At 61.5% G+C, this 55,216-nt stretch carries 58 protein-coding genes, 1 tRNA gene and 1 pseudogene (2 of these 60 cut by a window edge); 36 read left to right on the top strand and 24 right to left on the bottom strand.

Going from position 1 to position 55,216, the window contains the following annotated elements; all coding sequences use genetic code 11:
- Positions 1-620 carry the 5' portion of a DnaA ATPase domain-containing protein gene (locus SKA53_RS01675; RefSeq protein WP_007204301.1) on the bottom strand. Its footprint begins 43 nt before the window's first position, so the window shows 620 of its 663 coding nt (coding positions 1-620); it begins with the start codon at positions 618-620; the stop codon falls past the left edge of the window.
- A complete protein-coding gene (locus SKA53_RS01680; RefSeq protein ID WP_007204302.1) occupies positions 617-1,720 on the bottom strand; it encodes an AI-2E family transporter in 1,104 nt (367 codons plus the stop codon). The genes SKA53_RS01675 and SKA53_RS01680 overlap by 4 nt, the downstream gene beginning before the upstream one ends.
- A 158-nt stretch (positions 1,721-1,878) precedes the next feature.
- On the opposite strand from SKA53_RS01680, the gene proS reads away from it, so the two are divergent.
- From proS to SKA53_RS01700, 4 genes are all read left to right on the top strand, one after another.
- Entirely contained in the window at positions 1,879-3,219 is a 1,341-nt protein-coding gene (gene proS, locus SKA53_RS01685; RefSeq protein WP_007204303.1) for a proline--tRNA ligase, read from the top strand.
- A gap of 84 nt (positions 3,220-3,303) precedes the next feature.
- Positions 3,304-3,510 carry a hypothetical protein gene (locus SKA53_RS01690; protein WP_040482745.1) on the top strand — a complete coding sequence of 69 codons (207 nt, stop codon included), beginning with the start codon at positions 3,304-3,306 and terminating at the stop codon, positions 3,508-3,510.
- Between the two features lie 52 nt (positions 3,511-3,562).
- Positions 3,563-4,819: an ABC transporter permease gene (locus SKA53_RS01695; protein ID WP_007204305.1), complete on the top strand. Its 1,257-nt coding sequence runs from the start codon at positions 3,563-3,565 to the stop codon at positions 4,817-4,819.
- Positions 4,812-5,492: an ABC transporter ATP-binding protein gene (locus SKA53_RS01700; RefSeq protein WP_007204306.1), complete on the top strand. Its 681-nt coding sequence runs from the start codon at positions 4,812-4,814 to the stop codon at positions 5,490-5,492. Before SKA53_RS01695 ends, SKA53_RS01700 begins: the two co-directional genes overlap by 8 nt.
- On the opposite strand, the gene SKA53_RS01705 is transcribed toward SKA53_RS01700, so the two are convergent.
- Positions 5,489-5,923, bottom strand: coding sequence for a DMT family transporter (locus SKA53_RS01705; RefSeq protein WP_007204307.1), 435 nt, complete (start codon positions 5,921-5,923; stop codon positions 5,489-5,491). The two genes, SKA53_RS01700 and SKA53_RS01705, sit on opposite strands and share 4 nt — an antisense overlap.
- 94 nt (positions 5,924-6,017) lie before the next feature.
- Between SKA53_RS01705 and SKA53_RS01710 the strand changes: the two genes are divergently transcribed.
- Entirely contained in the window at positions 6,018-6,404 is a 387-nt protein-coding gene (locus SKA53_RS01710) for a c-type cytochrome (protein ID WP_007204308.1), read from the top strand.
- A 28-nt stretch (positions 6,405-6,432) separates the two neighbouring features.
- Here SKA53_RS01710 and SKA53_RS01715 read toward each other — a convergent pair whose 3' ends face one another.
- Positions 6,433-7,149, bottom strand: coding sequence for a DUF1194 domain-containing protein (locus tag SKA53_RS01715; protein ID WP_007204309.1), 717 nt, complete (start codon positions 7,147-7,149; stop codon positions 6,433-6,435).
- Positions 7,150-7,236: 87 nt separating this feature from the next.
- Positions 7,237-9,195, bottom strand: a complete 1,959-nt coding sequence (gene parE, locus SKA53_RS01720; RefSeq protein WP_007204310.1) for a DNA topoisomerase IV subunit B — start codon at positions 9,193-9,195, stop codon at positions 7,237-7,239.
- 123 nt (positions 9,196-9,318) lie between these two features.
- Between parE and SKA53_RS01725 the strand changes: the two genes are divergently transcribed.
- From SKA53_RS01725 to SKA53_RS01745, 6 genes are all read left to right on the top strand, one after another.
- Positions 9,319-9,981 carry a dimethylsulfonioproprionate lyase family protein gene (locus tag SKA53_RS01725; protein WP_040483058.1) on the top strand — a complete coding sequence of 221 codons (663 nt, stop codon included), beginning with the start codon at positions 9,319-9,321 and terminating at the stop codon, positions 9,979-9,981.
- 32 nt (positions 9,982-10,013) lie between these two features.
- The gene (locus SKA53_RS01730) at positions 10,014-10,898 is read left to right on the top strand and encodes an NAD-dependent epimerase/dehydratase family protein (protein WP_007204312.1); all 885 of its coding nucleotides are present in this window, start codon (positions 10,014-10,016) and stop codon (positions 10,896-10,898) included.
- 143 nt (positions 10,899-11,041) lie between these two features.
- The gene (locus SKA53_RS01735; RefSeq protein ID WP_007204313.1) at positions 11,042-11,689 is read left to right on the top strand and encodes a DUF1007 family protein; all 648 of its coding nucleotides are present in this window, start codon (positions 11,042-11,044) and stop codon (positions 11,687-11,689) included.
- The gene (locus tag SKA53_RS01740; protein ID WP_007204314.1) at positions 11,671-12,555 is read left to right on the top strand and encodes a nickel/cobalt transporter; all 885 of its coding nucleotides are present in this window, start codon (positions 11,671-11,673) and stop codon (positions 12,553-12,555) included. The genes SKA53_RS01735 and SKA53_RS01740 overlap by 19 nt, the downstream gene beginning before the upstream one ends.
- A gap of 42 nt (positions 12,556-12,597) precedes the next feature.
- The gene (locus SKA53_RS15790; RefSeq protein ID WP_007204315.1) at positions 12,598-12,765 is read left to right on the top strand and encodes a hypothetical protein; all 168 of its coding nucleotides are present in this window, start codon (positions 12,598-12,600) and stop codon (positions 12,763-12,765) included.
- Complete coding sequence (locus tag SKA53_RS01745; protein ID WP_007204316.1) at positions 12,766-13,962, top strand: MATE family efflux transporter; 1,197 nt, start codon at positions 12,766-12,768, stop codon at positions 13,960-13,962.
- On the opposite strand, the gene SKA53_RS01750 is transcribed toward SKA53_RS01745, so the two are convergent.
- The 4 genes from SKA53_RS01750 to lgt form a co-directional block, all read right to left on the bottom strand.
- On the bottom strand, positions 13,959-14,723 hold the full coding sequence (locus SKA53_RS01750; RefSeq protein ID WP_007204317.1) for a Hint domain-containing protein: 765 nt from the start codon (positions 14,721-14,723) through the stop codon (positions 13,959-13,961). The two genes, SKA53_RS01745 and SKA53_RS01750, sit on opposite strands and share 4 nt — an antisense overlap.
- Before the next feature lie 407 nt (positions 14,724-15,130).
- On the bottom strand, positions 15,131-15,886 hold the full coding sequence (pgeF, locus tag SKA53_RS01755) for a peptidoglycan editing factor PgeF (RefSeq protein ID WP_007204318.1): 756 nt from the start codon (positions 15,884-15,886) through the stop codon (positions 15,131-15,133).
- Positions 15,883-16,941 (bottom strand): class I SAM-dependent methyltransferase, encoded by a 1,059-nt coding sequence (locus tag SKA53_RS01760; protein WP_007204319.1) that lies wholly within the window; start codon positions 16,939-16,941, stop codon positions 15,883-15,885. The genes pgeF and SKA53_RS01760 overlap by 4 nt, the downstream gene beginning before the upstream one ends.
- Positions 16,938-17,819: a prolipoprotein diacylglyceryl transferase gene (gene lgt / locus SKA53_RS01765; protein ID WP_007204320.1), complete on the bottom strand. Its 882-nt coding sequence runs from the start codon at positions 17,817-17,819 to the stop codon at positions 16,938-16,940. The genes SKA53_RS01760 and lgt overlap by 4 nt, the downstream gene beginning before the upstream one ends.
- A 102-nt stretch (positions 17,820-17,921) precedes the next feature.
- Here lgt and SKA53_RS01770 point away from each other — a divergent pair, with 102 nt between their 5' ends.
- Positions 17,922-18,170: an accessory factor UbiK family protein gene (locus SKA53_RS01770; protein WP_007204321.1), complete on the top strand. Its 249-nt coding sequence runs from the start codon at positions 17,922-17,924 to the stop codon at positions 18,168-18,170.
- Positions 18,171-18,303: 133 nt separating this feature from the next.
- On the opposite strand, the gene SKA53_RS01775 is transcribed toward SKA53_RS01770, so the two are convergent.
- Positions 18,304-19,335, bottom strand: coding sequence for a M42 family metallopeptidase (locus tag SKA53_RS01775; RefSeq protein ID WP_040482746.1), 1,032 nt, complete (start codon positions 19,333-19,335; stop codon positions 18,304-18,306).
- Positions 19,336-19,566: 231 nt separating this feature from the next.
- On the opposite strand from SKA53_RS01775, the gene SKA53_RS01780 reads away from it, so the two are divergent.
- The 4 genes from SKA53_RS01780 (at position 19,567) to SKA53_RS01795 (ending at position 22,242) form a co-directional block, all read left to right on the top strand.
- Complete coding sequence (locus SKA53_RS01780) at positions 19,567-20,070, top strand: YbjN domain-containing protein (protein WP_007204323.1); 504 nt, start codon at positions 19,567-19,569, stop codon at positions 20,068-20,070.
- Between the two features lie 75 nt (positions 20,071-20,145).
- On the top strand, positions 20,146-20,961 hold the full coding sequence (gene proC, locus SKA53_RS01785; RefSeq protein WP_007204324.1) for a pyrroline-5-carboxylate reductase: 816 nt from the start codon (positions 20,146-20,148) through the stop codon (positions 20,959-20,961).
- Positions 20,954-21,292, top strand: a complete 339-nt coding sequence (locus tag SKA53_RS01790) for a tRNA-binding protein (protein WP_007204325.1) — start codon at positions 20,954-20,956, stop codon at positions 21,290-21,292. The genes proC and SKA53_RS01790 overlap by 8 nt, the downstream gene beginning before the upstream one ends.
- Positions 21,289-22,242 carry a 2-hydroxyacid dehydrogenase gene (locus SKA53_RS01795; RefSeq protein ID WP_007204326.1) on the top strand — a complete coding sequence of 318 codons (954 nt, stop codon included), beginning with the start codon at positions 21,289-21,291 and terminating at the stop codon, positions 22,240-22,242. Before SKA53_RS01790 ends, SKA53_RS01795 begins: the two co-directional genes overlap by 4 nt.
- Positions 22,243-22,377: 135 nt before the next feature.
- On the opposite strand, the gene SKA53_RS01800 is transcribed toward SKA53_RS01795, so the two are convergent.
- On the bottom strand, positions 22,378-23,580 hold the full coding sequence (locus SKA53_RS01800; protein WP_007204327.1) for a pyridoxal phosphate-dependent aminotransferase: 1,203 nt from the start codon (positions 23,578-23,580) through the stop codon (positions 22,378-22,380).
- An 80-nt stretch (positions 23,581-23,660) separates the two neighbouring features.
- Between SKA53_RS01800 and SKA53_RS01805 the strand changes: the two genes are divergently transcribed.
- From SKA53_RS01805 to SKA53_RS01815, 3 genes are read left to right on the top strand one after another with little or no spacing between them, the layout of a single operon-like run.
- Entirely contained in the window at positions 23,661-24,053 is a 393-nt protein-coding gene (locus SKA53_RS01805) for a helix-turn-helix domain-containing protein (RefSeq protein ID WP_007204328.1), read from the top strand.
- Entirely contained in the window at positions 24,053-24,334 is a 282-nt protein-coding gene (locus SKA53_RS01810) for a succinate dehydrogenase assembly factor 2 (protein ID WP_040483059.1), read from the top strand. The genes SKA53_RS01805 and SKA53_RS01810 overlap by 1 nt, the downstream gene beginning before the upstream one ends.
- Positions 24,335-24,391: 57 nt before the next feature.
- The gene (locus SKA53_RS01815; RefSeq protein ID WP_007204330.1) at positions 24,392-24,913 is read left to right on the top strand and encodes a MarR family winged helix-turn-helix transcriptional regulator; all 522 of its coding nucleotides are present in this window, start codon (positions 24,392-24,394) and stop codon (positions 24,911-24,913) included.
- A gap of 22 nt (positions 24,914-24,935) precedes the next feature.
- On the opposite strand, the gene SKA53_RS01820 is transcribed toward SKA53_RS01815, so the two are convergent.
- The 6 genes from SKA53_RS01820 to SKA53_RS01845 all read right to left on the bottom strand — a co-directional run bounded on the left by SKA53_RS01820 (position 24,936) and on the right by SKA53_RS01845 (position 30,169).
- Positions 24,936-25,364 (bottom strand): VOC family protein, encoded by a 429-nt coding sequence (locus SKA53_RS01820; protein ID WP_040482747.1) that lies wholly within the window; start codon positions 25,362-25,364, stop codon positions 24,936-24,938.
- Between the two features lie 178 nt (positions 25,365-25,542).
- Positions 25,543-25,617: transfer RNA gene (locus SKA53_RS01825), tRNA-Glu, on the bottom strand.
- Positions 25,618-25,692: 75 nt separating this feature from the next.
- Entirely contained in the window at positions 25,693-27,453 is a 1,761-nt protein-coding gene (gene recJ, locus SKA53_RS01830; RefSeq protein ID WP_007204332.1) for a single-stranded-DNA-specific exonuclease RecJ, read from the bottom strand.
- A gap of 90 nt (positions 27,454-27,543) precedes the next feature.
- Positions 27,544-28,509, bottom strand: coding sequence for a class II fructose-bisphosphatase (gene glpX, locus SKA53_RS01835; RefSeq protein ID WP_007204333.1), 966 nt, complete (start codon positions 28,507-28,509; stop codon positions 27,544-27,546).
- 70 nt (positions 28,510-28,579) lie between these two features.
- The gene (locus SKA53_RS01840; RefSeq protein ID WP_007204334.1) at positions 28,580-29,866 is read right to left on the bottom strand and encodes a homoserine dehydrogenase; all 1,287 of its coding nucleotides are present in this window, start codon (positions 29,864-29,866) and stop codon (positions 28,580-28,582) included.
- A 54-nt stretch (positions 29,867-29,920) separates the two neighbouring features.
- Entirely contained in the window at positions 29,921-30,169 is a 249-nt protein-coding gene (locus tag SKA53_RS01845; RefSeq protein WP_242601230.1) for a hypothetical protein, read from the bottom strand.
- A gap of 61 nt (positions 30,170-30,230) precedes the next feature.
- Between SKA53_RS01845 and SKA53_RS01850 the strand changes: the two genes are divergently transcribed.
- Positions 30,231-30,818 carry a TetR/AcrR family transcriptional regulator gene (locus tag SKA53_RS01850; protein ID WP_007204336.1) on the top strand — a complete coding sequence of 196 codons (588 nt, stop codon included), beginning with the start codon at positions 30,231-30,233 and terminating at the stop codon, positions 30,816-30,818.
- A 15-nt stretch (positions 30,819-30,833) separates the two neighbouring features.
- The gene (locus SKA53_RS01855; RefSeq protein ID WP_007204337.1) at positions 30,834-31,319 is read left to right on the top strand and encodes a hypothetical protein; all 486 of its coding nucleotides are present in this window, start codon (positions 30,834-30,836) and stop codon (positions 31,317-31,319) included.
- Here SKA53_RS01855 and SKA53_RS01860 read toward each other — a convergent pair whose 3' ends face one another.
- The 3 genes from SKA53_RS01860 to SKA53_RS01870 are packed head-to-tail and all read right to left on the bottom strand — an operon-like array spanning position 31,320 to position 33,954.
- Positions 31,320-31,925, bottom strand: a complete 606-nt coding sequence (locus SKA53_RS01860; protein ID WP_110549055.1) for a TadE/TadG family type IV pilus assembly protein — start codon at positions 31,923-31,925, stop codon at positions 31,320-31,322.
- The gene (locus SKA53_RS01865) at positions 31,925-32,488 is read right to left on the bottom strand and encodes a TadE/TadG family type IV pilus assembly protein (protein WP_242601231.1); all 564 of its coding nucleotides are present in this window, start codon (positions 32,486-32,488) and stop codon (positions 31,925-31,927) included. Before SKA53_RS01865 ends, SKA53_RS01860 begins: the two co-directional genes overlap by 1 nt.
- An 8-nt stretch (positions 32,489-32,496) precedes the next feature.
- On the bottom strand, positions 32,497-33,954 hold the full coding sequence (locus SKA53_RS01870; protein ID WP_007204340.1) for a TadE/TadG family type IV pilus assembly protein: 1,458 nt from the start codon (positions 33,952-33,954) through the stop codon (positions 32,497-32,499).
- A 354-nt stretch (positions 33,955-34,308) separates the two neighbouring features.
- On the opposite strand from SKA53_RS01870, the gene SKA53_RS01875 reads away from it, so the two are divergent.
- From SKA53_RS01875 to ribD, 9 genes are all read left to right on the top strand, one after another.
- Entirely contained in the window at positions 34,309-35,748 is a 1,440-nt protein-coding gene (locus SKA53_RS01875; RefSeq protein WP_040482748.1) for a Glu/Leu/Phe/Val family dehydrogenase, read from the top strand.
- Positions 35,749-35,852: 104 nt separating this feature from the next.
- A complete protein-coding gene (locus tag SKA53_RS01880; protein WP_007204342.1) occupies positions 35,853-37,106 on the top strand; it encodes a sarcosine oxidase subunit beta family protein in 1,254 nt (417 codons plus the stop codon).
- 45 nt (positions 37,107-37,151) lie between these two features.
- Positions 37,152-37,415: a sarcosine oxidase subunit delta gene (locus SKA53_RS01885; RefSeq protein ID WP_007204343.1), complete on the top strand. Its 264-nt coding sequence runs from the start codon at positions 37,152-37,154 to the stop codon at positions 37,413-37,415.
- The gene (locus SKA53_RS01890) at positions 37,412-40,309 is read left to right on the top strand and encodes a sarcosine oxidase subunit alpha family protein (RefSeq protein WP_007204344.1); all 2,898 of its coding nucleotides are present in this window, start codon (positions 37,412-37,414) and stop codon (positions 40,307-40,309) included. The genes SKA53_RS01885 and SKA53_RS01890 overlap by 4 nt, the downstream gene beginning before the upstream one ends.
- Positions 40,302-40,844, top strand: coding sequence for a sarcosine oxidase subunit gamma (locus SKA53_RS01895; RefSeq protein ID WP_110549001.1), 543 nt, complete (start codon positions 40,302-40,304; stop codon positions 40,842-40,844). Before SKA53_RS01890 ends, SKA53_RS01895 begins: the two co-directional genes overlap by 8 nt.
- A gap of 115 nt (positions 40,845-40,959) precedes the next feature.
- Positions 40,960-42,924, top strand: a complete 1,965-nt coding sequence (dnaG, locus tag SKA53_RS01900) for a DNA primase (RefSeq protein WP_007204346.1) — start codon at positions 40,960-40,962, stop codon at positions 42,922-42,924.
- A 129-nt stretch (positions 42,925-43,053) separates the two neighbouring features.
- Positions 43,054-45,033: an RNA polymerase sigma factor RpoD gene (gene rpoD / locus SKA53_RS01905; RefSeq protein ID WP_007204347.1), complete on the top strand. Its 1,980-nt coding sequence runs from the start codon at positions 43,054-43,056 to the stop codon at positions 45,031-45,033.
- A 318-nt stretch (positions 45,034-45,351) separates the two neighbouring features.
- Positions 45,352-45,822: a transcriptional regulator NrdR gene (gene nrdR, locus SKA53_RS01910; RefSeq protein WP_007204348.1), complete on the top strand. Its 471-nt coding sequence runs from the start codon at positions 45,352-45,354 to the stop codon at positions 45,820-45,822.
- Positions 45,819-46,898 carry a bifunctional diaminohydroxyphosphoribosylaminopyrimidine deaminase/5-amino-6-(5-phosphoribosylamino)uracil reductase RibD gene (gene ribD, locus SKA53_RS01915; RefSeq protein ID WP_007204349.1) on the top strand — a complete coding sequence of 360 codons (1,080 nt, stop codon included), beginning with the start codon at positions 45,819-45,821 and terminating at the stop codon, positions 46,896-46,898. Before nrdR ends, ribD begins: the two co-directional genes overlap by 4 nt.
- 51 nt (positions 46,899-46,949) lie before the next feature.
- Here the strand turns inward: ribD and SKA53_RS01920 are convergent, their stop codons facing one another.
- Positions 46,950-48,944, bottom strand: coding sequence for a capsular polysaccharide biosynthesis protein (locus tag SKA53_RS01920; RefSeq protein ID WP_007204350.1), 1,995 nt, complete (start codon positions 48,942-48,944; stop codon positions 46,950-46,952).
- A gap of 9 nt (positions 48,945-48,953) precedes the next feature.
- Positions 48,954-50,252: pseudogene (locus tag SKA53_RS01925) on the bottom strand (capsule biosynthesis protein).
- A gap of 128 nt (positions 50,253-50,380) precedes the next feature.
- Here SKA53_RS01925 and SKA53_RS01930 point away from each other — a divergent pair.
- The 4 genes from SKA53_RS01930 to nusB all read left to right on the top strand — a co-directional run bounded on the left by SKA53_RS01930 (position 50,381) and on the right by nusB (position 53,227).
- Entirely contained in the window at positions 50,381-50,977 is a 597-nt protein-coding gene (locus tag SKA53_RS01930; RefSeq protein WP_007204353.1) for a riboflavin synthase, read from the top strand.
- Positions 50,978-51,105: 128 nt separating this feature from the next.
- A complete protein-coding gene (gene ribB, locus SKA53_RS01935) occupies positions 51,106-52,236 on the top strand; it encodes a 3,4-dihydroxy-2-butanone-4-phosphate synthase (protein WP_207327907.1) in 1,131 nt (376 codons plus the stop codon).
- On the top strand, positions 52,236-52,763 hold the full coding sequence (locus SKA53_RS01940) for a 6,7-dimethyl-8-ribityllumazine synthase (RefSeq protein WP_007204355.1): 528 nt from the start codon (positions 52,236-52,238) through the stop codon (positions 52,761-52,763). The genes ribB and SKA53_RS01940 overlap by 1 nt, the downstream gene beginning before the upstream one ends.
- A complete protein-coding gene (gene nusB, locus SKA53_RS01945; RefSeq protein ID WP_007204356.1) occupies positions 52,760-53,227 on the top strand; it encodes a transcription antitermination factor NusB in 468 nt (155 codons plus the stop codon). Before SKA53_RS01940 ends, nusB begins: the two co-directional genes overlap by 4 nt.
- A gap of 114 nt (positions 53,228-53,341) precedes the next feature.
- Here the strand turns inward: nusB and SKA53_RS01950 are convergent, their stop codons facing one another.
- Complete coding sequence (locus tag SKA53_RS01950) at positions 53,342-53,767, bottom strand: hypothetical protein (protein WP_050752652.1); 426 nt, start codon at positions 53,765-53,767, stop codon at positions 53,342-53,344.
- A gap of 262 nt (positions 53,768-54,029) precedes the next feature.
- Between SKA53_RS01950 and SKA53_RS01955 the strand changes: the two genes are divergently transcribed.
- Positions 54,030-54,341, top strand: coding sequence for a hypothetical protein (locus SKA53_RS01955; protein WP_040483062.1), 312 nt, complete (start codon positions 54,030-54,032; stop codon positions 54,339-54,341).
- 212 nt (positions 54,342-54,553) lie between these two features.
- Here SKA53_RS01955 and SKA53_RS15475 read toward each other — a convergent pair whose 3' ends face one another.
- Positions 54,554-54,700 (bottom strand): hypothetical protein, encoded by a 147-nt coding sequence (locus SKA53_RS15475; protein ID WP_007204359.1) that lies wholly within the window; start codon positions 54,698-54,700, stop codon positions 54,554-54,556.
- A gap of 153 nt (positions 54,701-54,853) precedes the next feature.
- Between SKA53_RS15475 and SKA53_RS01960 the strand changes: the two genes are divergently transcribed.
- On the top strand, positions 54,854-55,216 hold the 5' portion of the coding sequence (locus tag SKA53_RS01960) for an MmcB family DNA repair protein (protein ID WP_007204360.1). Its footprint extends 96 nt past the window's final position; the window shows 363 of its 459 coding nt (coding positions 1-363); it begins with the start codon at positions 54,854-54,856; its stop codon lies off the right edge, out of view.

Here is a 55,216-nt window from a genome sequence, read left to right on the forward strand (position 1 = left end):
ATCTTGTGGCCGGTTGCCAAGGCCATGCTGTCCAGTTCCGCCACGATGGCCGCAGCGGCGGCAAAGGAGCGTTCGATCCGCGGTGCCAGATAGGCCGCGAGGTCGGGTGGTGGCAGCAATTGGCGGTCGGCGAACAGTTTCATCATCACCGCCTGCAACAGCGCATCGTCAGGGTCTGCGACCTGCACCACGGCGCTGCCCTGCATCCGGCTGGCCAGATCAGGCAAGGTGATCGGCCAGTGCCGCGGCGTCTGGCGCGCGGTCAGCAGCAACAGCCCGCCGTTATTGTGCAGATGGTTGTGCAGATGGAACATCGCCTCTTGGGCTGCAGAAGGCAGGGTGTCCATATCCTCGACCACCAGCGCTGCAGCCTTGGGCCTGAAATCCGCGGTCAGATCTGCGGCAGCGATGATCTGGGTGGGCTGGCCGGCTGCGAATATCCGCGCAAGGTGGCTTTTGCCGCAGCCCGCCGGCCCCGTGATCACCAGTTTGCACAGCGGCCAGCGGGCGGGGTCTGTCACCATGCCAAAGGCGGTCGCATTGGCGGTCGAGACGAAAAAATCATCCGGCCCCAGCGCCACCCCGTTGGGCCAGTCGAAACTGAGCTGTCGTGCGATCATCGGCCCTTGGACTGCCCTTGATACAGCAGGCTGTCACGGTATTGGCCCAATCCATAGCGGATGAGCACGCCGATCACCGCCGCGACCGGCACGGCGACCAGCATGCCGACGAACCCGAACAGCGACCCGAACACCGACAGCGCGAAAATCAGCCACACAGGGTGCAGCCCGACCGATGAGCCCACCAGTTTGGGCGTGAGCACATTGCCTTCCAGAAACTGCCCCAAGGCAAAGATCGCGCCCACGATCCCGATCCGCAACCAGTTGGTGGCATAGGTCACTGTGTCGCCATCCGCGAGCTCGACCGCGCCCCAGAACTGGAACAACGCCAGTCCCAGCGCCAAAGCCCCGCCAACCAGCGCGCCGACATAAGGAATAAAGGTGATCAGCCCCGCGATGAACCCGACGATCAGCCCGAAATTCAGCCCCGCCAGCATCAGCCCCAGGGCGTAATACGTGCCAAGGATCAGGCAGACCGTACCTTGCCCGCGGATGAACGACGCCAGAGTGCGGTCAATCTCGCTGCCCAGATGCCGCACGGTGGCGACGTGGTCGCGCGGCAGCAGGCTGTCGATCTTGGCGATCATATTGTCCCAGTCAAGCAGCAGATAGAAGGCCACGACCGGCACGATCACCAGCAGCACTATGATGTTCACAAGGCCCATGGCCGAGCTGAGAACGCCGTTGATCAATTCGCCGCCACGCGCCTGTATCGTCTCGCCAATGGCCTGCAATTGCTGGCGGATCGTGCTTTCGGGTTCGATCAGGTCGGGAAACCGCGCGGTCAATCCGGCCTGCAATCTTTCGAACAGCGCAGGGGCGGTGTTGATCAGCGCTGTGGTCTGTTTCACCAGCGTCGGGATCACCAGCAGGATCAGCAGGATGAACACCAGCGCCGCGACCAAGGTGATGATACTCACCGCCAGAACCCGGCTCAGGCCCGCGCGCTGCAACCTGTCGGCGACAGGGTCCAGCAGATAGGCGATAGCACCGCCAAGCACGAAAGGCAGGATCACATCGCCCAGCGCCCAAAGCACGACCAAAAACACCGCCATCGCGATGCCCCAATATTTGATCTGGTCCTTGACGGGCAGGGCCATCGGTTACTCCGCTTTCATTTACTTCGTGATGCGGCAAACGGGCCTTGCTTGCAAGGGTCCGGCGCATTTTCGAAAGCTGACGATCACAATGCTTGCGGGGGCATGGTTGCGCGATTACACGTCGAAAAGCAATTTTCGCCTGTCACAAAGGTCACCCCATGCGCCTAAGCCGTTATTTCCTGCCCGTCCTGAAAGAAACCCCGCGCGAGGCGCAGATCGTGTCGCACCGCTATATGTTGCAGGCGGGGATGATCAAACAGGCCAGCGCGGGGATTTATTCCTGGCTGCCCTTGGGGTTCAAAGTGCTGCGCAAGATCGAAAATATCGTGCATCAGGAACAAGAACGCGCGGGCCATATCGCCATTCAAATGCCGACGATCCAATCGGCAGACCTGTGGCGCGAAAGCGGGCGCTATGACGCTTATGGCGAAGAAATGCTGCGCATCAAGGATCGTGGCGGGCGTGAAATGCTGTTCACCCCCACGGCTGAGGAATTGGTCACCGACATCTTCCGCGCCCATGTGACCAGCTACAAAGACCTGCCGCTGACCTTGTATCAGATCCAGTGGAAATTCCGTGACGAGGTCCGCCCGCGTTTCGGCGTCATGCGGGGCCGCGAATTCTATATGAAGGACGGCTATAATTTCGACCTGACCAAAGAAGACGCTTTGCACGCCTATAACCGCCATCTGGTCAGCTATCTGCGCACCTATGAACGCATGGGGTTGCAAGCGATCCCGATGCGCGCCGATTCTGGCCCGATTGGTGGCGATGATACGCATGAATTTCTGGTTCTGGCCGACACCGGCGAATCAGAGGTGTTCTATGACAGCCAGATCACTGACCTGAAATTCGGTGACCGCCAGATTGATTACAGCGATCATGCGGCCTGTGCTGCCGTGCTGGATGAATTCACCAGCCGCTATGCGCGCACCGATGAAACCCATGATGCGGCGCTGTTCAATCAGGTGCCAGAGGAACGCCGCCGCACCGCGCGCGGCATCGAGGTTGGCCAGATCTTCTATTTCGGGACCAAATATTCCGATGCGATGGGCGCGCTGGTCGATGATGGCAAGGGCGGCAAGGTGCCTGTGCATATGGGCAGCCACGGCATCGGCGTGTCGCGTCTTTTGGGCGCGATTATCGAGGCGAGCCACGACGACAAGGGCATTATCTGGCCCGAAGGCGTGACACCTTTCCATTGCGGGATCGTCAACCTCAAGCAAGGCGATGCAGAGGCTGACGCCGCTTGTCAGGCGCTCTATGACAGCCTGACTGCGTTGGGGCTGGAGCCACTTTATGACGACCGCGACGAACGGGCGGGCACGAAATTCGGCACGATGGACATGATCGGCCTGCCTTGGCGGATTACGGTCGGCCCACGCGGCCTCAAGAACGGTGTCGTCGAACTGACCAGCCGCCGCACGGGCGAAAGCGAGGAATTGCCGCCAGCGGATGCCATCGCGCGGATCGCTGCGATTTATCAGGGGATTGCCTAAGCCATACGCAGGTTGTTTGGGCGCTGGACCAGCCTGATGTGCATGCGTCCCTCGCCTGTTTGTTGAGTTCACAAGTAGTAGGTTATGATGGAAGCAATTTTAATGCTGATTTGGATCGCCTTGGCGATCTGGATCATCTGGAAAGTTTTCGTCATTGTGGGTGATATGGCGGAAAGGCGCGGACAAGATCGCTTTCTTTGGCAAGTCACTGCGGTGTTTATCAACCCGATTTCAGCAATGTTGCTATTGTGGATCTTTTGCCGGGTAAAGCCGGGATGGCACAACCGATAGGGGCATATCGACGGCACTGGTCACGCGCGCCGCAGACCGTTAGAACACCGCCATGACCACAACACGTCCCTTTGCCAAATTCGAATGGATGATCGCTTGGCGCTATATCCGCGCCAAACGCGCTGAGGGCGGCGTCAGCGTCATGACATGGATCAGCTTGATCGGCGTCACGCTGGCCGTCTTTGCCCTGATCGCCACGCTGGCTGTGCGGTCGGGCTTTCGCGCCGAATTCATCGACACGATTGTAGGGGCCGATGCCCATGTGACCGTCCTGCGCCCGCGCGAGGTGATCGCGGATTACGCAGATATGTCAGACCGGATCATGGCCCTGCCGGGTGTGGCCAGTGTCGCGCCATTGGTGCGCGGGCAGGCGATGGCGGGGGCCTTCGGGCAGATCGCACTTGCCGATATCTATGGCATCCATCTGGATGATCTCAAAGCGTCAGAGGCTATCGTGGATAGCGAACGCACCATCGGCAATATCGACGATTTGCAGGGAGGGATCGCGCTTGGATCGGCCTTGGCGGCGAACCTTGGCCTTGGGCTAGGCGACCGGATCGAGATCACGACACGGTCAGGGGCGGCCACGCCGATGGGGCAATCGACGCGGCGCAATGCCTTTGACGTGGTCTATATCTTTTCAACCGGCCGCTACCAGATTGACGAAGTGCGCGCCTATCTGCCGTTTGATGTGGCGCAGACCATCTTTAACCGCGATGGCGTGGCGGATGAGCTGGACGTGCGGCTGGACGACATCAACAAATCCGAGGCACTGAAACAGGATATCGCCAATGCCGCTGGCCCCAATATCTGGGCCTATAGCTGGCAGGACCGCGTGGGCCGTTTCCTGCGCGCGTTGACGATTGAAGATAATGTGATGTTCATCATCTTGTCCATTCTGGTGCTGGTGGCGTCTATGAATATCATCAGCGGGTTGATCATGCTGGTGAAAAACAAGGGCCGCGATGTGGGCATCCTGCGCACCATGGGCCTGACCGAAGGGTCGATCCTGCGCATCTTTTTCATCTGCGGGGCGGGGATCGGGACCATCGGGACGGCGCTGGGCGTGATTTTGGGCTGTCTGTTCGCAATCTATATCGACCAGATTTTCAGCCTTGTGAACTATGTCGCCGGTGGCGGCGTCTGGGACCCGTCGATCCGGGGTATCTATAACGTGCCGGCCGAATTGCATGTGTCCGATGTGCTGAAGGCCGTGTCGCTGTCGCTGGGTCTGTCGTGGATCATCACGATCTTTCCCGCCCGCCGCGCCGCGCGGATGAATCCGGTCGAGGCACTGCGCTATGAATGACATCCTGTCGCTGCATGATCTGCACAAGACCTACAACGCGGGCAAACCTAACGAGGTGCGGGTGCTGCAAGGCGTTAACCTGACGGTTGCTGCCGGTGAAATCGTGGCCCTTGTCGCCCCGTCGGGTGCGGGCAAATCGACCTTGCTGCATATCGCGGGGCTGCTGGATACCCCCGACAGCGGCACGGTCAGTATCGCAGGCACCGATATGACGCGCCTGTCGGATCGCAAGCGCACCGGCGTGCGGCGCGGGCAGGTGGGGTTCATCTACCAGTTCCATCACCTGCTGCCGGAATTTTCGGCGCTGGAAAACATCGTGCTGCCGCAGCTGGCCAATGGTGTCACAGATCGGGCCGCCCATGCGCGCGCAATGGCCTTGCTGACCCGTGTCGGGATCGCAGAGCGTGCGGCGCACCGGCCTGCGGCCTTGTCAGGGGGCGAACAGCAGCGCGTGGCCTTTTGCAGGGCTTTGGCCAATGAACCGGCGTTGTTGCTGGCGGATGAACCAACAGGCAATCTGGACCCCGACACATCGAACCGCGTGTTTGAAACCCTGATCGGGCTGGTGCGTGACACCGGGCTGGCGGCGGTGATTGCGACGCATAACCTTGAGCTGGCCGCGCGCATGGACCGGCAGCTGCGGCTGGACGCGGGCGTTCTGGTCGCGCTTTAGACCTTTTGCGTCAGCAACACGCCCGCGGCCATCAGCGCGATACCTGCGGCGCGGGTGCCGGTCAGGGGCGTGACCTGTGCGGCAAACAGGCCGAAATGATCAATGGCCGCAGCCGAGATCAACTGCCCCAGCAAGACGAAGAACACCGCATTTCCAACCCCGATCACAGGCGCGATCCATGTGATCGACAGGATGTAAAAGGCAACCAGCGTGCCTGCAAGGAACAGGTATTTGGGCGCCGATGCCAGCCGTGTCGCCGCTTGTGGCTGGGTCAACAAGGCCGCGATCAGTGCTACACTGAAGGCCACGACGAACAGGACCGTCGCCGCCATCGCCGGTGATCCGATCTGCCGGCCCAAACCCGCATTCAACGCCGCCAGCACCGGAATGCCAAGGCCCGCAACCAGCATGATCAGCGCATAATGGAACATGGCGGTCCTTTCGGGTGTTATGGCGGGAATTGATCTGGAGCATGGCTTGCCGCGCGTGACTTTGCTAGTCTGATAAAAATTATGGAGGCACATCATGCGGATAATCATTCTTGGGGCATTTCTGGCGCTTGCGGCTTGCGGTGACGAGCAACCGATCGACGGGCGCAGCGTCTATCTGGACAATTGCGCTGCCTGCCACGGTGCTGACGGGACCGGCAACGGACCGATGGCGCGCGATCTGGGCGTCACCGCCCCCGACCTGACCCAGATTTCGGCGCGCAATGGCGGCACCTTTCCGCGCGATGCGGTGATGAGCACCATCGACGGCTATCAGGCGGGCCAGCATCTGTCAGGTGCGATGCCCGAATTCGGCGCCGGTGATCTGGGCGATACGGTGATTGTGGAAAACGACGGGCTGGGCACGCCGGTGCCTTGGAAATTACTGGTGCTGACAGATTATCTGGAAAGCCTGCAACGGTGATTCGGGTGGCGGCGGGGTGAACCCCGCCCTACGGGATCTGTTGCAAAAGCGCTGTTGCTATGGCGGTGTTCGGAACAGTGCCCGCAATCTCGAGGATCAGCTTGCGCCGGATGGCATCGGTGAAGGCGGGGCCGTCCATCGCGGGCATGACAAAGGCGTTCGGGCCGCCGATGATGTTTTGTTTGTATAAATTGACCAGCCCGCTGTTGCTGCGAAAATCGTTGTTGCGCAGGATTGGCAGCGCGTTGATCGTGATGCCCGCCGCCACGACCCTGTCGCGCGATGTTGTGATCGCGGGGCCAAGGGTATTGGCCATCGTATCACCGGAAAAATCGATCACGCGGCGCAGGCCGGTGATGTCGTTGCCTTCGATCTGGTCCATCCCGTAAAGCAGCGCCGCCCCGATGGCATTGCTGCCGCTGGCCTGCCGTGGCGGGCCGATCAGGGCGTCGGCAAAGGCGGTGGCGCTGTCCATATCCGCGATGATGGTCCAGTCCACCACCGTCGCCTGATTGCTGGCCCATTCGACGTAAGTGACCGCGATGGACCCATAAAGCGTGTTCTGGATCGCCATGACGACCGCCGGATCGGTGATCGCGGTGGCATAGGATTGGCGCTGAAACAGCAGCTCATCCGCGTCGATCGACCCCGACGCATCAGCGAGCAGGACCAGTTCAAGGTCCGTCTCGATCTGCTGGGCCAAGGCGGGCGAGGCGAGGAAGAGGGCAAGGATCAGGTGGCGCATATTGGGGATGATAGGGCGCGGGTGACGTTAGGGAAAGGGGTAGGATGCGCAGCTTACGGGCGCGCGCATTCTGCGCACCGCCCCACATCAAACATCCAACTCCTCCACGAACCGCGCGTTTTCCTGGATATACTGGAACCGCAGTTCCGGTTTTTTGCCCATCAGCCGCTCGACCAGATCGGCGGTGTCGCCGGGGACATCGTCATGCACCGTCACGCGGATCAGTTTGCGGGTGGCGGGGTCCATCGTGGTTTCCTTGAGGTCTTTGGCGTCCATCTCGCCCAGACCCTTGAAGCGTTGCACGTCGATTTTGCCTTTTCCGCCAAGACCCTTGGCCATCATCTTTTCCTTTTCGGCGTCATCCGCCACATAGACGCGCCGCGCGCCTTGGGTCAGCCGATAGAGCGGCGGGCAGGCCAGATACAGATGCCCGTGGTCGATCAGCGGGCGCATCTGGGTGAAAAAGAACGTCATCAGCAGGCTGGCGATATGCGCGCCGTCCACATCGGCATCGGTCATGATGATGATCTTTTCATAGCGCAAATCATCAACGTTGAACTTGGTGCCCATGCCGACGCCCAAAGCCTCGCACAGGTCGTTGATTTCCTGATTGGTCGTCAGCTTGTTCGACGCCGCCCCCAGCACGTTCAGGATCTTGCCTTTGAGCGGCAACAGCGCCTGATTGACGCGGTTGCGCGCGCCCTTGCCGGACCCGCCCGCCGAATCCCCTTCGACGATGAACAGTTCGGTCCCCTTGCGGTCCTTGGACGTGCAATCGGTCAGCTTGCCGGGCAGGCGCAGTTTCTTGGTCGCGGATTTACGGGCGGTTTCCTTTTCCTGACGACGCTTGAGCCGTTCCTCCGCCCGCAGGACCAGAAAATCAAGGATTGCGCCCGCGGATTTGGTATCTGCTGCCAGCCAATTGTCGAAATGGTCGCGCACAGCGCCTTCGGTCATGCGGGCTGCGATTTCCGACGACAGCCGGTCCTTGGTCTGGCCGACGAAGGCCGGTTCGCGGATAAAACAGGACACCAGCGCACAGCCGCCCGACATCAGATCCTCGCGCGTGATCAGCGCGGCCTTTTTGTTGTTGGCGAGTTCGCCATAGCCTTTGATGCCCTTCAGGATCGCGTTCCAAAAGCCCGCGACATGGGTGCCGCCTTCGGGGGTGGGCACTGTGTTGCAATAGGACTGGATGAAGCCGTCGCGCACGGGCGTCCAGTTGATCGCCCATTCTACCTTGCCCGGTTCGTTGAACTTGTCGGCAAAATCGACGCTGCCCGCGAATGGCTTGTCGGCATAGGTCGCGGATTTGCCCAAGGTTTCTTTAAGGTAATCGGCCAGACCGCCGGGGAAATGGAACGTCGCCTCAAGCGGGGTTTCGCCGTCATTGATTTCGGTTTTCCAGCGGATTTCGACACCGGAAAACAGATAAGCCTTCGACTGGATCGATTTATAGAGCCGCGCAGGCTTGAACTTTTGCGACCCGAAAATCTGTTCATCCGCATGGAATGTGACCGTCGTGCCGCGCCTGTTTTGGGTTGGTCCCAGTTTCTGGATCGGCCCCAAGGGCAGGCCGCGTGAAAACCGCTGTTCGAACAATTCCTTGTTGCGCGCAACTTGCACCACCATCGAATCCGACAATGCGTTGACCACGGATGCACCGACCCCGTGCAAACCGCCCGATGTCTGGTACGCCTTGCCCGAAAACTTGCCGCCTGCGTGCAGGGTGCACAGGATCACCTCTAGCGCGGATTTGTCGGGGAATTTGGGGTGCGGATCGACGGGGATACCGCGCCCGTTGTCGCGGATGGTGACGGAATGATCGGCGTGCAATTCCACCTCGATCCGGTTGGCATGGCCTGCGACAGCCTCGTCCATCGAGTTATCAAGAACTTCGGCCACCAGATGATGCAAGGCGCGTTCATCGGTGCCGCCAATGTACATGCCGGGGCGTTTGCGGACAGGCTCCAACCCTTCCAGCACCTCGATGCTGGAGGCGTTGTAATCATCGGGTCCTGTCGTGGACAAAAGGTCGTCGGCCATTGGCTGCTCTTTTCTTGTGGTTTGCACCTTTATGGCAGAGGGGGGGCGTCCATGAAAGACCCCGCAGATGGGGTTTGTCTTGCCCTTGGCGCTGTGGCAGGTTTCGCGCAAACGGGGGGCACGATGACGGACAATCTGACGACGATCAAGGCATTGCCTGACTGGCGCTATTTGCTGGCAGAATTCTATGAGCTGTACCGCGCGATCCCGGCGGGCGGCAGTGACCGCATCCGCAGCCATCAACGTCAGGTGCGCGAGGCGATCAACCGCGTGATCAAGGCGCATGCGCCCGTCCAATTGCAGCCTGCCGCGCAGAAACCTGTCACTGCGCATCTGCGTCGCGCGCTGGATCAAGGGCGGTCGGGGATCATGGCATCGACTATCCGTGCGCTGGATACGCTGCGCACCGATCTGTCATGGCAATATGGGTACGAAAAGGTGCCGTCGGCACTGGCCGATTCCTATGCCTATGCCGAGATTGCGGGGCCAAACGGGCCGGTCGTCACGTCAGAGATTATTCTGGGCGTGGTCTTGTTCGCCCCGTCCTGCACCTATCCCGCCCATGCGCATCAAGGGATCACCGAAAGCTATGTTTGCTTGTCGGGTGCCGTGTCCGAGAATCACCAAGGCGTTTATGTGCCGGGGTCGATGATCTTTAACCCGCCCGACCATTTGCACCGGATCACTGTCGGTGACCGCGAACCGGCATTGCTGGCTTATGCATGGCTGGGCAAGCCGGCTGATCTGGCAGGACAAAAGATGGTGTTCTCCCGCCCGCGCAAATAAGGTGACGCAAACATCGGGCGAAAGGAACGACCATGCGCATTTTCTTTACTGGCGGCAGCGGCAAGGCGGGCAAACATGCGATCGCTTATCTGCAGGCGCAGGGGCATATCGTCGTGAATATCGACCTTGTACCCTCCGGTCTGGACGTGTCCGAATTGCTGGTGGACCTGACCGATGCGGGGCAGGTGATCGGTGCCATGTCGCAATACACCGATTTCCACGAGCTTGATACAGGCACCGGCGTGCCGCGTTTCGATGCTGTCGTACATTTCGCCGCGGTGCCGCGCGTGATGATCGGCACCGATGCCGAATGTTTCCGGATCAACACCCAATCCACCTATAATGTGATCGAGGCTGCGGTGAAACTGGGCGTGCCCAAGGTGATCTTTGCCAGTTCCGAAACCACCTATGGCGTCTGTTTTGCCCATGGCGAGGTCAAGCCGGATTATGTGCCGGTGGATGAAGATCACCCCACCGTGCCGCATGACAGCTATGCGATGTCCAAGGTCTGCAACGAGGCAACGGCGCGCAGCTTTCAGGTGCGCACAGGCATAGATATTTACGGTTTGCGCATCAATAATGTCATTGAACCACATGAATACGCAACAAACTTTCCCGCCTTCATCGCCGATCCCGCCGCCCGCCGCCGCAATATATTCGCCTATATCGACGCGCGCGATCTGGGCCAGATGGTTGATTGCTGCCTGAAAACCGACGGGCTGGGCTATCAGGTGTTCAACGTGTCCAATGACGACCTCAGCGTCGGCATCACCGCGCGTCAGGTGATCGCGCGGTTTTACCAAGGGGTCGAACAGCGCGGCACTTTGTCGGAAAACGAAACAATGTATAGCAATGCCAAAGCCAAGCGCATGGTCGGTTTCGCCCCGCAGCATTCATGGCGCGATGTTCTGGGCTGACAGCTTGCCCAGACTTGCCTGAGGCCTGCGGTGCCGTGATCGCGCATGACGGGGGCTGGCCATCAGGGCCGGATCACGCCCAAGTGTCACCCGCTGCACGACAGCGCGATTGCGACACGCGCCGCCCTGCGGTAGCTAGGGGCATGTTGCGCAAATTGTCTGTGTTCCCGCTTTTGTTGCCTGCACCCGCGCTGGCCCATCCGCATGTGTTTGTGCAGGTGGAAATGGCTGTGGTGTTTGATGTGCAAGGTGGCGTTGGCGTGCGGCTGGACTGGGTCTATGATGCCTATTTTTCGATGCTGGTCACCGCCGATCTGGGCATCGACATGGACGGTGATCTGCAACTGACGCCCGAGGAACAGGCGCTGCTGGACACGCAGATCGCCGCATGGCCTGCTGATTTCGATGGCGATCTAGAGGTCGTGCAGGGCGATACGATCCTGCCATTGGCCCCCAAACGCGATCATGCGATGGTTTACGCGGACGGGATCATGCGCGAAACCCATCTGCGCCCCTTGGCACAGGTTGCCGACCGCAGCGCACCGCTGACGATCCTGCCCTATGATCCGACCTATTACGTCGCCTATTCGCTGGCCGGTCCGGTCACTGTCGAAGGCCGCGGCGATTGCACGGTCGATATTATCCCCGCCAATCTGGACGCCGCCTATTCGCTGGTTGACGAATTGCTCTATGGCCGCCCGGCCAGCGACGTCGGCCCCGATGAAGATTTTCCCGAAGTTGGCCGGTCCTTTGCCGATAGCGTGGTCGTGACATGCGCCGGTTTGCTGTAATCCTGCTGGCCGTGATCGGGGCGGGCGCAGTTTGGCTTTGGGGCTTTGGCGGGGCCGAGCAGATCATGCGGCAGGCCGCGGCCAGCCAGATGCAGGTCCAAAATGCGATGGCGGGCGCCTTGCGTGCGCTGCAACAGGGTGACTTGGCGGCGGTGCTGACGCTGTGGGGGCTGTGTTTTGCTTACGGGTTTGTCCATGCCGCAGGGCCGGGACATGGCAAGCTGGTGATCGGCGGTTACGGGCTTGGCGCGCGGGTGCCTGTGGGGCGGCTGGCGGGGCTGGCGCTGGCCTCGTCGCTGGCGCAGGCGGCGACAGCTGTTGTGCTGGTTTATGGCGCTGTCTGGGCGCTGGGCTGGGGGCGCGCGCAGATGACGGGGCTGGCCGATGATGTGCTGGAACCTGTCAGCTATGCGCTGATCGCGGGGGTCGGGTTATGGCTAGTGCTACGCGGCGCGCGCCATCTGCGCGGCCTGCGCAGGCCCGTCCAAGCGCCTGATGACATCTGCGCCAGTTGTGGGCACGCCCATGGCCCCAGCGTGGAACAAGCCGCCGAGGTCCGGTCGTGGCGCGATGCCGCCGCCATTATCGCGGCTATCGCAGTGCGCCCCTGCACGGGGGCGGTGTTCTTGCTGATCCTGACATGGCGGTTCGGGCTGGATTGGGCGGGGATTATCGGGGCCTTCGTGATGGGGCTGGGTACGGCCAGTATCACGGTTCTGGTGGCCTTTGCCGCCGTTGGTTTTCGCGAAACTGCGCTGCAACTGGTCAGCAACCGTGGCACCGCGCGCATGATGGCCAGCGCCGAGATCGCCGCAGGCGCGCTGGTCATGCTGCTCGCCTTGCAGTTGGTGCAGCGCAGCATCTGATTGCGCTTTACGACCCATAGCTTCGCGCCTAATGCTGGCGCAATGCAACAGATCGCCACCACATATCCCGAACATGCGCGCGCGATCTGGAAGCTGGGCATACCCCTGATCCTGAGCAATATGGCGCAATTCGCGATCCATATGACCGATACGCTGATGCTGGGCTGGTATGATGTCACCGCATTGGCAGCAGCGACGATTGCGACATAGTTGTTTTTCGTCGTGTTCATCGTAGGGGCCGGTTTCGCGCAGGCGATCACGCCCTTGGTGGCGGCGGCGAATGAACAGAATGACCAGGTGCAGGTCCGGCGCGTCACGCGCATGGGGCTATGGCTGTCGATCCTCTATGGTGTGATCGTCATGCTGCCCTTTTTCTGGGCCGAGGATATCCTGATCGCCATCGGCCAAGCGCCCATCGTCGCGGCCGAGGCGCATCTGTACCTGCAGATCGTCATCTGGGGGATGATTCCGACATTGCTGGTGATGGCGCTGAAATCCTTTCTGGTGGCGCTCGAACATACCGCGTTCATCCTGTGGGCTACGGTCGGGACGGCGGTGCTGAACGGGCTGGTGAATTACGCGCTGATCTTTGGCAATTGGGGTGCGCCGGAACTGGGCATCGAAGGGGCGGCCATCGCCTCGGTCATGGTCAATCTGCTGAGTGTGGCGCTGCTGGTCGGCTATATCCGGCGCAAGTTGCCGCGCTACGAATTGTTCCGCAATTTCCACCGCCCTGACAGTGAAATCATGCGCCGCGTGTACCTGTTGGGCTGGCCCATCGGGCTGACATCTTTGGCCGAAGGCGGGTTGTTCAGCGCCTCGGCGATCATGATGGGCTGGATCGGGCCGATTGAACTGGCCGCCCATGGCATCGCGATCCAGTTGGCCAGCCTGACCTTCATGGTGCATATCGGCTTTTCGCAGGCGGCAACGGTGCGCGCGGGCCGCGCACTGGGCCGACGCGACGAACAAGGGCTGCGGCGCGGCGGGATCACGGCCATCGGGCTGTCGGCCATTTATGCGGCGGTGACCTCGGCGATTTTTCTGCTGATCCCCGGGCTGTTGGTATCCGTATTCATCGACCCCGCAGAACCTGACCGGCTGCGCCTGATCGAGATTGGTGTCCTGCTGGTGATGATCGCGGGGTTGTTCCAGCTGGTCGACGGGTTGCAGGTCGTCGTGCTGGGCCTGTTGCGCGGGGTGCAGGATACCACGGTGCCGATGGTGATGGCGGCGTTCAGCTATTGGGGCGTCGGTTTGCCGGCCAGCTATCTGTTGGCATTTCACTGGGGCTTGGGTGGGGTCGGCATCTGGCTGGGGCTGGTGCTGGGGTTGCTGGTGGCGGCGATGCTGCTGATGTCGCGGTTCTGGGGGCGGTCGGTGCGGATCACCCCAGCGCAAGGCTAGGCGCGCATTTCCAGATCGCGCAGCCGCAACCGCGGGTGGCGGAATAGCCCGATGTCATCTAGCCTGCGCAGATGCGGAAACAGGGCCAGATACTGGGCCAGCACCGGGCCGCGCAGGCCAAGGCTGAAGGCCGTGCCGGGATGCAGGCTTTCCACGCCGATCCCGTTGACCATCAGCGTTTCATGCGCGGCAAATCCCAGCTGATAGACATCGACCGGTGCCGCAGGGCGCAAGGCGATGAACTGGTTGCCGTCCACGAAATCATGGGCTGGAATATAGGCCGCCGTCTTGCCCGTCAGTTTCGCTACATTGCTGGTCGCGTGGTATAGCCGTGCTGCAGGCCCTAAAACAAGATCCTGCAAGGGCCGCCCGATCCCCAGCGCATCGGCGGTGATCCGCGTCAGGCCATGCCGCACTGACCCGGCATCGGAGGGTGTGATCGTCATCATGCCGCGCCACAACAGCGGCGCAAAGCTGCCGTCGATCAACCGCAGGCTATCGCCCGGCAGCAGGTCCTCGACCGCGACGGGGCCGTGACGTGTTTGCAGGATCGTACCGCGCCCCAAAGCCCCAAAGGCATCCTCGATGGCGGGGATGGCAGGGGCCATGATGCTTGTCTCGATGATGTGGACGCCAGCAAGACAGGTGATGGTGTATTTGCGGTTAAGTCGGCTGCGGCCAGCCTCGCTTTCGGGGCGCAATGCTGCGTCGGCATGGTGCAGGGCCGGATGGGCCGGGGCGGCATTCGAACGGCTGGGCATGCGGACCCCTTGGTGAATTCATCAAACCGCAGGCAACGTCGCCTGCGACCGCGTTTGTGATCAGCACGGTAAATGCATCTGGCGGAACGGATGCTGCTATGTGCCGCTTTATGCCAGAGGCGCGGAGCGCGTGGCCATCGTGTGCGCCTCAGGCGATCTGTGCCAAATATTTTTCATGGCGATACCTCTTTTTCAGGCCATTACATGGGCCTTGTCAGGCCAGTATGCGCAATCAAGCTGGCAGGACTTTGGCGCAAACATGCAGCGGTGCGATAAAATAAGTCTCGCAGGTGTGACGGATAACGCCATGAAATCAGGAATATTTCTGTCGGATGTTGTTGTGGCCGCCGGATGGTCGGGTGACTTTGCCATGCCGCCGTCCACCTGTCGCCGCATTGCTGCCCCGATTACAGCCGGATCGCCGCGATCAAGCGGCCATAATCGGCCTCTTGCAGATGCACGCTGCGCCGGTAGCTGAAAAAGCGCAACGGATCGGCATAGGTACAATGCCGCGTCCAATGCGCCTGACCGATGCCGCAAGCGCGCAACCGCATCAGCCCGAACCCCGGCAGATCAAACTGGAACCGCCCCTGCGCACCGGCTGCAAAGAACCTTTCATAGCCCGGATCGGCGGCGACGAAACGGTCACGAAAATCGCCACCCACCTCGTAATTGCGCTGGCTGATTGCGGGGCCGATCACTGCCGTGATATTGCGCCGCGCGGCACCCAGCTGTTCCATCGCATGCACGGTCTGTTCCAGAACGCCGGCCAGCGCGCCTTTCCAGCCTGCATGGGCGGCACCGATCACACCTGCCTGTGCGTCGCAGAACAGCACGGGCTGGCAATCAGCGGTCAGCACCGACAGCGCGATCCCCTTGGTGCGCGTGACCAGCGCATCGGCCTTTTGTACCAGCGGGCCTGCGGTGGTGACGGTCACAACATCGGCGGAATGCACCTGATGCACGCCGACCAGCCTGTCGGCGGTCAGATCGAGCGCGCCTGCCACGCGGTCACGGTTGATCGCTACGATATCGGATTGGTCCGAGCTGCCGAAACCGCAATTCAGCCCAGAGAAGACGCCAGACGATGCACCACCCTTGCGGGTAAAAAATCCGTGGCGGGTGGCGCCAAGTGCCGTGTCGGTGATGATTTCAAGCGTCATGGGTCCAGTCCGGGTGGGGGCATGGCAGTCGCAGGGTATAGCGCCATCACTTTGAACAGGTCACCCATTTCCGCAGGGTGGGTCAAGCGCCGATGTGCTGCAACATGCGCATCCAGCGCCTCTCCCGTCAACCCTGAGGCGAGTTTAAGCGCACGCGCCGTGATGCCCAGCCGTTCCAGAAACACGCCCTGCGGCGTCAGGCGGCTGTGGCGCGCAGGTGCTGCATGGGCGGCGATGGCCGCGAAATCGACATGCGCGGTCAGATCAGCCGCGCCCGGTGCTGCCAACGGGTCTGTGGGTGCATGACCCGCCAGCGCCTGAAACGTGTCCCCCAGCGATTGCCAATCGCCATAATCAATGACCAGCGCGGCACCGCCATTTGTGGCGATCCGGCCTGCGATCGCCGCAACAATGCCGGGCAGGGCAGGGCAATGTTCCACCAGATCACCGTCCTGGGTATCGTCCAGACGCGGCGTCAGCACCGCCAAAGCTGCGGCATCCGACAGCCCAAAGCATAATGTGCCGTCCTGCGCGCCGACCATCCTTTCGCGCCAGCCTGCGCCCGCGCGCACGAATTGCCGGATCGGCAAGGCATCAAAGAATTCATTGGCAACCAACAGCAAGGGCGCATCGGGCAGCGTGTCGATCCGGTCATGCCATGTGGCTTGGGGCACGCGCTCTGCCTGCAAGGCGCGCAGATGCGGCGATGTTTCCACGAAATGCACCGTCACCGCGGCATGAAATCCCGGCACGGCGGCTGTGGCGCGCAGGATATCGGCCATCAGCGTGCCGCGGCCGGGGCCCAGTTCGGCCAGCGTTACCGGATCAGGCGCGCCTTGGTCCAGCCAAGCCTGCGCCAGCGACAGCCCGATCAATTCGCCGAACATCTGGCTGATCTCGGGGGCGGTGATGAAATCGCCCGCCGCGCCAAACGGGTCGCGCGTGGCGTAATAGCCGTGGGCTGGATGCATCAGCGCATCGGTCATAAAGCTGGCAATGCTGATCGGGCCGTCGCGCGCGATCCGGGTCAGCAGCAGATCGGCCAATGTGGTCATCTGCGGCGCAGGGTCGCCAGTATGACGACAAGTCCGATCACAATCATCGGCAGCGTCAGAACCTGCCCCATGGTCAGACCGTAATCACCAAATTGCACAGCCCAGCCCAACGGATTGCCAAGGCTGACGAATTGCGCATCAGGCTGGCGGACAAATTCGACGATGAAACGCGACATTCCGTAGCCTGCAAAAAAGAGACCCGACAACAGCCAGGGTTTTTTCAACCCGCCGAACCGGAACGCCAGCAGCAACAAGACAGCGCCCAGCACCAACCCTTCAAGCCCCGCCTCATAAAGCTGTGACGGGTGGCGCACGCAGGGCGCTGTTGCCGTGGCACAGGATTGCGCGGCATCGCCGGGAAAGATCACGCCCCAAGGCACATTCGTCGGGCGACCCCAGAGTTCGGCGTTGATGAAATTGGCGATCCGCACCAGCAAGATGGCAGGGGTCGCTGCCACCGCGATGATATCGGCCAGATCGGGCAGCGGCACGCTCTGGCGGCGGCTGAACAGCCAGACCGCAATCACAACACCGGCAAAGCCGCCGTGAAACGACAGCCCGCCTTCCCAGATCCGGATGATGCTGACTGGATCGGCAAGAAACGCGGCAGGTTGATATAAAAACACATAGCCCAGCCGCCCGCCGCCAATCACGCCCAGCACGATATAGGTCAAAAGATCCTCGAGCCGCGCGGGGTCCATCGGCGCGCCGTTCCGCCACAGATGCGGGCGGCGCAACGCGGCTTTGATCAGCATCCAGCCCAGCGCGATGCCGACGATATAGCCCATCGCATACCAGCGCAGGGCCAGCGTCATGCCGAACAGGTCGATGCTGAAAATCTCGGGCGAGATATCGGGAAAGGGGATTGCTGCGAACATGCCGCAGTCGTGATGCGTGGTTACGGCGATGTCAAGCGGGCGGGCGGCTTGTCTGCGGCGCGGCTTGGCCCCATATAGGGTTCAACAGGATTGGAGAGCGCCATGCAGAACCGTAACAAGATTTTCGACGATCTGAGCCAATTGATGACCAATGCCATGGGCGTTGCCCAAGGTGCGCGGGACGAGGCGCAGACGGCGATGAAATCCATGATGGACCGCTGGTTGGCCGACCGCGATTTCGTGACCCGCGAAGAATTTGACGCCGTGCGCGCCATGGCCCAGAAAGCCCGCGAAGAAAACGAGGCTTTGTCCGCGCGGATCGCCGCATTGGAAGCCAAAAAGACAAAGTGACCTGCGGCACTGCGCAAGGCCAAGCCTGGCTTTCGCCTTGTCTTTTAGGGTCTATGCGTCGCGCGCTGTGATTGACGCTCTGTGCTGGCCGTGGCGCAGGCGGGGCATGGCGCATCCCCCGCCGCATAGTCGGTTAAAATTCGGACAGATAGGCGACAAGAATATCCAGCGCCGCCTGCAGATCGCCCTTGTCGATCATTTCGGTCACGGTGTGGATATAGCGGGTGCCAACCACAATTCCGACCGCGCGCGCGCCTGCGGCGGCCTGCTGGGCTGCTGCCCCGTCTTGGCCGCCAGCGGCCAGCATGGTGCGCTGATAGGGGATCTTTTTGCGGATCGCCAAAGCCTCGATCTGTGCGACCAACGCCTTGTCAGCGATGAACGACGAATCGCGCACATGCAGCCCGAATCCCGCGCCCTGTGTGGTGGTGGCGTCCTTTTCGGGGATGCCGGGGGTGTCGCAGGCCAGCGTCACATCAATGCCCAGCCCGATATCGGGCTTGATCGCATAGGCGGCGGTGCGCGCACCGCGCAATCCGACCTCTTCCTGACAGGTAAAGGCAACGTGGATTTCCGCGCCGCGCCCTTTTTTTGCCAAGGCGCGGATTGCCTCGATCCCCAGCCAGCAGGCGATGCGGTTGTCCAGCGCCTTGGACACGACCTTGTTGCCCATCTCGATGAAAGGTTCGTCCATCACCACGAAATCGCCGATCTTGACCTTGTCGCAGGCGGCCTTGCCCATCCCCAGATCGACAAAGAATTCAGTGACTTCAGGCACTTTCTTGCGGTCTTCGGCGGATGAGATGTGAATCGGCTTGCCGCCGGGGTTCATCACGCCTTTGAAATCGCCCTGATCGGTGCAAACCAGCACGCGGCGTGAAAACAGGTTGCGCGGATCGAACCCGCCAACCGGTTGCAGATACAAGAACCCATCCTTGCTGATATGGCTGACCAAAAAGCCGATTTCATCCATATGGCACAGCAGCATGATGCGCGGCGCGTCTTTTTTCTTGGCATCGCGGCGGCAGAGCAATGACCCCATCGGGTCGGTTGTCACCGCGTCGAACATGCCCTTGATCTCGGATGTGATCAGATCGCGTACGCGGTGTTCATGGCCCGGCACGCCGGGTGTTTCGCAAAGTCGTTTCAGCAGGTCGAGATTCATGCGGCAGGCTCCTTTGATGATTGCAATCTGGGCGGTATGGCGCTGCTTGGCAATCGTGCTGCGTGAAATATTCGTGACGGCAGGGTTATCCCCAAGAAACTGCTTTACAGGTGGCCAATCCTGCCACACGATATGTTGTAGGGGTTAAACGAGAACACTACCGCCCCTAGAGCAGGCAGCTAGCGCTAGGGCATCTGACGTCCCCCGCGCCAACACAGTGAGGCCAAGCATATGGCATTGTCCGAACATTACTTTGAAGCCGATGATCTGCACCCGATCGATCTGGTTGAACATATCGCTGAAACCCATGACTGGGAATTCGACCGTATCCATGACGACCAGATCGCAATGGCCGTGGAAGGCCAGTGGCGCACCTATTCGATCACCTTGGCCTGGTCGGCCTATGATGAAACCCTGCGTCTGATCTGCACCTTCGAGATGGACCCCCCCGCCGCGCGCAAACCCGCCCTTTACGAGGCGCTGAACGCGATCAACGACCGGCTGTGGGCGGGGTCGCTGACATGGTGGGACGAACAGAACCTGATGGTGTACCGCTACGGGCTGGTGCTGGCGGGCGATCAGGTCGCAGGCCCCGACCAGATCGACACGATGATCGGTGCAGCGGTCAATGCTTGCGAGCAATATTACCCCGCGATCCAGCTGGTGACATGGGCCGAACAGACCCCCAAACAGGCGCTGGAAATAGCGATCGCCGGCGCCTACGGGCGCGCCTGAAAATTTCGCCAAGGTGGGTTTTCCTTCGCCTTGGCGTGGCGTAACCTTTTGGAATTCCGACAAGAGGTGCCGTCTATGAATATGAACGAAGTCGCCGTGCGTGGTCTGGTCTTGCTGGGCTGCGGCAAGATGGGGTCAGCGATGCTGGCGGGCTGGCTGCGTAACGGGTTGCCTGCCGCGTCGGTCTGGGTGATCGACCCGCATCCGTCGGATTGGTTGAAACAACAAGGCGTCCATATCGGCGGGACATTGCCCGAAAGCCCCGCCATCGCCGTGATCGCGGTCAAGCCGCAGATGATGATGACCGCCTTGCCCGATGTGAAATCTTTTGGCACCGGCAAGACGCTGATCATTTCCATCGCCGCAGGCACGCCGATTGCCACGTTCGAGGCGGTCTTTGGCAAAGACACCCCCATCATTCGCGCAATGCCGAACACGCCTGCCGCCATTGGCCGCGGCATCACCGCGCTGATCGGTAATGCCAAAACCGCCGATGCCGATCTTGATCTGGCCGAGGCGCTGCTCTGGGCCGTGGGCCAGACCGTGCGGCTGGAAGACGAATCCCAGATGGATGCCGTGACAGCCCTGTCAGGGTCCGGCCCCGCCTATGTCTTTCACATGATCGAGGCTTTGGCCGCCGCCGGTGTCGCCCAAGGGCTGACGCCGCAGATGGCGATGGATCTGGCCAAGGCCACCGTGGGCGGCGCGGGCGAACTGGCGGAAACCGCCGATGAAGACCCCGCGCAATTGCGGATCAACGTGACCTCGCCCAATGGCACGACGCAGGCCGCACTTGACGTGCTGATGGACAAGGACAAGGGCCTGACCGACCTGATGCACCGCGCCGTCGCCGCTGCCGCCAACCGCGCACGGGAACTGGCCAGTGAGTGAGATTTCGTTCGATGATTTCCTCAAGGTCGATGTGCGTGTCGGCATTGTGACCCGCGCGGAACCTTTCCCCGAGGCGCGCAAGCCCGCGATCAAGCTCTGGATCGATTTTGGTCCCGACATCGGCGAGAAAAAGACATCGGCCCAGATCACGGTGCATTATGCCTCCGAGACGCTGGTCGGCAAACAGGTGCTGGCGGTGGTGAATTTTCCGCCCCGCCAGATCGGTAAATTCATGTCCGAAGTGCTGGTGCTGGGCATGCCCGATGCCGAAGGCGCAATTGTGCTGGTCGGACCTGACCAAGATGTGCCTTTGGGGGGGCGTTTGCATTGAAAAAACTTCTGATCACACGGGCCTTGCCAGAGGCAACACTTGCCGCCGCCCGCGCGCGGTTTGACGTGACCCTGCGCCCCCAGACGGCGGGGCTGACCGTGGCCGAGGCTGCCGCAGCCCTGCGCGATTACGACGCGATCCTGCCCACCTTGGGCGACGGCTTTGCTGCTGCGGCATTCACCGGCGAGATCCGCTGCGGTGTGCTGGCCAATTTCGGGGTGGGTTATAACCATATCGACGTGGCCGCCGCCCGTGCCGCCGGTGTCGCCGTGTCCAACACGCCGGATGCGGTGACCGATGCGACCGCCGATATCGGCATGACGCTGATCTTGTCCGCCTGCCGCCGCGCCGGCGAAGGCGAAAGGCTGGTGCGCGCGGGCAAATGGACCGGCTGGCAGCCCACACAGATGCTGGGTACCCATGTCACCGGCAAGACTGTGGGCATCGTCGGCATGGGCCGGATCGGGCAGGCCGTCGCGCGGCGCTGTCTTTATGGGTTCAATATGCCGGTCCTGTATTTCAACCGCTCGCCCAAGATGGTGGATATGCCCGCCCGGCAGGTGGACAGCCTGCATGATCTGATGGGGCGGGCCGATATCATCGTCGTCACCGTGCCGGGGGGTGGCAGCAATACCGGCCTGATCGACGCGGCCGCCTTGGCCGCAATGAAACCGACCGGCATTTTCGTCAATATCGCCCGCGGCGATGTGGTAGACGAAGATGCGCTGATCGCGGCCTTGCAAAAGCGTCAGATCGCGGGGGCGGGGCTGGATGTCTTTGCCAAGGAACCCATTGTGCCTGACGCGCTGCGCGCTTTGGAAAACGTCGTGATCCTGCCGCATCTGGGCACCGCCGCCTTGGAAGTGCGCGAGGCGATGGGCCAAATGGCGCTGGATAATGTCATCGCATGGGACGAAGGGCGCGCGCTTCCGCAGGGCCTCACGTCATAACGTCCTGACCGCCGCCAACACTTTCACGCAATGCGCCCACCCTTTTGCACCGAAAAGGCCTGTTCGCTTTGTCCAAAATACTCCCGCGCGGCGCGCAGCGCCCGCCCAGCTGCGGCGAAATACCCGCTTTGCGCGCTAGTTTAGGCTTTTACAAAACCCGACGATACGTTTGCACGCCTCCTCAAGCGCGGCATCTGATGTGGCATAGCTGACGCGAAAATTGGGCGACAGGCCAAAGGCCGCGCCAAACACGACCGCAACACCGGTTTCTTCCAGCAGGGCCGCGGCAAAGGTTTCGTCATTGTCGATCAGCACGCCAGCGGCGCTGGTCTTGCCGATACAGCCCGCGATGGAAGGATAGACATAAAACGCGCCTTCGGGGCGCGGGCAGACCACGCCGGGCGCTTGGTTCAGCATATCGACCACCAGATCGCGGCGGCGTTCGAACAGGGCGTTATTGGGTGCCAGAAAATCCTGCGTGCCGTTCAATGCCTCGACAGCCGCATATTGGCTGACCGAACAGGGGTTGGATGTGGATTGCGACTGCACCTTGCGCATCGCCTTTATCAGCATTTCCGGCCCCGCCGCATAGCCGATCCGCCAGCCGGTCATCGCATAGGCCTTTGACACGCCATTGACCGTCAATGTGCGGTCATAAAGGCGCGGTTCGACCTGCGCAGGGGTGCAGAATTTGAAATTGCCATAAGCCAGATGTTCGTACATGTCGTCGGTCATGACCCAGACATGCGGATGGCGCAGCAGGACATCTGTCAGGGCTTTCAGTTCATCCCAGCTATAACCCGCCCCCGTGGGGTTGGATGGCGAATTGAACAAGAACCACTTGGTCGCGGGCGTGATCGCCGCCTCCAGCTGGTCAGCGGTGATCTTGAAATCCGCTGCGAGCGTGGCCTCTATCGTGACGGGCGTGCCGCCTGCCAGCAGCACCATGTCAGGGTAGCTCACCCAATAGGGCGCGGGGATGATCACCTCGTCACCCGCATTCAGCGTCGCCATGAAGGCGTTATAGAGCACCTGCTTGCCGCCGGTGCCGACCGTGACCTGCGCGGGGGTGTAATCCAGCGCATTGTCGCGCTTGAACTTGGCGCAGATCGCCTGTTTGAGCTCGGGGATACCGTCAACGGCGGTATATTTCGTCTTGCCTGCGGCAATTGCGGCCACGGCGGCGGCCTTGATATTGTCGGGCGTGTCGAAATCCGGCTCTCCGGCGCCAAGGCCGATAATATCGCGCCCCGCGGCCTTGAGCTCGGCCGCTTTGGTGGTGACAGCGATGGTGGGCGAGGGTTTGACGCGATCAAGCGTCGCAGACAGAAAAGCCATGGGGATGTCCGGTGGTCAAATTGCACTATCCGTGACATAAGACGAGGCGAGCAAACTTAGCAAGAACCAAGGAGTCCCGCGTGACCGAAACAGACAGCGATTGGTACAGCCCCGAGGCCGCGACCTTTGGCGACAGGCTGGCAGGCGCGCGCGAAGCCGCAGGGCTGAGCCAGAAAGACCTTGCCAAATCATTGGGTGTCAAGTTCGCAACCTTGGTATCTTGGGAAAATGACACGGGCGAACCCCGCGCCAACCGGCTGCAGATGCTGGCAGGGATGCTGGGCGTGTCGCTGGGCTGGTTGATGACCGGGCTGGGCGACGGGCTGGCCGCCCCCGATGATGCCACCGAAATCCCCGCCAATGTGGCAGTCCTGATGCAAGAGATGCGGCGCCTGCGCGCACAGATGGTGCAGACGCTTGACAAGATGGGGCAAGTGGAAAAACAGCTTCAGACAGCATTGCGCAGGACATGATGACAGAAACCACCGAACACACCCGCAAACGGTTGCACATGCGCTCCATGCGGCGCGGGATCAAGGAAATGGACCTGATCCTGCCGGCCTTTGCCGCCGAGCATCTGGCGGACATGGATGAGGCGGAACTGGCGCTTTATGATGCGCTTTTGTCCGAAAACGACCATGATCTGTATGGTTGGGTCGGCGGGCAATTCGCGGTGCCTGATGTCTATGCCGACATGATCTCGCGGATCGCGGCAGGCGCACATGGGGTCACGCGCCCTGCGGCGGCGCATTAACCTTATATTGGTTTGTTTGCCTTAGACCTTCTGCAGAACAGCAGACGGAGCGGCGGGATGAGCGTTCATACCAATCTGGGAAAGCAGGATAAATCCGGCTTGACGGACGCGCGCAGCGCATCTTTCATGGCGTCCTATCTGGATGTTCTGACCTTGGTCGAACGATTGCACCGTTTGCTGCTTGACGTGATCAAGGATGAATTCGAACGGGTCGGCATTCTTGAAATCAACGCGGTGCAGGCGCTGTTGTTGTTCAATATCGCCGAAAACGAGGTGACGGCAGGCGAATTGAAATCGCGCGGCTATTATCAAGGCTCGAACGTGTCTTATAATCTCAAGAAACTGGTCGAACTTGGCTATATGCACCACCAGCGCAGCGAAATCGACCGCCGGTCAGTGCGGGTGCGCCTTACCGAAAAGGGGCGCAATGTCCGGTTGATCGTGGCGAAACTGTTTGCCACCCATGCCGATGGCCTGTTGGACCGGCAGGTGCTGGACCATGCCGGTCTTGACGAAATTTCCTCCGCACTCCGCCGGGTTGAACGGTATTGGAGCGATCAGATCCGCTATATCTACTGACCGGATCTGATCTGTGCCGGCCTTACCAATGGCCGGTATTGTCCATGCTGGCCCAGGGCTCAGCCGGCGGCAGGTTGTCGCCTTCCTGCAGCAATTCGATCGAAATGTTGTCGGGTGACCGTACAAATGCCATATGGCCGTCGCGGGGCGGGCGGTTGATGGTCACGCCATTGTCCATCAGATGCTGGCACAGCGCGTAGATGTCGCTGGTCCGATAGGCCAGATGCCCGAAATGGCGGCTGTCCGACGGCAAGCCCGCATCGCCGTCCCAATTATAGGTCAGCTCGACCGGACAATCCTCTTGTCCCGGCGGCGCCATGAACACGAGCGAAAACCGCCCCTTGTCATTGTCGATGCGCCGCGTTTCGCGCAGGCCAAGCAAGGCGTAAAACGCCATCGACGCCTCGAGGTCTTTCACGCGCACCATCGTGTGCAGGTAGGTCAGGGTCATTGTTGCAATCCTTCTGTCATCTTCACGCCAGCCTAACGCGGCTGGGCAGGGGGCGAAACAACCGAACCGATCAAAAAGGCGATAAGTGCCGCAGCCGCGCGCAGGATAACCGGCACAAGCAGCGGCCAGCAGGGCCAATACGTTGATTTTACGTCTATTTATTCAGGGGGTTCACCAATGGCAGTCCCTAGGGGAATCGAACCCCTCTTTCCAGGTTGAAAACCTGGCGTCCTAACCGATAGACGAAGGGACCGCACTTGGTGTCGCGCTTTTAGGCAAAGCCCGCAGCGCGCGCAAGGGGGAATTTACGGTTTTTTCCGAACCCGCATCAATGCGCGGGCGCGGCGTCTTCGAGGCGCAATTGCACCGATTGGCGGCCTTGCCAGACATTGACTTCGATCCGTCCGGCAAGGTGGAACCGGGTGCCGTTATGCTGCAGCAGCGCAGGCCCCAAAGGCCCATCCATTGCCCCAAAACAGATCGCGTCGATCCGCGCACCCAGCCCGTCGCCAAAGCTGATCTTGAGATGGGTTTCGCCCACTTGTTTGGCGAAAAGAATCTGGCAATCGGGAAAGGCGAAACGCGGGGCAGGCGCGCCCGCCCCGAACGGCCCCGCATCATCAAGCAAGGTCACCAGATCGACCGTTGCCGCCCCCGGCATCAGGATACCGTCCAACCGCAGATCGGCAGGCCCCAGCGCGCTGGCCCCTTGTTTGTCCAGCAATTCCGCCAGCCGCGCCATCGCCGGTTCCAGCCTGTCCTGCGCGACACTCAGCCCCGCCGCCATCTTGTGCCCGCCACCTTTCAGCAGCAGCCCTTCGCTGGCCAGCCGCTGGATCGCAGCACCCAGATCAATGCCCGATACCGACCGACCCGATCCTTTGCCGATTCCATCCTCGAGCCCGATCACGACTGCGGGGCGGTTGGTGGCCTCTTTCAGCCGGGCCGCGACGATCCCGACCACGCCCGGGTGCCAACCTTCTCCCGCCGCCCAGACCAGCGGGCCATCCGTGCCGCGCGCCAGCGCCTGTGCGATGGCCACATCACGCACCGCCTGTTCCACGGCGCGCCGGTCGGTGTTCAGCTGGTCGAGCATATCCGCCAGATCGCGCGCCTCTGCGGGATCATCGCTGGCCAGCAATCGCGCGCCCAGATCGGCCTTGCCGATCCGGCCGCCCGCATTGACCCGCGGCCCCAGCAAAAACCCCAGATGATAGGCTGTGGGTGCCGCATCCAGCCCCGACACATCCGCCAGCGCTGTCAGCCCCACACGCGCACGGCGCGCCATCACCACCAGCCCTTGGCGCACAAAGGCGCGGTTCACCCCCACAAGGGGGGCGACATCAGCGACAGTGGCCAGCGCCACAAGATCAAGCATCGCCATCAGATCCGGCCCCGCCTTGCCCGCATCCCGCAACTGCCGGTTCGCCTCAACCAGCATTAAAAACACAACGCCCGCGGCACAGAGATGCGCCAGATCGCCGCTTTCGTCCTGCCGGTTTGGGTTCACGACAGCATAGGCCGCCGGCAGGGTCTCGCCGCCAAGATGATGGTCCAGCACGATCACATCCGCGCGCACCGCCGCGGCAATCGGGCCATGCGACAGCGTCCCGCAATCGACGCAGATGATCAGGTCATGCGCCGCAGCCAATTCTGCCATGGCGGGCTCATTGGGGCCATAGCCTTCGTCGATGCGGTCAGGGATATAGAGCGTCGCGCGCAATCCCCGCTGCCGCAGCCAGACGATCAAAAGCGCAGCCGACGCCCCGCCATCTACGTCATAATCGGCAAAAACCGCGATCCGCTCGCGCCCTGCCACGGCCTGCAAAAACCGCGTGGCCGCCTTTTCCATGTCACGCAAACTGCGCGGATCAGGCAGCAGATCGCGCAGAGTCGGAGCCAGAAACAACGCCGCCTCCTGCGACGGCACGCCGCGCCGCGCAAGCGTCCGGCACAGCGCGGGCGGCAGGTTGGTCGCCTGCACCATCGCCTCGGCAGCGCGGTCTTCCTGCGCGTTTGGCCCAACCCAACGGCGACCGGTCAAGGACGCAGCCACCCCTAGAAACGCATGATCTTGTGGTATGTTCATGCACCCATACTAGCAGCGCCGCCGCCGCCATGCCACGCCCTGACTTCTTATTTCCTAAAATACTCCCGCCGGAGGCGGCGCGTCAGCGCCTCAGCGCACGGGATTGCGATAGATCATCCGCCGCACCGATCCAGTTTTGGACCGCATCAGGATCGTCTCGGCGGTGACAAAACCGACCTCGCGCTTGATGCCCGGTACCAAAGATCCATCCGTGACACCGGTCGCGGCAAAGATCACATCGCCTGTCACAAGGTCGTCACGGGTATACACACGGTCAAAATTGGTGATCCCGGCCTTGGTTGCGCGCGCGCGCTCATCATCGTTGCGAAACAAAAGCCGGCCGAAAATCTGCCCGCCCATGCATTTCAGCGCGGCTGCGGCCAGCACACCTTCGGGCGCACCGCCAGACCCCATATACATGTCGATGCCGGTGATATCGGGTTCGGCACAATGCATGACACCGGCGACATCACCATCGGTGATCAGCCGGATCGCGGCCCCCGTGGCGCGGATTTCGGCAATCATGTCTTCGTGGCGCGGGCGTTCCAGCACGCAGACGGTGATATCCTTGGTCGAACAGCCCTTGGCGGCGGCCAGCGCCGAAACACGTTCCGCAGGCGACATATCCAGCGTCACGACACCGGTTCGAAACCCAGGCCCGATCGCCAGCTTGTCCATATAGACATCCGGCGCATGCAACATCGACCCGCGCGGGCCCATCGCAATCACGGCCAATGCATTGGGCATGTCCTTGGCGGTCAGCGTGGTGCCTTCCAGCGGGTCAAGCGCGATATCCACGCCCGGCCCATTGCCGGTGCCGACCTCTTCGCCGATGAACAGCATCGGGGCTTCGTCGCGTTCACCTTCGCCGATCACCACGACACCGGCAATATCGAGCTTGTTGAGCTGATTGCGCATCGCATCCACCGCCGCCTGATCGGCGGCCTTTTCATCGCCGCGCCCGATCAGAGAGGCGCAGGCGATGGCGGCAGCTTCAGAGACGCGGGCCAGACCGAGCGACAGGTTGCGGTCGTTGAAATCGGCGGGGCTGGGCATATGGGTATTCCTTCGGGATGTTCGCCCCGACGTAAACCCTGCTTGGGCCACGGTCGCAAGGCTGTTTGCGCTAAACCGCCTCGATCCGGATCGCGACTGGATCGCCCGACACCACGCCGGTGTCCTTGAACGCGGCCAAAGCCTCGTCCAATGCGGTGCGGGTCGTCTTATGCGTCACGATCAACACAGGTGCCGTGGGTTCGGCATGGCCATATTGGCGCATCCGGTCGATGGAAATGCCCGCATCGCCCAAGGCGCGCGCGACCTTGGCCAGCGCACCGGGTTTATCAAGCAGTTGCAGCCGCAGATAATAGGGGGCGGGGACCGCCGCCAATGCGGGGCGCGCGCGCCGCAGGCTGGTCGCGGGCTGACCAAAGGTCGAGATCCGCAGGCCGCGCGCGATATCCATCACATCGCCCATCACGGCACTGGCGGTCGGGCCTTCGCCTGCACCGGGGCCACGCAGCACGATCTGGCCGACCGAATCGCCTTCCAGCACAATCATATTGGTGCCGCCCTGCAACTGGCCAAGCGGTGATGTGTCCGGCACCAGACAAGGCGACATCCGTTGTTCCAGCCCGCGCCCGGTCATCTGTGCGACACCCAAAAGCTTGATCTTGAATCCCATATCGGCGGCTTGGCGGATATCTTCGATACTGACCGCACCAATCCCTTCCAGCTGCACGGCATCGAAATCCACCTGCGTGCCGAATGCGATGGCCGATAACAGCGCCAGTTTGTGCCCGGCGTCGATCCCGCCCACATCCAGTTCGGGGTCGGCTTCCAGATAGCCAAGGGCATTGGCCTCGTCGAACACCTCGCTATAGGTCAGGCCCGCGTTTTCCATGCGGGTCAGGATGTAATTGCAGCTTCCGTTCATCACGCCCATGATCCGGATGATGTCATTGGCGGCCAGCCCTTCGGTCAGCGCCTTGACGACGGGAATACCGCCAGCAACGGCGGCCTCAAAGCGGACCACACGGCCTGCGGCCTCGGCGGCTTCGGCGATGGCCTGACCGTGCACGGCCAGCAGCGCCTTGTTGGCGGAAACCACATCCTTGCCTGCGGCAATTGCGGCCTCGGTCGCTTCCTTTGCGGGGCCATCATGGCCGCCCATCACCTCGATGAACAGATCGACATCATCGCGGCGGGCAAGGGCCACAGGATCATCTTCCCATGCATAGCCCGACAGATCGACGCCGCGATCCTTGTCACGGCTGCGCGCCGATACCGCACTGATCGAGATCGCACGACCAGAGCGCGCCTGTAACAGATCGGCATGTTTCTGCACGATCCGCACGACGCCCACGCCAACGGTGCCCAGTCCCGCAATGCCGAGCCTTAAGGGGTGTGTCATGCTGTCAAATCCATCTGTGTCGCGGTTTCCATGCGGTGTAGCGAATAGATATGGCTACTGCAACGCGTCCGGATCAATCGCGCGCAGCGTCGCCGCACGGCGTTGCAACGCGGCCAGCCGGTTTTCCATGCCGTCCGCTTCGGTCATGACCGGTGCGGGCAGATCTTCCAGCGGTGCCAGACGCGGGTAAGGGGCAAGGCGCGCGGTGTCGGATAGGGTGCCGTCAAGCGCGGGAATATCCGCGCAGGCGGCAAGGATAAGCAAAAAGGGCAGGGCATAGCGCATGTGGCAGACAATAGACATGCAGCGGCCTTTGCAGCAAGTCGGGCTTTTCATTTGAACGACTGTTCAGTTAGATGGGCCCATGGCGCGCAAACAAGGGTCTCATTCCGATATCACCGGCCCACGGGTGCAGGACACGGCCTTGCGGCTGATCGCGCGGCATGGCTATGCGGCCGTGTCGATGCGCCAGATCGCGGCTGAGGTGGGCGTACAGGCGGGGGCGCTATATAATTACACCCCTGACAAGCAGACCCTGCTGTTCGATCTGATGCGCGCGCATATGCAGGAGGTGCTGGATGCGCTGGCCGCGGCCGATCTGCGCGGTGATCCGCCCGCGCGGCTGGATGGGTTTACGCGGTTTCATATACGGTTCCATCTGCCGCGGCCGGATCAGGTGTTCGTATCCTATATGGAATTGCGCAACCTTGCGCCTGAAAACTTTGCCATTCTGGAATCCATGCGCCGCGACTATGAAACCGCGCTTGAAGATATCCTGCGCGACGGGGTGGCGGCAGGCGTGTTTGCCGTGCCTGACACGCGGATCGCGACAATGGCAATCATTGCCATGTTGACCGGGCTCAGCCATTGGTACCGCGAAGGTGGCAGGCTGGGCATGGATGCGATCGAAGAAATCTATTGCAACCTTGTTCAGAAATCCGTCCGGCGCTGACGCGAAAGGCTATCCATGTTCAACCCCGATCACACCGGCGGTTATCCTACCGTCCATGCTTCCGAGGGGCGCCGTTATTTTGCCTGTGCGGTAATCTACGGGTTGGGCGGATTGCTGATCTATACGGCGATGGCCCATCCACCTGACCTGATCTGGTTGATCTTTATGTTGGGTTTCGGGGCGGCGATGCTGTGGCTGGGGGAAATGATGCGCCGTGCCACGCGGTTGGGCATTGTGCTGACCGACGCCGACCTGCGCGACACCGATGGCATGGTTCTGGTGCGGATCGACGATATCGCGCTGGTGGACCGGGGCGCGCTGGCGTTGAAACCGGCCAATGGCTTTACGCTGGTGCTGCACAAACGTCAGCCGCCGGGCTGGTCGCCCGGCATGTGGTGGCGGATCGGTAAACGCGTGGGCATTGGCGGTGTCACCGCAGCAGGCCCGGCCAAGTTCATTGCCGAACAGATCGCCCTGCGTATCAAGGCGCGCAGCGGCTGATCAGCAAATCTCGTCGCCATTGGTCGGGATCGACGGTGTCGGGTCAAAGCAGATCGCTGGCACGAACCGTGGCGATATGACCGTGAACGTCGTCATCTGGACCGGATCCAGAGTGTTGTTCGTGAAGGGCGCGATGCCCAGCGAAAACGGCGCGCGATAGGCGGCGCTTGTTTCAACAAGAAGCGATGTCGCCCCATCCGCCAGCAGCGGCAGGCGGTCTGTCATCAAGGCAAGATCGGCATCCGTCAGCGCCTGACCCATACCGCGACTTTCAGACCAGCGCAGCACATAGCGGTTCGCTCCCGCGTCCCATGCATAGGATGTGACACGCAGGGTGGGGGCGGGGTCGAATTCGACCAGCGTGCGCAGTAGCGCCTGCGCTGCATCAACATAGCCCGCACCGATGGCAACAGGCGCGCTGGCCTCGCGGCTGAACATATCCGCGATGGTCAGGCCTGCGCGCGCGCTGCGGGTTTCCGCGCGGAAGGCATCGAAATAAACCAGCGTGGACAACAAGGCCCATGTGATGATCGGCGTCACCAGCACCAGTTCAATGGCGGCTGATCCATCTTCGTTATCGCGAAGGCGTTTGATCAGATCGGTCATCATGATCCTGGTGTGTTTCGGAACGGTTCCACGACGAAAGCCGTGGTCGAGACCAGCGCATAAGACCCGCCCGCCGCGCTGTCTGCATTGGCGTCAACAATGGTGCGTCCCAAAAGGCTGGTCGGCAGCACCGGATCAAGCCGGACGCAAACGCGCAGAAAGATCAATTCGTTGTTGCCGCCGCTGGTGAAGGACGTGACAGGCTGAACTTCGGCGCCCCGATCAATGCATTGCACCGTGTCGGGCACATCGACCCAATTGCGCAGGTCGCGGCGGATCATTTCCAGCTGCAACTGGTTTTCGCAATCGGGCAAGAGCCGCGCCACGTTGCAGATATTGGTGCGCAGGCTGGCGCGGGTCGGGTTGGGGATTGCCCCGATGCGCACATCACGCACCACGACATCTACCGCCCGTTCCAGCGCGAAATGGCGCAGCGAAATCATCCCGCTTTCGTAGGTCATCAGAAAGAATGTCATGAACACCGGAAAGATGATCACGAATTCAACCGTGACCACACCATCCTCGTTGGCGCTAAACCGGCGCAAAAGATCGCGTAAACGCAAGGCGGACGTCACAGGTTCAACCTCAGGTCAGTGATCCGTTCGGCAATACCGGAAAAGACGTCGATCAGCTCGGCACCGCTGGTGCGGAAAAACATGGATGGATCAGAGGCGCAGTTGCGCATCTGCAGGTCGGCGGCGCTGTTCGGCTGCACCTCGAATGCGACGGTATAGACGTCCACACTGCGCGCGGGTTGGTTGGCCAATGTGCAAATCGCCTCGAACCTGCCAACGTTGGTGGCGGCATCGACAAATTGGCCACGGTTGTCCCTGCCATTGATGGACCGCGAGATGATGTAGTCGATGTCCCTTTCCTGCTGCGCAATGCGCGGTCTTTCCTGTTGCGTGATATCGCCATCGGTCATCAAAACGATGATCTTTTTGGTTTCAGGATCGTCCCATGCGGCAGGGCGGTTCGCAAATTGGGGCGGGACAAGCCCCCTGCCGGGGTGGCTGAGATGCATGAAAGCGGGTTGGCTGGACGGGTCGAGCGTCGCAAGCGCGTATTTCATCGCATAATGCGTGCCGGTGCCGTCATGCATCCGCAGGCCATTGATGAAAGACCGGGCCTGCGCAGGCGTGGCCATGGCATATTGGATCGATGACCTGTCCTGCGGGCACCAGCCCCAATCCATCACCGATCTGGCGATATCCCAGACCTGGAAATGTGGCACTTGTGCGCGTCCGGCCCCCGGCAAACCGGCGCTGGACCAGTCGCTGCCGACCATTTCCACACAAGACGACACCTGTGGAAAGAAATAATCGTCCTCGGTCCCCAGAATGCCATCATCACCCGCCAGCAACGTATCGGGATAGCGCACGCCGCCCATGAAGGCGAACATCTCTGGCCCCGGATTTGTCGCGCCCGCATAGGGGATGATCGTCAAGGACACGGTACCGCCATTGGCGGGGTCCAACACTTCTTCGGCAAAGGCGATCGCCGCGGCCTGCATGTTCACGAACCGGTTGCTAAAGCGCATCGAGCCTGAAATATCCAGCACCAGCGAAATTTCGACCTTGCCGACACCTTCGGTCGCGCTTGACCGCGCGGGGGCTGTCAGACGGTCCATGCCGGCCAGCCGCAGGTAGAAGGTGTTCACATCAAGTGCGGACCGCACCGTCACGGTGCGCGAATTCCCGTTGTCCACCACGATAGGCGCGCCGACCAACGCATTGGGAAATCCTGCTTTGGCAAAGTAATCCTCGACAACATCGCGTGAATCGAGGGTCTGGTTCAAACTGGCCGCCGCTAGAACGGCACGGTCCGACACCGATTGCAGAGTCGCGCGCCGCGCCTCATAGCGCATGAAATCAACCGCCATGCCGCCCATGATCAACATCGTGACCAGCAGCAGGATCGTCATGATAATGACGCTGCCGTCCTCGTCCCGTCCAAAGGCGTGCAAATATCTGATGCGCCAGCGTGGGTTGTGTGCCTTGCTTGTCAAAGGCAGCTTTGAATTTTGCATTCTGAATCCTCGCAGCTGGCGATTTTCATCGTGCCTTGTTCATGAAAGCGTTCATCTTGTGTTTATCACAAGCGGCTGGACTGCGTGACAAGAATGTTAAGATTTATGCAGTGAAAAGAGATGTTTATAGCATATTAATGGACAGTTTATCGAAATACATATGACTGTTTATTTCTGCGAAACAAACGCCCGCAGCCGATTGATCGGATCCAGCACATGCTGGCGGGTAAATCGTCTGTTTTTTGAAAATTGCCGCTTTTCTCATCTTGTTTTAGCGAATCGCCCCTATGTTAGCGGTGGGGCGTGATGCGCCCGAACAGACCCGGCGCTGCGCCGGGAAAGGAAGGAATGACAATGAACGCCCACGATCCTGCGCAGGAACCCAGTTTCCGCGAATCCGTTGATCTGATGTTCAACCGTGCCGTTGCCCTGATGGACCTCAGCCCCGGTTTGGAGGAAAAGATCAGGGTCTGCAACGCAACCTATACGGTGCGTTTCGGTGTGCGCCTGCGTGGCGCGCTGCATACATTCACCGGTTATCGTTCGGTGCATTCCGAACATATGGAACCGGTCAAGGGCGGCATCCGCTATGCCATCAACGTGCATCAGGACGAGGTAGAGGCGTTGGCGGCGCTGATGACCTACAAATGTGCGCTGGTAGAGGCACCTTTTGGTGGCTCCAAGGGTGGCTTGCGGATCAATCCTGCCGATTGGAACGAACATGAGCTGGAACTGATCACCCGCCGTTTCGCCTATGAATTGATCAAGCGCGACCTGATCAATCCCGCGCAGAACGTGCCTGCACCCGACATGGGGACAGGTGAGCGTGAAATGGCCTGGATCGCGGATCAGTACCGGCGCATGAACACCACCGATATCAATGCTGCGGCCTGTGTAACGGGCAAGCCCACCAATGCAGGCGGCATCGCCGGCCGGGTCGAGGCGACGGGGCGCGGCGTGCAATACGCCCTGCGCGAGTTCTTTCGCTATCCCGAGGATGTGGCCAAGGCAAACCTGTCCGGCAGCCTTGATGGCAAGCGCGTGATCGTGCAAGGGCTGGGCAATGTTGGCTATCACGCCGCCAAGTTCCTGTCCGAAGAAGATGGCGCGCTGATCACCACGATTATCGAACGCGACGGGGCGCTGCATGACGAAGCGGGGCTGCATGTCGAAACCGTCCGCGCCTGGATTACCAAGAATGGTGGTCTGGCCAATTATCCGCATGCCAAGCATATCCCCGACGGGGCCAGTATGCTGGAGGCTGACTGCGACATCCTGATCCCCGCCGCATTGGAGGCGGTGATCAACCTGTCCAACGCCGACCGCATCAAGGCCCCCCTGATCATCGAGGCTGCGAATGGCCCCGTGACCGCGGGTGCCGATGAAATCCTGCGCGACAAAGGCTGTGTGATCATCCCTGACATGTATGCCAATGCGGGTGGCGTGACGGTGTCCTATTTCGAATGGGTCAAAAACCTGTCGCACATCCGGTTTGGCCGGATGCAGCGCCGCCAGGAAGAATCGCGCCACCAGCTGGTCGTGGACGAATTGGAACGCTTGTCGGCGGACAAAGGTCTTGGCTGGAGCTTGTCGCCCGATTTCAAGGACAAATATCTGCGCGGCGCGGATGAGCTGGAACTGGTCCGCTCGGGGCTCGACGATACGATGCGGTCGGCCTATCAGGCGATGCGCGCGGTCTGGCACGGGCGCGCCGATGTGCATGATTTGCGCACGGCGGCCTATCTGGTGTCGATCCGCAAGGTTGCTGACAGCTATCGCGCCAAGGGGCTGTAGAGGCTGAAACGTAAGGTGGATCATGATCCGCCTTACACCCGCATTTGCCCTTTCGGTCTGCCGCCAATCGGCTAGAGTCGGGCTGGCGTGGTGAGGGGCAGGGCATGGGCTATTCGGGGTTTCAGATCATCAAGGAAGGGTTGTTCGGCCAGAAAGGCTGGAAACCGCTCTGGCGTGATCCCGCGCCAAAAGCGCGCTATGACGCGATCATCATCGGTGGTGGCGGGCATGGGTTGGCCACCGCCTATTACCTTGCCCGCGAACATGGGCTGACCAATATCGCTGTGCTGGAAAAGGGCCATATCGGCGGCGGCAATATCGGGCGCAACACCACCATCGTGCGCGCCAATTATTTCCTGCCGGGCAATCAGGAATTCTATTCGCATTCGCTCAAGCTGTGGGAAGGGATGGAACAGGATCTCAATTACAACGTGATGCATTCGCAGCGCGGGCTGATCAACCTGTTCCATTCCGACGGCCAGCGCGATGCCTTCGTGCGGCGCGGCAATGCGATGATCAATCAAGGCGATGATGCGATCCTGCTGGACCGCGAAGGCGTGCGCAGCCATCTGCCCTATCTCGATTTCGACAATGGCCGTTTCCCGATCTACGGCGGCCTGTATCACCCGCGCGGCGGCACGGCGCGCCATGATGCGGTTGCCTGGGGCTATGCGCGCGGTGCTGACCAGCGCGGCGTCGATCTGATCCAGAATTGCGAAGTCACCGGCATCGACATCGAAAACGGCGTTGTGACCGGCGTCCAAACCACGCGCGGCGCAATCAGGGCGCGCAAGGTCGGGATTGTCACCGCAGGCCGCTCAGGGCAGGTCGCGGCCATGGCCGGGATGCGCCTGCCGATCGAAAGCCATGTCTTGCAAGCCTTTGTCACCGAGGGGCTGAAACCCGTGATCGACCATGTCGTCAGTTTCGGCATGGGGCATTTCTATATCAGCCAGTCTGACAAGGGCGGGTTGGTCTTTGGCGGCGATCTGGATTTCTATGCATCCTACGCGGCCCGCGGCAACCTGCCGATGGCCGAACACGTGATGGAGGCCGCAATGACCCTGATGCCGATGATCGGCAAGGCGCGCGTGCTGCGGTCCTGGGGCGGGATCATGGACATGACCCCCGACGGCAGCCCGATCATCGACACCACGCCGACCAAGGGTTTGTTCATCGACTGCGGCTGGTGCTATGGCGGGTTCAAGGCGGTGCCGGCCTCTGGCTTTGCCTTTGCGCATCTGATGGCGACTGGCCAGCCCCATGCAACGGCGGCGAAGTTCCGGCTTGATCGGTTCCGCACCGGGGTCGGGTTGATGGACGAAGAAGGCACCGGGTCGCAGCATAACCTGCATTGAGCGCACGAACAGAGTATTTTGGGGAAATGAAAATGAAGGCGGATCATGCGGATTAACTGCCCCCATTGCGGCGAACGTGACCGGCGCGAATTTTATTATATGGGCGATGCCGTGGCGGTCACCCGCCCCGCACCTGATGCGGGGCCTGACGCCTGGGACGATTACCTGCACAACCGTGACAACCCCGCGGGCGACACACGCGACCTGTGGTATCACGAGGCGGGCTGTGGCGCGTGGATCGTTGTGGCGCGCAACACGCTGACCCATGCGGTTCACGGCGCAACGCTTGCGCAAAAGGCCGCATCATGAGGCTGCGCAACCCTGGCCAAACCGTAACCTTTAGCTTTGACGGCAAACCCGTGCAGGGCGTACCGGGCGAACCGGTCGCTGCCGCGCTGCTGGCCAGCGGGATCAGGCTGATGGGCCGGTCATTCAAATACCACCGCCCGCGCGGCGTGCTGACCGCCGGGTCCGAAGAACCCAATGCGCTGGTCACCGTAGGGCGCGGCGCGGCGCAGGACCCCAACCAGCGCGCAACCATGGTCGAAGTGTCCGAAGGGCTGGAGGTTTTCAGCCAGAACGCCTGGCCCAGCTTGCGCCATGACGCGCTGGCGGTGAACGACCTGCTGTCCCCGTTTCTGGGGGCGGGCTTCTATTACAAGACCTTCATGTGGCCCGCGTCGTTCTGGGAAAGGCTCTATGAGCCGGTGATCCGCCGCGCGGCGGGCCTTGGCCGGTTGAGTGGCAAGGCCAACGCCGACCTTTATGAAAAGGCCTTCGCCTTTTGTGATCTGCTGGTGATCGGAGCAGGGCCAGCGGGGCTGATGGCAGCGCTGACCGCAGGGCGGGCGGGCGTCGATGTGATCCTTGCCGATGAGGACAGCGCCATGGGCGGTCGCCTGCTGCGCGAGGTCGAGGATGTCGACGGCAGGCCCGCCGCCCTGTGGGTCGCAGATGTGCTGGCACAATTGCGCGCGCTGCCCAATGTGCGCCTGATGCCGCGCACGACCGTGACCGGCGCTTATGACCAAGGCACCTATGGCGCGCTGGAACGCATTGTGGGTGCGGACGCACCGGGTGAATGTTTCTGGCGGATCGTGGCCAAGCGGTCGGTGCTTTGTGCGGGCGCGCTGGAACGGTCCATCGCTTTTCCAGACAATGACCGGCCCGGCATCATGCTGGCGGGGGCGGTGCGGGCCTATGTCACCCGCTGGGGTGTGGCGCCCGGCCGGTCGGTCACGGTCTTTGGCAACAATGATGACGCACATCGCACCGCGCGCGATCTGGCGGCGGCGGGGATCAAGATCGCGGGGCTGATCGATGCCCGCGCTGATCTGGCCGTCAGCGCCGATTATCCGGTGTTCACGGGCGGCAGCGTCACGGCAACGGCTGGCAGGCTGGGTCTGACCAGCATCACCGTCACCCATCAGGGCGGCACGCGGGTGATCCAGACAGATTGTCTGGCTGTCTCTGGCGGCTGGAACCCGTCGGTGCATCTGACCTGTCACATGAACGGAAGGCCCCAGTGGCGCGAAGATATCGCAGCCTTTGTGCCGACGCCTGACGCGATCCCCGGCATGGCGGTGGCGGGGGCTTGTCACGGCGTCTTTGACACACAGGGTTGTCTGCGTGACGGGGCCGAGGTGGCCGCTGCCATCGCCCGCGACCTCGGGTTCGCACCCGAGGTGACGCTACCCGTGGCCGAGGCCCGCGCCTATGCCATCGCCCCCTTTTGGGAAACGCCCGGAAAGGGGCGCAAATGGGTCGACTTGCAGAATGATGTGACGACCAAGGATATCGCGATCTCTGCGCAGGAAAACATGCGCAGCGTTGAACATATGAAACGCTATACCACCCAAGGCATGGCGCCCGATCAGGGCAAATCGTCCAACGTGCTGGCGCTTGCTGTGTTGGCCGACCTGACCGGGCGCGGCATCCCCGAGACGGGAACGACGACGTTCCGCCCGCCTTTCGTGCCGGTCAGTATCGCCGCGATGGGCGCAGGCGGGCAGGGCAAGGGGTTTGCCCCGACGCGCCTGATGACATCGCATCACGCAAGCGTCGCGGCCCGCGCGCCGATGATCGAGGCGGGGCTGTGGTATCGCCCCAGCTATTTCCCGCTGGAGGGCGACGTCAGCTGGCGCCAATCCTGCGACCGTGAAGTGAATTATGTGCGCAATGTTGTTGGCGTTTGCGACGTGTCCACTTTGGGTAAGATCGACGTGCAGGGGCCTGATGCGGCGCCGCTTTTGGATTTTGTCTATACCAACCGCATGTCAACGTTGAAGGTCGGGCGCGTACGTTACGGGCTGATGTTGCGCGAGGATGGATTCGTCATGGATGACGGTACCGCCGCGCGTCTGGGGCCGGATCATTTTGTGATTACCACCACGACGGCCGCCGCGGGGCAGGTGATGCGCCACCTTGAATTCGCGCGACAGGTGCTGCGCCCCGATCTGGATGCGCGCATCGTGTCGGTGACGGATCACTGGGCGCAATTTGCCGTGGCCGGACCCCGCGCGCAGGTGCTTTTGAACACCGTGCTGGATGAGCAGATCACCGATGAGGATTGGCCGTTCATGGCCTGTGGTGCTGTAGGTATCGGCGGTGTGGCGGGCCGGCTGTTCCGGATCTCGTTTTCGGGCGAAACTGCCTATGAGATCGCGGTGCCCGCGCGTTACGGCGAAAGCCTGTTCCGGCAATTGGTCGCACAGGCGCGCACTTTGGGCGGTGGCCCTTACGGGTTAGAGGCGCTCAACGTCCTGCGCATCGAAAAGGGCCTGTTGACCCATGCGGAATTGCATGGGCGCACCACGGCGTACGATCTGGGGCTGGCGGGCATGGTGAGCGTGCAAAAGGATTGCATCGGGCAGGCTGCTGCCCGCCGCCCCGGTCTGGTTGATCCTATGCGCGAACGGCTGGTCGGTCTGCGCGCAGTGGAAGAGGGGCGGCGCCTGACCGCAGGCGCGCATCTGTTTGCCAAAGACGCCAAGGCCGTGACCGCCAATGATCAGGGCTATGTCACCTCGGCCTGTTATTCGCCGACGCTGGATTGTTATCTGGGTCTGGCGTTTGTGAAGAATGGTCCTGAAAGGTATGGCGAGGTGATCCGCATGGTCGACCATTTGCGCGGTGTGGATACATTGGCCGAGGTTTGCCATCCGGTGTTCTTCGACCCCGAAGGAGGACGCGCCCGTGGCTAGGTTGATCGCACTTGGGGCCTTTGGTGATCTGTTGCCGTTGCAGACAGGCGATGTGACTTGCACCGAGGTGATGCGCGAGACGCTGTTTTGCGTTGCCCCCTATCGTGGCCAGCACAAGGCGGTATCGGCGGCATTGAAAGCGCAGCTTGGCCTGAGCCTGCCTGCCGCCGGACGGCGGAAAATCGCGGGTGACGCGATCTGCCAATGGATCGGCCATGATGCATGGGTTGTCAGCGCGCCTGTCATGCTTGACGGGCTGGCGGCGGTCAGTGATCAATCCGACGGCTATGCCGCGCTGGATGTAGCGGGGGCAGGGGTCGAGGCGGTGCTGGCGCGGCTGATCCCGCTTGATCTGCGCAGTACCACGTTCAAGGTTAACCATACCGCCCGCAGCCTGCTGGGCCATGTGCCTGTCAGCATCACCCGCACAGGCGCGCAGGCGTTCGAGGTGATGGTGATGCGATCAATGGCGGCGTCATTGGTGCATGATCTGCAGGTAGCCATGAGCGGGCTGGCGCGGCGCGGATCGGCCTGACGCTGCACGCCAGACCGAGGCCTGCGGCGGGGATATTTTTGCTCGGAAGATGCAAACGCCTTTTCGGGTGATAGCAGCCCTTGGAAAGCAGGGGCAAAAGGCGGATACTATACGCATGAGCCTGCCACCCGGATTTTTGGACGAATTACGCAACCGGCTGTCGCTTGGACAGGTCGTCGGGCGCAAAGTCATGTGGGATGCCCGCAAATCCAACCCCGGCAAGGGCGATCTTTGGGCGCCGTGCCCGTTCCATCAAGAGAAAAGTGCCAGTTTCCACGTCGATGATCGCAAAGGGTATTATTACTGCTTTGGCTGCCATGCCAAGGGTGATGCGATTTCATTCGTGCGCGAGACCGAGAATGTCGATTTCATGGAAGCGGTGAAGATTCTCGCGGGTGAGGCGGGAATGCCGATGCCTGAACGCGACCCCGCCGCCCAGCAAAAGGCAGATCTGCGCGGCCAGCTGGTCGAGGTGATGGAAAAGGTCATCAAATGGCACCGCCTGCAATTGCAGACAGCGGCAGCGACCGAGGCGCGCGATTATCTGGCACGGCGCGGCCTAAGCCCCGAGGCGCAGGCGCGTTGGGATATCGGCTTTGCACCTGCGCAGGGCGGGGCGCTGGCGCATCTGAGCGCACAGGGGGTGGACGCCAAGCTGGTAATCGCCGCGGGCATCGCCGCCGAAAGTGACCGGGGTGGCGCGCCTTATGACCGGTTTCGCGGGCGGATCATCTTTCCGATCCGCGATGCGCGGGGGCGCGCTATCGGCATGGGGGGCCGCGCGATGGACCCCAATGCGCCCGCGAAATATTACAATTCGCCCGAAACGCCGCTGTTCGACAAGGGCCGCAGCCTGTTCAACCATGGCCCCGCGCGCGAGGCGGCGGGCAAGGGCAAGCCATTGATCGTGGCCGAAGGCTATATGGATGTGATCGCGTTGGCAGAGGCGGGGTTTACCGCGACGGTGGCCCCCCTTGGCACCGCGATTACCGAGGATCAATTGCGCCTGCTCTGGCGGATTGCCCCCGAACCGATCATCGCGCTGGATGGTGATACCGCCGGTCTGCGTGCCGCGATGCGCTTGATCGATATCGCGCTGCCGCTGTTGGAATCGGGGCAAAGCTTGCGTTTCGCGCTGATGCCGCCGGGGCTGGACCCTGATGATGTGATCAAGACGCAAGGCGCGGGGGCGATGCAAAAACTGCTCGATGCCGCGATCCCGATGGTACAGCTGTTGTGGCAGCGCGAGACCGAAGGCAAGAATTTCGACAGCCCCGAACGCAAGGCCGCATTGGACAAGGCGCTGCGTGACAAGATCAAGTTGATCGCCGATCCATCGATTCGCAGCCATTACGGCGAGGCGATCAAAGAGATGCGCTGGGCCTTGTTCAGCACCCGCCGTCCCGCCGCGCCCAGGGCCCAAGGCGGGACATGGTCGCGCAATGCCGATCCGTGGAAACGCGCGATCAGTCCTGTGGCTACGGCGCGCAATTCCATGCTGGGGGCGGGGGCCGTCAGCCAAGAACATCTGCGCGAGGCGGTTATTCTGGCCACGATGATCGTCGCCCCCAGTGTAGCGGTAGAGTTTGGCGATGCGCTGGAACGCATTGATTGCCGCGATCCGGCGCATCGTGACCTGCAGGCCGCGATTTTGCGCCATCTTGGAAATGCCGATCTGGAAACCATTATTTCGGCTGATCTGGGCGCAGATGCCCTTGAAAAGCTGTTGACGCAAAGCCATGTCGCAATCAGCCCCGCAGTGCGCCGCAAAGGCGAGGCCGAGGTTGCGCGCCTGTGCCTCGCCGAAGAATTCGCCAAGCTGACCGCCCGACGCGGCCATGCCCGCGAAATCGAAGATGCGGTCGAGGACCTTGGCGGGCTGGCCGATGAGGGGCTGACATGGCGGCTGGCGCAGGCCAGTGCGGCGGTAGACAAGGCCGGTCGCGGCGATAACGAGGACCGCGCCGAATATGCGGTTGGCCCCAACGGGGCGCGAATGAAGAAGGACGAGCGCAGTGCATTGGACCAATTGCTCGACCAGATCAATTTTGCCAAAGGACAGGACCGGCCTAGGTCATGACATGGCAACAGAACTGAAAAACACGCGGTCGACTGCTTGCGGTTCACGCCGATGCAGGGTTGATTCGGGAATGACCGAATCAGCCGAATCACCCTGGCTGCGTAACGACGACTTGGAAGGGTCCCTTTGATGGCTGCGAAAGACACCGATGATCGCAAGGACAACGACCAGGATGGGGATATCAGTCTTGATATGAGCCAGGCCGCGGTCAAGCGAATGATCGCCGATGCCCGCGAACGCGGCTATATTACATATGACCAGCTGAACGCGGTCCTGCCACCCGAACAGGTGTCGTCCGACCAGATCGAAGACGTGATGTCGATGTTGTCCGAAATGGGCATTCAGGTCACAGAAGAAGAAGAATCAGAAGAAAGCGATGATGGCGCCGGCGGCACCGACATTGCCACCGTATCTGGGTCGCGCGATGTGACCATCGGCGGGGCCGAGGCGGAAAAGCTGGACCGCACCGATGACCCCGTGCGCATGTACCTGCGCGAAATGGGATCGGTCGAGCTTTTGTCACGCGAAGGCGAGATCGCCATCGCCAAGCGGATCGAGGCTGGCCGCAACACGATGATTCTGGGCCTGTGCGAAAGCCCGCTGACCTTTCAGGCGATCACCATCTGGCGCGATGAATTGCTGTCAGAGGACATTCTGCTGCGCGACGTGATCGACCTTGAAACCACCTTTGGCAACCAATTGGGCGAGGAGGGCGAGGTTGAAACTGTCGTCACCGCTGCCTCTGTGTCCGACACCAAGGAGGATGGCGGCAGCGAGTTGGATGCTGACGGCAACCCAATCAGCAAGGACGATGACGACGACGATGACGATCAGGCCAATATGTCGCTGGCCGCAATGGAAGCCGCGCTGAAGCCGCGCGTGCTCGAAACGCTGGAAATCATCGCGCGCGGCTTTGCCGATCTGTCCGACATGCAGGACGCGCGGATGTCCGCGACCTTGAACGAAGATTCGTCGTTTTCGGTCAAAGAAGAAGAACGCTATCAGACGCTGCGCTCCGAAATCGTGGTGCTGGTCAATTCGCTGCACCTGCACAACAACCGGATCGAGGCGCTGATCGACCAATTGTATGGCATCAACCGCCGGATCATGTCGATCGACAGCGCCATGGTGAAACTGGCCGATCAGGCCCGCATCAACCGCCGTGAATTCATTGACGAATATCGCGGGCGCGAATTGGACCCGAACTGGCTGGAACAGATGGCCGAGAAATCAGGCCGCGGCTGGCAGGCCTTGGTCGAAAAATCGACCGACAAGATCGAAGAATTGCGCAATGATATGGCGCAGGTCGGGCAATATGTCGGCGTCGATATCACCGAATTCCGCCGTATCGTCCAGCAGGTCCAAAAAGGTGAAAAAGAAGCGCGGCAGGCCAAGAAAGAAATGGTCGAGGCGAACCTGCGTCTGGTGATTTCCATCGCCAAGAAATACACGAACCGTGGCCTGCAATTCCTTGATCTTATTCAAGAAGGTAATATCGGCCTGATGAAGGCCGTCGATAAATTCGAATATCGCCGTGGCTATAAATTCAGCACCTATGCGACATGGTGGATCAGGCAGGCGATCACGCGCTCTATCGCGGATCAGGCCCGCACGATCCGGATTCCGGTGCATATGATCGAGACGATCAACAAGCTGGTCCGCACGGGCCGCCAGATGCTGCATGAAATCGGCCGTGAACCCACGCCAGAGGAATTGGCCGAAAAGCTGCAAATGCCGCTCGAAAAGGTCCGCAAGGTGATGAAGATCGCCAAGGAGCCGATCTCGCTCGAAACGCCGATTGGCGATGAGGAAGACAGCCAGCTTGGCGATTTCATCGAGGACAAAAACGCGATCCTGCCGCTGGACAGCGCCATTCAGGAAAACCTGAAGGAAACCACGACCCGCGTGCTGGCCTCGCTTACGCCGCGCGAAGAACGTGTGCTGCGTATGCGTTTTGGCATCGGGATGAACACGGATCACACGCTCGAAGAAGTTGGCCAGCAGTTCAGCGTCACCCGCGAACGCATCCGCCAGATCGAGGCTAAGGCGCTGCGCAAGCTCAAGCACCCCAGCCGGTCACGCAAATTGCGGTCGTTCCTCGACCAGTGATCCGGTCAGGCCTGCCCAGTCGGTTGCATCGGCTGGGCGGTGCTTGCCCCAGCCGCATGTCTGGCGCCGCAGCCGGTAATCTGGCCCAGTGAAATTGCAGATCCAGCGATCACGTCAGGCTTTGGTTTGACGCGACAAGGCGTCGAGACATCTGCCGGCAACAGCATGGCGGTTTGCTGGCTGCCCGCTTATCACCTGCCTGTCTCATGCTGTATCTAGCGGTCTAAAATCCCCCCTACCCAAAACCAAGGCGGGTTCTTATAGTGGCTGTGGATAAGTGGGGTCTTGCCCCAACACATAGACCCAAAGGACCCCCTTATGCGTTGCCCTTTTTGCGGAAATGTCGATACTCAGGTCAAGGATTCCCGTCCCGCCGAGGACCATGTCGCGATCCGGCGCAGGCGGTTTTGTCCGGCCTGTGGCGGGCGGTTCACGACCTATGAACGCGTGCAATTGCGTGATCTTGTGGTGATCAAATCCAATGGGCGGCGCGAGGATTTCGACCGCCAGAAGCTGGAACGCTCGATCCGGATCGCGCTACAAAAACGCCCTGTTGAACCAGAACGGATGGATCAGATGATCAGCGGCATCGTGCGCAGGCTGGAAAGCCTGGGCGATACCGACATCCCGTCTGGCACGATTGGCGAGATCGTGATGGAAAGCCTCGCACGGATCGATACGGTCGCCTATGTGCGCTTCGCCAGCGTTTACAAGAATTTTCAGGCGGCGGATGATTTCGATAAATTCGTCAGCGAATTGCGCCCGCACGCAGCCAAAGAAGACGAGTGACCGACGCCCGCTACATGGCTCTCGCGCTGCAACTGGGGCGGCGCGGGATGGGCCGTGTCTGGCCCAATCCGGCTGTTGGCTGCGTGATCGTCAACCATGGCCGCATCGTCGGGCGTGGCTGGACACAGGATGGCGGGCGTCCGCATGCCGAAACTGTCGCCTTGGCGCAAGCCGGGCCGGATGCATGCGGCGCAACTGTCTATGTCACGTTGGAACCCTGTGCGCATCATGGCCAGACGCCGCCCTGCGCCGCGGCGCTGATTGCCGCGGGTGTGGCGCGGGTCGTCGTGGCGCTCGGTGATCCCGATGCGCGGGTTGCGGGGCGCGGCATTGCGCTGTTGGAACAGGCAGGGATCGCGGTGGAAACGGGGCTGCTGGCCGATCAGGCGCGCGCCGATCATGCGGGGTTTTTGTCGCGGATCACGGCCGCGCGGCCTTTCGTGACGTTGAAGCTGGCGGGCACGCTGGATGGCCGGATCGCCACCGCCAGCGGCGAAAGCCAATGGATCACCGGAACAGAGGCCCGCCGCGCGGTGCATATGATGCGCGCGCGCCATGATGCGGTGCTGGTGGGCGCAGGGACCGTGCGTGCCGATGATCCCGCGCTGAGCGTGCGCGGTCTTGGCATCCCCCGCCAGCCTGTGCGTATCGTCGTATCGCGTGCCGTGAAACTGCCGCTGACCAGCCAATTGGCGCAAACCGCGCGCCAATCGCCGGTCTGGATCTGCCACGGGGCGGAGGCCGATGTGGCCGATTGGCTGGCGCTGGGCGCTGTCAGCCTGCCCTGTGCGGTGCGCGCAGGACAGGTCGAACCAGAGGCGATGATGCAGGCGCTCGCAAGCGCAGGGATCACGCGGGTGTTTTGCGAAGGCGGCGGGATGTTGGCCGCCTCATTGCTGGGCGCAGGGCTGGTCGATGATCTGGTGGTGATGACTGCGGGCTGTGCGATCGGGGCTGAAGGCACGCCTGCGCTGGCCGCGATGGGAATCGGGCGGCTGGCGGATGCGCCGCGCTTTGCCTTGCATGATCTGGCGCGTCTGGGCGATGATGTCATGACGCATTGGCGGCGGGTCTAGGGTTGCACGGGGCGCTGCCCCGTACCCCGGAGTATTTTTGGAAAAGAGAAGTTAGCGCCACAAAGGCGCTGCGCTGGCGAACAGCCCTTGCAGTTTTGCTGTGGCGCGGTTGAGGCGCGTGGCGGGCGGGATATCGCCATGGGTGAGCCTGTCCACGATCACCTCGACCGGGCAGGGCAGGCCGCTGACCGGATCGCGGTAGCGCGGATAGGCAATCAGCGCGGCGTGAACAAGCGCCGTGAGGTCCAGTGTTTTGTTGCGCCGTGACAGTGGCATCGTGCGGTCATCGGTCAGCCCCCAGCCGGCATAGAACGGCATCCCCAGACAGCTGACCGGGCGGTCGTGCAAGAGCGCCTCGAACCCCAGGAGCGAGGTCATGGTCCAGACGCAATCGCAGGCCTGAATGGCGGCGATCGGGTCAGCATCTTCTAGCACCAGATCGGCCCAGTCGCGTGCGTTGGATATATGGCCGGGCCGCAGATTTGCGCGCACGTCGGGGTGCGGTTTGTAGATGATCACGGCGGCGGGGTTTGCTGCGCGCACCGCTTGCAGCAGTGCGGCGTTGCTGCGCACGGCACCCGCGCCCAGCCGGATGCTGGCGTCGTCCTCGACCTGCCCCGGCACAAGGATGCGCCGCCCTTTGGGCAGGTCGGGCAGGGGTGTGCCCTGCAGATTATATTTTGACAGGCCCGCCGCCCTGATCCGCTTGATCAGCGCCGCTGCGCGGTCGCGGGCGGTGGCGGGGAGCGTGGTTGATCCGGCGATCAGCGCCTCGAGCCTGCTGGGGCGGGTTGCGTCGTAATAGATGCCCAGATCGTCCAGCACCAAGGACAAGGGCGCCACCAGATCGGCACCCAGCCCGCGCGAGCGCACAAAACCATCCTCGACCAGCACCGCGTCGCGCGCATCCGTGCTGGCCCAGCGCATCAGGCGGCGGTTGGTTTGTTCGGCCTGCGGTGCCGCCTTGGCCCCGCGCGCAAACCTGACCTGCGCGTATTGGCCGAAGAACTGCTGCAAGGGGCTGCGTTTCCACAGCCGCATGTCGGCCGCGACCCAGCCCTGGTGGTCGTCACGCCAGGCGCGGGTCAGCGCCGACTGGGTGGCTGTCGCTTCCTCGAAGCTGCACAGCCGGTCGTGATAGGGGTCGTACCATGTCGGGTAAAGGATCATCGCGCCCGCGAAAAGCTGCGCCCGCGTCAGGCGGCGTTGGCGGCGTGGCAACGGTTTGCGGTCATCGCTGAGCCCCCAGCCCGCATAGAAGGGTTGGCCGAAGACCACGGGTTTGTGGCCAGCCAAGATCGCCTCGAACCCAAGTTGCGACGTGACGGTGTAGACCGCGACCGCGCCTGCCAGCAGCGCCCATGGCGAGACGGGGGCGGCACACAGGCTGATCCGGTCGCTGGTATCGGCAGCGGTGAAATAGCCCGCCTTGTCGCCGGTCATGGTTTCGGGATGGGTTTTGATCACGATCCTTTGGCTGGGATGTTCGGTTTGGGCGAAAAACAGCATTTCGCGGAACGTGTTGCTGTCGGCACCGCTGGCGGTGATTGACGCATCCATGCGGGTCTGGTCGATGACCAGCACATAGCCGGCATCTGGCACGGGCGTCGCGGGATCAAAACAGCTGTATTTCGATAGATGTTCGGCCTGCAAGGCGCTGATCCCCGCCTTGGCACGGTTCAGCAGGACGGTATCGTCCAGCGGATCATGCGCAAGAATCATTTCCAGATCGGACGGGGTGGCGGGGTCAAAATGCACGCCGCGCCGGTCGATGTTCAACCCGATCGGCAGATCACCGGACCGTCCGGGCCGGACCGAGCGCAGAAAACTGTCCTCGACCCGGATCAGCCCCGCACCTTTGTGCCGCGCCACAGCCTCGCCCCTTGGGGCGGTGGGGCTTTGGCCCCAGACGCCGACATTGTCTTGGGGTCCGGGCGCGCCGAGCCGGATGTCGAAGCCTGCCAGCGTCAGGATGCGCCGGATGCGGGGCTGGGTCAGGAAACCGCCCGAATAGACATAAAGGTTCTGGCGCGGTTCGTCTGGCATTGCGGCAGGCTAGGCCACGCGCTGTATCTTGGCCAGCGCGGCGGTTTGCAGATCGTGCGCCTGATCATTGCCGCAAGGTGCGGCATAGGGACCCGCTTCGGCCAGCATCATCGGGACGACATGCCGGATCAGGTTGCGCCGGCCCTTGGCGGAATAGAACCCGCCGGGTACCTGACTGGTTTGCAACAGGAATTTCCGGAAATCGTGATAGGCTTGGGTGTCGGGGGGGCATGGGGCGGCGAAAAAGGCGGGCAGCGGTTAGTCGGACACGAATTGCGGCTTGTCATAGACCGCTGCGCCGAAAATCCGCAATGGGATCCCGCGCCATAGCACCTGCTGGCCCGCGGTAGAATTGACCGTCACCGCCGAGAGTGCGGAATCGAGCAATCGCGCCAGTTTGCCACCGCGCACAAAATGCACGCGATGCGCGATACCCTGCGCTGTTGCTGCCTGCCGGATCAGGCGGCGCAGCGGTTTGCGCCCGTTTTCCAGCGGATGCGTCTTGAAGACAAGATGATGGCCCGCCGGTGCGCCTTTGGCAAAACCGGCGATGACTACGTCGATAAAGCTTTCCATGTCGCGGAACGGTGAATGAATCTGAAAGCTTGAGTCATGCTCCAGTTGCAGCAGCGCCATGTGATAGGGATAGCCGCCCGCCTTGATCCGCAAGGTGGCCAGCCCGCGCAGCAGCGCCATAATCGGCATCATCAGCAGACGGCCTGTGTAAAGCTGCGCCTCGGTGCGCACCGGCAGGGCGCGATGCGGGCGGAATTGCGGATAACTTGCGTTTCGGAACATCACGAACCAATGATAGAGCGCGCCGTAAAAGATATGCTGGCGCATGTCGCCCCAATGGGACGGCGGCGTCGGCTGGTCTTGCCCCGGCTGTGCCAGATGCGCGCGCATGTCAGCGATGCTGAGGCTGCGTAGCTGCGAATGTCCGTTGCTGCCGCCGCGTTCATAGGTCACCCAATAGGGGCGCAGATAGCCTTCTTCAAAGACATGGATGCGCAGACCGGTGGCGCGGGCCTGGCGCACCGCCTCGGCATGGATCGGGCGGGTGTCGCCGTAAAGGACGATATCGGTGATCTGTTTGTCGCGCAGGGTGTCGGCCAATGCGCTGGGCCATGCGTCAGGATTGTCGCGAAACGGCAGATAGCCGGGGCTGCGCCACCAGAAAGCCGCATCGCCCGCGTTGAACCCGACGCGCCAGACATCGGCCCCTGATGTGCGCAGGGCCGCCGCGATCTGGCGAAAGAACGGGCCATGCGGCCCCTGCAGGAAAAGGAAGCGGCGTTGGGAACTCATAACACTGAACTGACTGAACAAACTAAACGCCAGCTTAACACGGCAATTCTGGCGGTAATGCGGCAAGCCGCCTGCTTGCCTGCACGCCTGCAAGCCGCTAGGTCAGGGGCAAGCGGAAAGGAAAGCGCATGTTCACAGGAATTGTCACCGATATCGGGCGGGTGCTGGCATTGGACCAGCAGGGCGATCTGCGCGCGCGGATCGGCACTGGCTATGACGTGGCAGGGATCGACATCGGGGCGTCGATTGCTTGTAATGGGGTCTGCCTGACGGTGATCGCATTGGGCCGTGATCCGCAGAACTGGTTCGACGTGCAGATTTCGGCGGAAACCGTGGGGGCCACAAATGTCAGTGGCTGGACGGTCGGCAAAAGGCTGAACCTTGAACGTGCGCTGAAGGTGGGCGACGAATTGGGCGGGCATATTGTGTCAGGCCATGTCGATGGTGTGGCCGAGGTGGTGGCGATGCGCGATGAAGGCGACAGCACCCGCGTCACATTCCGCGCGCCAGAGGCGCTGGCGCGGTTCATCGCGCCCAAAGGGTCGGTGGCGCTGGATGGCACATCGCTGACCGTGAACGAGGTTGCGGGCCGCGATTTCGGGATCAATTTCATCCCCCATACCAAGACCGCCACGACATGGGGTGATGTTGCGGTGGGTGATTTGATCAATATCGAGATTGATACGATGGCCCGCTATGTCGCGCGGTTGCAGGATTACGCCTGATCACGCGGCCCTGTAGGGCTGTGGCGTTTTTCGCGTAAGGTGGGTCAAGACCCACGCTGCGACCTGCGCCCCTTTTCAAACCGTGGATGCTGGGCTATCTGGCAGGCAACCAAGCTGCGGGGTCGCATATGTCCATCACTTTCGAAACACCGGGTCCGGTTGAACAGGACTGGTCCGATGCGATCAGCAAGATCGAGGATATCATCGACGACGCCCGCAATGGCCGGATGTTCATCCTTGTCGATCACGAGGACCGTGAGAACGAAGGCGATCTGGTGATCCCCGCGCAGATGGCCACACCTGACGCGATCAATTTCATGGCCAAGCACGGGCGTGGGCTTATCTGTCTGTCGCTGCCCGGCAGCCGGATCGACGCTCTGGGCCTGCCTTTGATGGCGTCCAACAATTCATCGCGCCATGAAACAGCCTTTACCGTCAGCATCGAAGCGCGCGAAGGCGTCAGCACCGGCATTTCAGCGGCCGACCGTGCACGCACCGTGTCGGTGGCGATCGACGCGGCCAAGGGCGCGGCCGATATCGCCACGCCGGGCCATGTGTTCCCGCTGCGCGCGCGCGACGGCGGTGTGCTTGTCCGTGCAGGCCATACCGAGGCTGCTGTCGATATCAGCCGTCTGGCGGGGCTAAACCCGTCGGGCGTGATCTGCGAGATCATGAAAGAAGACGGCGAAATGGCGCGTCTGCCCGATCTTGTCGCCTTTGCGCAATTGCACGGGCTGAAGATCGGCACGATCAGCGATCTGATCGCCTATCGCCGCCGCCACGACAATCTGGTCGTGTTGCGCGACAGCCAGACCATCACATCCGAGTTCGGCGGTGACTGGGAGATGCGGATTTTCGTCGATGAAACTCAAGGTGCCGAACATATCGCGCTGATCAAGGGTGATATCACCACGCCTGACCCTGTGCTGGTACGGATGCATGCGCTGGACCCGATGCTGGATGTTGTCGGTGTCGGCCCCAAGGGGCGGCGCAACGAATTCGGCGATGCCATGCAGCTGATCGCCGATGAAGGGCGTGGCGCGCTGGTCTTGCTGCGCGACCTGCAGATGAAACTTGATCCAAGCGAAGAGGCGACACCCCAGACCCTGCGCCAATACGGCCTTGGCGCGCAGATCCTGTCGGCGCTGGGCCTGCACGACATCACGCTGCTGACCAATTCACCCAAGCCGCGGGTCGTGGGGCTTGATGCTTACGGTCTCGAAATCGTCGGCACGCGCAAAATTTCGGAGATTGGCTGATGGCCGGACCCTCACACCATATCCTGCCGTTGCCAGAGTTTGACAAGCCGGTGAAGATCCTGATCGCCGCCTCGCCCTATTACAAGGATATCAGCGACCACCAGATCGCCGGAGCCTTGGCCGAGATTGCAAAGGCCGGTGCCAGCCATGAGATCGTGCATGTCCCCGGTGCGCTGGAAATTCCCACCGCCATCGGCATTGCCGCACGGATGAGCGATTTTGACGGCTATGTCGCGCTTGGCTGTGTGATCCGGGGCGAGACAACGCATTACGACACCGTCTGCAACGACAGCAGCCGCGCGCTGCAATTGTTGGGACTGCAGGGCCTGTGTATCGGCAACGGCATCCTGACCGTGGAAAACTATGCCCAGGCGGTCGTGCGTGCGGATGCAGCACAGATGAACAAAGGCGGCGGTGCTGCTGCGGCGGCGTTGCATCTGGTGGCGCTGGCGCGCAAATGGGGCAAAGCTGAAAAAGGCGTGGGCTTTACCCGCGACATCCTGATGACAGGTCATACAACCGCATGACGATTTCCAATAACCAGCGCCGCAAGATGAAATCCGCTGCACGGTTTTACGCCGTGCAGGCCCTTTTCCAGATGGAAGCCACTGGCCAGACCGTCGAAGGCATCGTGCGCGAATTCGAAGACCACCGTTTCGGCGAGATCATCGACGATGTCGAACTGGTCGAAGGCGATGTCGATACCTTTCGGCGCATGATGGACCGCGCCGTCGATCTGCAGGCCAGCATCGACCAGATGACCGACCGCGCATTGGTAGAGAAATGGCCGATCGCGCGGATCGACCCGACGTGGCGTGCCCTATTTCGCGCGGCAGGGGCAGAATTGTTGGACAAGGACACGCCGCCCAAGGTCGTGATCAGCGAATTTGTCGCCGTTGCCGAGGCGTTTTCGCATGACGGCAAGGAACCGAAATTCGTCAATGCCGTGCTGGACCATATGGCCCGTCAGGCGCAGCCAGAGGCGTTCTGAGCCTGCCCGCGACCGCCGGGTTAGGGTTTTGGATGTGCGGCGCTTGCGGCGGCATCCGGACCAACATGATCCCGATGCCGCGCGTCAAAGCACAGCGTCAAAGCCAATCCGTCTTTAGCGCCTCTGGCCCAGCGACTGGTCTGGGATGATCGGTTGCAGGCCAGTGGCCTGCGCAAAGACTTGCTCGGTTTGCTCTTTCAACCAACCCGCCGAGACGCCGAAATCGAAATCTCCGTCAAAGCCCAAATCAAGGCCGACATAGGTATCATCGTCCAAATGTGCCGCACCGATGGTGGCACGCCAGGACTGGCTGATCAGCATGTAATCCAGACCAACCGATGCCACGTTGCTGTCACGCTCGTTGTCCGAAAACACGCGAACACCGACACCCGTATCGACCTTTTGCTGGCCATAGCTGATCGACAGGCCAAACCCGATGGTCGGGTCCGCCTGCACGGGTGCCGCGGCGATGATCAGCGCGGCACAGGCCGCGCCTGTGGCCTTGGTGTAGCGCGACAGATATCCGGTTCGTCTTTGCATGATACTCATTCCCTTGTTTCACTGGTAAATTGCAACATCGCGATGGCGTTGCATGCGCTACTCAGATGATTCTGAAATCTGTCTATTATGAGGCTGCTCGCCGGTTTTAATATGAATCAAAGGTTAAGGTTATCGCAGTCGCGGTTTGGCTGCGCGGCAGGGCCAGACGCGAGGGCGGTTTGCACGAATGCGTGCCCGCGACAAAGCGATACCTTGTATTCCTTGGCCCATGGCTTAGCTTTTGATCATGGGGGACGATGACATGACACATGACGATGAGCCGGATCTGATGCGGCTATACCTGCGCCACTGCGCGGTGGGATTCGTGGTTGCCGCAGGATTTGTCGCGCTGTTGCTGTGGCATGACGTGGCGCGGCTTGGCACCCTGGTCGCCAATTCCGATATCGGCTGGCTCGCCGTGTTCCTGCTGTGGTTTTTTCACGGCACCGTTTTCGGCAGCGTGCAATTCGCTATTTCGATCATGCTGGACGCGCAGGATGACGATGACGACGACCAGTCAGGCGGTCAATTGATCCCGATCCGCGTGACCGCCGGGTCGCGGCGCGGGCGTTAGGCGACGGGCACCACATCTGCCGTAGCGGTAGCTAATCCCGAGGACCTGTTTTTACAGGTGGGCGCCAGGTAGACTGACCAGGGCCAGAACAGAGCCAGCTCCCTCGGAGTTGCTTAAGGCCACTGGATTTGTACCGATGGTATACATGCAGCGCAGAAACCCGTCTGCCCCACAGTTAGGGCGCAACACTGGGTTCCACAAGTGGGATGATCTTATTCTTCGATATCGCCGCGCAGCAACCAGCCATCGCGGCCCACCAGCGACGCAGGCGCATAGCCCAGCAATAACCGCTCGGCCAGACCAATGGTCAACAGCGCCATGCAGATTTCGAAAAAGGTGACACTGGCAATCAACGACATTTCAGTCTTCCTTTCGTGACCAGAACAAATGTCGCTGGAAAACCTGATCAAATCGTAAAGATGGCGGGATGTCCGGCGCAGAGCTTCGCGCGGTACCCGCCAATCGCATCGCGACGGATTGCAATTTGTTCACCTATTGTTCAGTATCCCGCCATGTCTTCTGGCTTTGTATCCCCCGCCTTGCAGCCTGGCCAGCGCCTGGCCCGTGGTGTGTGCCGCCATCTGCGTGGCCATGATTTCGTCAGCGTCGAAGAACTGGTGCCGATACCGGGGCTGCGCGTCGATGTCATGGCGCTGGGGCCGAAAGGCGAAATCTGGGTGATCGAATGCAAATCCAGCCGCGCCGATTTTCAGACCGACCGCAAATGGCAGGGCTATCTGGACTGGTGCGACCGGTTTTTCTGGGCGGTAGATGCCGCGTTTCCGCTGGATTTGCTGCCTGATGATACCGGGCTGATCATTGCCGACAGCTATGATGCCGAAATCCTGCGGATGGGGCCGGACCGGCCGTTGCCA

It is taken from the genome of Yoonia vestfoldensis SKA53 (assembly GCF_000152785.1).
Classification (GTDB): domain Bacteria; phylum Pseudomonadota; class Alphaproteobacteria; order Rhodobacterales; family Rhodobacteraceae; genus Yoonia; species Yoonia vestfoldensis_A.

What these genes read in the sequence shown, in the direction of transcription:
- parE (WP_007204310.1), bottom strand. Translation starts at nt 9,195, where the DNA reads ATGGCCGACGACCTTTTGTCCACGACAGGACCCGATGATTACAACGCC.
- SKA53_RS01885 (WP_007204343.1), top strand. Translation starts at nt 37,152, where the DNA reads ATGCGGATTAACTGCCCCCATTGCGGCGAACGTGACCGGCGCGAATTT.
- SKA53_RS01860 (WP_110549055.1), bottom strand. Translation starts at nt 31,925, where the DNA reads ATGACCGATCTGATCAAACGCCTTCGCGATAACGAAGATGGATCAGCC.
- dnaG (WP_007204346.1), top strand. Translation starts at nt 40,960, where the DNA reads ATGAGCCTGCCACCCGGATTTTTGGACGAATTACGCAACCGGCTGTCG.
- pgeF (WP_007204318.1), bottom strand. Translation starts at nt 15,886, where the DNA reads ATGACGCTTGAAATCATCACCGACACGGCACTTGGCGCCACCCGCCAC.
- SKA53_RS01940 (WP_007204355.1), top strand. Translation starts at nt 52,236, where the DNA reads ATGGCCGGACCCTCACACCATATCCTGCCGTTGCCAGAGTTTGACAAG.
- SKA53_RS01760 (WP_007204319.1), bottom strand. Translation starts at nt 16,941, where the DNA reads ATGACCACATTGGCCGATCTGCTGCTGACCCGGATCGCGCGCGACGGC.
- SKA53_RS01690 (WP_040482745.1), top strand. Translation starts at nt 3,304, where the DNA reads ATGATGGAAGCAATTTTAATGCTGATTTGGATCGCCTTGGCGATCTGG.
- SKA53_RS01890 (WP_007204344.1), top strand. Translation starts at nt 37,412, where the DNA reads ATGAGGCTGCGCAACCCTGGCCAAACCGTAACCTTTAGCTTTGACGGC.
- SKA53_RS01880 (WP_007204342.1), top strand. Translation starts at nt 35,853, where the DNA reads ATGGGCTATTCGGGGTTTCAGATCATCAAGGAAGGGTTGTTCGGCCAG.
- SKA53_RS01710 (WP_007204308.1), top strand. Translation starts at nt 6,018, where the DNA reads ATGCGGATAATCATTCTTGGGGCATTTCTGGCGCTTGCGGCTTGCGGT.
- SKA53_RS01920 (WP_007204350.1), bottom strand. Translation starts at nt 48,944, where the DNA reads ATGCCAGACGAACCGCGCCAGAACCTTTATGTCTATTCGGGCGGTTTC.
- SKA53_RS01800 (WP_007204327.1), bottom strand. Translation starts at nt 23,580, where the DNA reads ATGGCTTTTCTGTCTGCGACGCTTGATCGCGTCAAACCCTCGCCCACC.
- proC (WP_007204324.1), top strand. Translation starts at nt 20,146, where the DNA reads ATGAATATGAACGAAGTCGCCGTGCGTGGTCTGGTCTTGCTGGGCTGC.
- SKA53_RS01700 (WP_007204306.1), top strand. Translation starts at nt 4,812, where the DNA reads ATGAATGACATCCTGTCGCTGCATGATCTGCACAAGACCTACAACGCG.
- SKA53_RS01810 (WP_040483059.1), top strand. Translation starts at nt 24,053, where the DNA reads ATGACAGAAACCACCGAACACACCCGCAAACGGTTGCACATGCGCTCC.
- rpoD (WP_007204347.1), top strand. Translation starts at nt 43,054, where the DNA reads ATGGCTGCGAAAGACACCGATGATCGCAAGGACAACGACCAGGATGGG.
- SKA53_RS01870 (WP_007204340.1), bottom strand. Translation starts at nt 33,954, where the DNA reads ATGCAAAATTCAAAGCTGCCTTTGACAAGCAAGGCACACAACCCACGC.
- SKA53_RS01820 (WP_040482747.1), bottom strand. Translation starts at nt 25,364, where the DNA reads ATGACCCTGACCTACCTGCACACGATGGTGCGCGTGAAAGACCTCGAG.
- nusB (WP_007204356.1), top strand. Translation starts at nt 52,760, where the DNA reads ATGACGATTTCCAATAACCAGCGCCGCAAGATGAAATCCGCTGCACGG.
- SKA53_RS01850 (WP_007204336.1), top strand. Translation starts at nt 30,231, where the DNA reads ATGGCGCGCAAACAAGGGTCTCATTCCGATATCACCGGCCCACGGGTG.
- SKA53_RS15790 (WP_007204315.1), top strand. Translation starts at nt 12,598, where the DNA reads ATGCAACAGATCGCCACCACATATCCCGAACATGCGCGCGCGATCTGG.
- recJ (WP_007204332.1), bottom strand. Translation starts at nt 27,453, where the DNA reads ATGAACATACCACAAGATCATGCGTTTCTAGGGGTGGCTGCGTCCTTG.
- SKA53_RS01780 (WP_007204323.1), top strand. Translation starts at nt 19,567, where the DNA reads ATGGCATTGTCCGAACATTACTTTGAAGCCGATGATCTGCACCCGATC.
- SKA53_RS01845 (WP_242601230.1), bottom strand. Translation starts at nt 30,169, where the DNA reads ATGTCTATTGTCTGCCACATGCGCTATGCCCTGCCCTTTTTGCTTATC.
- proS (WP_007204303.1), top strand. Translation starts at nt 1,879, where the DNA reads ATGCGCCTAAGCCGTTATTTCCTGCCCGTCCTGAAAGAAACCCCGCGC.
- SKA53_RS15475 (WP_007204359.1), bottom strand. Translation starts at nt 54,700, where the DNA reads ATGTCGTTGATTGCCAGTGTCACCTTTTTCGAAATCTGCATGGCGCTG.
- SKA53_RS01750 (WP_007204317.1), bottom strand. Translation starts at nt 14,723, where the DNA reads ATGCCCAGCCGTTCGAATGCCGCCCCGGCCCATCCGGCCCTGCACCAT.
- SKA53_RS01705 (WP_007204307.1), bottom strand. Translation starts at nt 5,923, where the DNA reads ATGTTCCATTATGCGCTGATCATGCTGGTTGCGGGCCTTGGCATTCCG.
- SKA53_RS01775 (WP_040482746.1), bottom strand. Translation starts at nt 19,335, where the DNA reads ATGAATCTCGACCTGCTGAAACGACTTTGCGAAACACCCGGCGTGCCG.
- SKA53_RS01855 (WP_007204337.1), top strand. Translation starts at nt 30,834, where the DNA reads ATGTTCAACCCCGATCACACCGGCGGTTATCCTACCGTCCATGCTTCC.
- SKA53_RS01875 (WP_040482748.1), top strand. Translation starts at nt 34,309, where the DNA reads ATGAACGCCCACGATCCTGCGCAGGAACCCAGTTTCCGCGAATCCGTT.
- SKA53_RS01770 (WP_007204321.1), top strand. Translation starts at nt 17,922, where the DNA reads ATGCAGAACCGTAACAAGATTTTCGACGATCTGAGCCAATTGATGACC.
- SKA53_RS01740 (WP_007204314.1), top strand. Translation starts at nt 11,671, where the DNA reads ATGCGCCGGTTTGCTGTAATCCTGCTGGCCGTGATCGGGGCGGGCGCA.
- SKA53_RS01725 (WP_040483058.1), top strand. Translation starts at nt 9,319, where the DNA reads ATGACGGACAATCTGACGACGATCAAGGCATTGCCTGACTGGCGCTAT.
- ribB (WP_207327907.1), top strand. Translation starts at nt 51,106, where the DNA reads ATGTCCATCACTTTCGAAACACCGGGTCCGGTTGAACAGGACTGGTCC.
- nrdR (WP_007204348.1), top strand. Translation starts at nt 45,352, where the DNA reads ATGCGTTGCCCTTTTTGCGGAAATGTCGATACTCAGGTCAAGGATTCC.
- SKA53_RS01680 (WP_007204302.1), bottom strand. Translation starts at nt 1,720, where the DNA reads ATGGCCCTGCCCGTCAAGGACCAGATCAAATATTGGGGCATCGCGATG.
- SKA53_RS01950 (WP_050752652.1), bottom strand. Translation starts at nt 53,767, where the DNA reads ATGCAAAGACGAACCGGATATCTGTCGCGCTACACCAAGGCCACAGGC.
- SKA53_RS01930 (WP_007204353.1), top strand. Translation starts at nt 50,381, where the DNA reads ATGTTCACAGGAATTGTCACCGATATCGGGCGGGTGCTGGCATTGGAC.
- SKA53_RS01955 (WP_040483062.1), top strand. Translation starts at nt 54,030, where the DNA reads ATGACACATGACGATGAGCCGGATCTGATGCGGCTATACCTGCGCCAC.
- SKA53_RS01695 (WP_007204305.1), top strand. Translation starts at nt 3,563, where the DNA reads ATGACCACAACACGTCCCTTTGCCAAATTCGAATGGATGATCGCTTGG.
- SKA53_RS01735 (WP_007204313.1), top strand. Translation starts at nt 11,042, where the DNA reads ATGTTGCGCAAATTGTCTGTGTTCCCGCTTTTGTTGCCTGCACCCGCG.
- SKA53_RS01840 (WP_007204334.1), bottom strand. Translation starts at nt 29,866, where the DNA reads ATGACACACCCCTTAAGGCTCGGCATTGCGGGACTGGGCACCGTTGGC.
- SKA53_RS01715 (WP_007204309.1), bottom strand. Translation starts at nt 7,149, where the DNA reads ATGCGCCACCTGATCCTTGCCCTCTTCCTCGCCTCGCCCGCCTTGGCC.
- lgt (WP_007204320.1), bottom strand. Translation starts at nt 17,819, where the DNA reads ATGTTCGCAGCAATCCCCTTTCCCGATATCTCGCCCGAGATTTTCAGC.
- SKA53_RS01730 (WP_007204312.1), top strand. Translation starts at nt 10,014, where the DNA reads ATGCGCATTTTCTTTACTGGCGGCAGCGGCAAGGCGGGCAAACATGCG.
- glpX (WP_007204333.1), bottom strand. Translation starts at nt 28,509, where the DNA reads ATGCCCAGCCCCGCCGATTTCAACGACCGCAACCTGTCGCTCGGTCTG.
- SKA53_RS01815 (WP_007204330.1), top strand. Translation starts at nt 24,392, where the DNA reads ATGAGCGTTCATACCAATCTGGGAAAGCAGGATAAATCCGGCTTGACG.